The sequence below is a fragment of the Exiguobacterium sp. s64 genome, from assembly GCF_018618035.1.
GTDB lineage: Bacteria > Bacillota > Bacilli > Exiguobacteriales > Exiguobacteriaceae > Exiguobacterium > Exiguobacterium mexicanum_A.
Genome location: NZ_JACSLH010000003.1, coordinates 131,253 through 187,155 on the forward strand (window position 1 = coordinate 131,253; position 55,903 = coordinate 187,155).

The 55,903-nt window shown below is 53.6% G+C and carries 61 protein-coding genes (1 of these 61 running past the window's edge); 40 read left to right on the forward strand and 21 right to left on the reverse strand.

All coding sequences use genetic code 11. The annotated features are described in order from the left end of the window. From KNP64_RS06640 to KNP64_RS06650, 3 genes are all read left to right on the forward strand, one after another. Positions 1-460 (forward strand): hypothetical protein (locus tag KNP64_RS06640; protein WP_214792213.1); only part of this gene is annotated, 460 nt, incomplete at its 5' end. 143 nt (positions 461-603) lie between these two features. Beyond that, positions 604-1,233 carry a uracil phosphoribosyltransferase gene (gene upp, locus KNP64_RS06645; RefSeq protein WP_021066126.1) on the forward strand — a complete coding sequence of 210 codons (630 nt, stop codon included), beginning with the start codon at positions 604-606 and terminating at the stop codon, positions 1,231-1,233. Between the two features lie 156 nt (positions 1,234-1,389). Next, positions 1,390-1,674, forward strand: a complete 285-nt coding sequence (locus KNP64_RS06650) for a CHASE3 domain-containing protein (RefSeq protein ID WP_214792215.1) — start codon at positions 1,390-1,392, stop codon at positions 1,672-1,674. Between the two features lie 430 nt (positions 1,675-2,104). Here KNP64_RS06650 and KNP64_RS06655 read toward each other — a convergent pair whose 3' ends face one another. Beyond that, entirely contained in the window at positions 2,105-3,436 is a 1,332-nt protein-coding gene (locus KNP64_RS06655; RefSeq protein ID WP_251126339.1) for a (Fe-S)-binding protein, read from the reverse strand. Then, positions 3,433-4,833, reverse strand: coding sequence for an FAD-binding oxidoreductase (locus KNP64_RS06660; RefSeq protein ID WP_251126351.1), 1,401 nt, complete (start codon positions 4,831-4,833; stop codon positions 3,433-3,435). The genes KNP64_RS06655 and KNP64_RS06660 overlap by 4 nt, the downstream gene beginning before the upstream one ends. A gap of 646 nt (positions 4,834-5,479) precedes the next feature. Here KNP64_RS06660 and KNP64_RS06665 point away from each other — a divergent pair. The 16 genes from KNP64_RS06665 to KNP64_RS06740 all read left to right on the forward strand — a co-directional run bounded on the left by KNP64_RS06665 (position 5,480) and on the right by KNP64_RS06740 (position 18,285). Next, the gene (locus tag KNP64_RS06665; protein WP_029594686.1) at positions 5,480-5,707 is read left to right on the forward strand and encodes a hypothetical protein; all 228 of its coding nucleotides are present in this window, start codon (positions 5,480-5,482) and stop codon (positions 5,705-5,707) included. Continuing rightward, entirely contained in the window at positions 5,704-6,117 is a 414-nt protein-coding gene (locus tag KNP64_RS06670; protein WP_029594687.1) for an ATP synthase subunit I, read from the forward strand. Before KNP64_RS06665 ends, KNP64_RS06670 begins: the two co-directional genes overlap by 4 nt. After that, positions 6,117-6,854, forward strand: coding sequence for a F0F1 ATP synthase subunit A (gene atpB, locus KNP64_RS06675; RefSeq protein ID WP_021066134.1), 738 nt, complete (start codon positions 6,117-6,119; stop codon positions 6,852-6,854). Before KNP64_RS06670 ends, atpB begins: the two co-directional genes overlap by 1 nt. 78 nt (positions 6,855-6,932) lie before the next feature. Beyond that, positions 6,933-7,145 carry a F0F1 ATP synthase subunit C gene (atpE, locus tag KNP64_RS06680; protein WP_024370837.1) on the forward strand — a complete coding sequence of 71 codons (213 nt, stop codon included), beginning with the start codon at positions 6,933-6,935 and terminating at the stop codon, positions 7,143-7,145. Positions 7,146-7,216: 71 nt separating this feature from the next. Further along, the gene (atpF, locus tag KNP64_RS06685) at positions 7,217-7,744 is read left to right on the forward strand and encodes a F0F1 ATP synthase subunit B (protein WP_029594688.1); all 528 of its coding nucleotides are present in this window, start codon (positions 7,217-7,219) and stop codon (positions 7,742-7,744) included. Next, positions 7,744-8,277, forward strand: a complete 534-nt coding sequence (locus tag KNP64_RS06690; RefSeq protein WP_021066137.1) for a F0F1 ATP synthase subunit delta — start codon at positions 7,744-7,746, stop codon at positions 8,275-8,277. The genes atpF and KNP64_RS06690 overlap by 1 nt, the downstream gene beginning before the upstream one ends. Before the next feature lie 18 nt (positions 8,278-8,295). Further along, a complete protein-coding gene (gene atpA / locus KNP64_RS06695) occupies positions 8,296-9,804 on the forward strand; it encodes a F0F1 ATP synthase subunit alpha (RefSeq protein WP_029594689.1) in 1,509 nt (502 codons plus the stop codon). Positions 9,805-9,840: 36 nt separating this feature from the next. Then, positions 9,841-10,698, forward strand: coding sequence for an ATP synthase F1 subunit gamma (gene atpG / locus KNP64_RS06700; protein WP_021066139.1), 858 nt, complete (start codon positions 9,841-9,843; stop codon positions 10,696-10,698). Between the two features lie 34 nt (positions 10,699-10,732). Continuing rightward, positions 10,733-12,151 carry a F0F1 ATP synthase subunit beta gene (atpD, locus tag KNP64_RS06705; protein WP_021066140.1) on the forward strand — a complete coding sequence of 473 codons (1,419 nt, stop codon included), beginning with the start codon at positions 10,733-10,735 and terminating at the stop codon, positions 12,149-12,151. Positions 12,152-12,179: 28 nt separating this feature from the next. Then, positions 12,180-12,590, forward strand: a complete 411-nt coding sequence (locus KNP64_RS06710; RefSeq protein ID WP_021066141.1) for a F0F1 ATP synthase subunit epsilon — start codon at positions 12,180-12,182, stop codon at positions 12,588-12,590. A 172-nt stretch (positions 12,591-12,762) separates the two neighbouring features. Then, positions 12,763-13,959, forward strand: a complete 1,197-nt coding sequence (locus KNP64_RS06715; protein WP_214792219.1) for an EAL and HDOD domain-containing protein — start codon at positions 12,763-12,765, stop codon at positions 13,957-13,959. Between the two features lie 198 nt (positions 13,960-14,157). Beyond that, the gene (locus KNP64_RS06720; RefSeq protein ID WP_021066143.1) at positions 14,158-14,376 is read left to right on the forward strand and encodes a DUF1146 family protein; all 219 of its coding nucleotides are present in this window, start codon (positions 14,158-14,160) and stop codon (positions 14,374-14,376) included. A gap of 244 nt (positions 14,377-14,620) precedes the next feature. Further along, positions 14,621-15,922: a UDP-N-acetylglucosamine 1-carboxyvinyltransferase gene (gene murA / locus KNP64_RS06725; protein WP_029594691.1), complete on the forward strand. Its 1,302-nt coding sequence runs from the start codon at positions 14,621-14,623 to the stop codon at positions 15,920-15,922. A 77-nt stretch (positions 15,923-15,999) separates the two neighbouring features. Beyond that, positions 16,000-16,986, forward strand: coding sequence for a rod shape-determining protein (gene mreB, locus KNP64_RS06730; RefSeq protein WP_021066145.1), 987 nt, complete (start codon positions 16,000-16,002; stop codon positions 16,984-16,986). A gap of 103 nt (positions 16,987-17,089) precedes the next feature. Next, complete coding sequence (locus tag KNP64_RS06735; protein WP_214792222.1) at positions 17,090-17,503, forward strand: DUF4275 family protein; 414 nt, start codon at positions 17,090-17,092, stop codon at positions 17,501-17,503. 20 nt (positions 17,504-17,523) lie between these two features. Beyond that, positions 17,524-18,285: an SDR family oxidoreductase gene (locus tag KNP64_RS06740; protein WP_214792224.1), complete on the forward strand. Its 762-nt coding sequence runs from the start codon at positions 17,524-17,526 to the stop codon at positions 18,283-18,285. Positions 18,286-18,648: 363 nt separating this feature from the next. Here KNP64_RS06740 and KNP64_RS06745 read toward each other — a convergent pair whose 3' ends face one another. Continuing rightward, positions 18,649-19,428 carry a response regulator gene (locus KNP64_RS06745; RefSeq protein ID WP_214792226.1) on the reverse strand — a complete coding sequence of 260 codons (780 nt, stop codon included), beginning with the start codon at positions 19,426-19,428 and terminating at the stop codon, positions 18,649-18,651. Next, a complete protein-coding gene (locus KNP64_RS06750; protein WP_214792228.1) occupies positions 19,409-21,220 on the reverse strand; it encodes a sensor histidine kinase in 1,812 nt (603 codons plus the stop codon). Before KNP64_RS06750 ends, KNP64_RS06745 begins: the two co-directional genes overlap by 20 nt. Before the next feature lie 181 nt (positions 21,221-21,401). Between KNP64_RS06750 and KNP64_RS06755 the strand changes: the two genes are divergently transcribed. From KNP64_RS06755 to KNP64_RS06770, 4 genes are all read left to right on the forward strand, one after another. After that, complete coding sequence (locus KNP64_RS06755; RefSeq protein ID WP_214792230.1) at positions 21,402-23,333, forward strand: sensor histidine kinase; 1,932 nt, start codon at positions 21,402-21,404, stop codon at positions 23,331-23,333. A gap of 121 nt (positions 23,334-23,454) precedes the next feature. Beyond that, on the forward strand, positions 23,455-24,228 hold the full coding sequence (locus KNP64_RS06760) for a flagellar hook-basal body protein (RefSeq protein WP_214792232.1): 774 nt from the start codon (positions 23,455-23,457) through the stop codon (positions 24,226-24,228). An 11-nt stretch (positions 24,229-24,239) separates the two neighbouring features. Then, complete coding sequence (locus KNP64_RS06765; RefSeq protein WP_214792234.1) at positions 24,240-25,019, forward strand: flagellar hook-basal body protein; 780 nt, start codon at positions 24,240-24,242, stop codon at positions 25,017-25,019. A 64-nt stretch (positions 25,020-25,083) separates the two neighbouring features. Continuing rightward, entirely contained in the window at positions 25,084-26,181 is a 1,098-nt protein-coding gene (locus tag KNP64_RS06770) for a glycerate kinase family protein (RefSeq protein ID WP_251126340.1), read from the forward strand. A 27-nt stretch (positions 26,182-26,208) separates the two neighbouring features. On the opposite strand, the gene mscL is transcribed toward KNP64_RS06770, so the two are convergent. Further along, entirely contained in the window at positions 26,209-26,586 is a 378-nt protein-coding gene (mscL, locus tag KNP64_RS06775) for a large-conductance mechanosensitive channel protein MscL (protein ID WP_214719362.1), read from the reverse strand. 206 nt (positions 26,587-26,792) lie between these two features. Here mscL and KNP64_RS06780 point away from each other — a divergent pair, with 206 nt between their 5' ends. From KNP64_RS06780 to KNP64_RS06800, 5 genes are all read left to right on the forward strand, one after another. Beyond that, a complete protein-coding gene (locus KNP64_RS06780; protein WP_138858789.1) occupies positions 26,793-27,044 on the forward strand; it encodes a DNA-directed RNA polymerase subunit beta in 252 nt (83 codons plus the stop codon). Between the two features lie 13 nt (positions 27,045-27,057). Next, positions 27,058-27,480, forward strand: coding sequence for a 3-hydroxyacyl-ACP dehydratase FabZ (fabZ, locus tag KNP64_RS06785; protein WP_214792236.1), 423 nt, complete (start codon positions 27,058-27,060; stop codon positions 27,478-27,480). Between the two features lie 12 nt (positions 27,481-27,492). Next, positions 27,493-27,942: a hypothetical protein gene (locus KNP64_RS06790; RefSeq protein WP_214792237.1), complete on the forward strand. Its 450-nt coding sequence runs from the start codon at positions 27,493-27,495 to the stop codon at positions 27,940-27,942. A 98-nt stretch (positions 27,943-28,040) separates the two neighbouring features. Beyond that, the gene (locus tag KNP64_RS06795; protein ID WP_214792239.1) at positions 28,041-29,780 is read left to right on the forward strand and encodes a methyl-accepting chemotaxis protein; all 1,740 of its coding nucleotides are present in this window, start codon (positions 28,041-28,043) and stop codon (positions 29,778-29,780) included. A gap of 63 nt (positions 29,781-29,843) precedes the next feature. Further along, positions 29,844-30,893: a C45 family autoproteolytic acyltransferase/hydrolase gene (locus tag KNP64_RS06800; RefSeq protein WP_214764350.1), complete on the forward strand. Its 1,050-nt coding sequence runs from the start codon at positions 29,844-29,846 to the stop codon at positions 30,891-30,893. 17 nt (positions 30,894-30,910) lie between these two features. Here the strand turns inward: KNP64_RS06800 and KNP64_RS06805 are convergent, their stop codons facing one another. Further along, on the reverse strand, positions 30,911-31,381 hold the full coding sequence (locus tag KNP64_RS06805) for a GNAT family N-acetyltransferase (RefSeq protein ID WP_214792240.1): 471 nt from the start codon (positions 31,379-31,381) through the stop codon (positions 30,911-30,913). Positions 31,382-31,457: 76 nt separating this feature from the next. Here KNP64_RS06805 and KNP64_RS06810 point away from each other — a divergent pair, with 76 nt between their 5' ends. Next, positions 31,458-31,736 (forward strand): hypothetical protein, encoded by a 279-nt coding sequence (locus tag KNP64_RS06810; RefSeq protein WP_214756115.1) that lies wholly within the window; start codon positions 31,458-31,460, stop codon positions 31,734-31,736. A gap of 2 nt (positions 31,737-31,738) precedes the next feature. Here the strand turns inward: KNP64_RS06810 and KNP64_RS06815 are convergent, their stop codons facing one another. Next, positions 31,739-32,365, reverse strand: a complete 627-nt coding sequence (locus KNP64_RS06815) for a class I SAM-dependent methyltransferase (RefSeq protein WP_214792242.1) — start codon at positions 32,363-32,365, stop codon at positions 31,739-31,741. 73 nt (positions 32,366-32,438) lie between these two features. On the opposite strand from KNP64_RS06815, the gene KNP64_RS06820 reads away from it, so the two are divergent. From KNP64_RS06820 to KNP64_RS06850, 7 genes are all read left to right on the forward strand, one after another. Beyond that, complete coding sequence (locus KNP64_RS06820; RefSeq protein WP_214792244.1) at positions 32,439-33,926, forward strand: cryptochrome/photolyase family protein; 1,488 nt, start codon at positions 32,439-32,441, stop codon at positions 33,924-33,926. A gap of 198 nt (positions 33,927-34,124) precedes the next feature. Then, positions 34,125-34,712, forward strand: a complete 588-nt coding sequence (locus KNP64_RS06825; protein ID WP_371815289.1) for a glycerol-3-phosphate responsive antiterminator — start codon at positions 34,125-34,127, stop codon at positions 34,710-34,712. Further along, entirely contained in the window at positions 34,709-35,800 is a 1,092-nt protein-coding gene (locus KNP64_RS06830) for an ABC transporter ATP-binding protein (protein ID WP_138858796.1), read from the forward strand. The genes KNP64_RS06825 and KNP64_RS06830 overlap by 4 nt, the downstream gene beginning before the upstream one ends. Next, positions 35,797-36,702, forward strand: coding sequence for a carbohydrate ABC transporter permease (locus KNP64_RS06835; protein ID WP_138858797.1), 906 nt, complete (start codon positions 35,797-35,799; stop codon positions 36,700-36,702). The genes KNP64_RS06830 and KNP64_RS06835 overlap by 4 nt, the downstream gene beginning before the upstream one ends. After that, on the forward strand, positions 36,699-37,508 hold the full coding sequence (locus KNP64_RS06840; RefSeq protein WP_214708506.1) for a carbohydrate ABC transporter permease: 810 nt from the start codon (positions 36,699-36,701) through the stop codon (positions 37,506-37,508). Before KNP64_RS06835 ends, KNP64_RS06840 begins: the two co-directional genes overlap by 4 nt. 12 nt (positions 37,509-37,520) lie before the next feature. Continuing rightward, the gene (locus KNP64_RS06845; RefSeq protein ID WP_371815292.1) at positions 37,521-38,834 is read left to right on the forward strand and encodes an ABC transporter substrate-binding protein; all 1,314 of its coding nucleotides are present in this window, start codon (positions 37,521-37,523) and stop codon (positions 38,832-38,834) included. 1 nt (position 38,835) lies between these two features. Further along, on the forward strand, positions 38,836-39,525 hold the full coding sequence (locus KNP64_RS06850) for a glycerophosphodiester phosphodiesterase (RefSeq protein WP_214792248.1): 690 nt from the start codon (positions 38,836-38,838) through the stop codon (positions 39,523-39,525). 99 nt (positions 39,526-39,624) lie between these two features. Here KNP64_RS06850 and KNP64_RS06855 read toward each other — a convergent pair whose 3' ends face one another. The 3 genes from KNP64_RS06855 to KNP64_RS06865 all read right to left on the reverse strand — a co-directional run bounded on the left by KNP64_RS06855 (position 39,625) and on the right by KNP64_RS06865 (position 40,412). Next, on the reverse strand, positions 39,625-39,972 hold the full coding sequence (locus KNP64_RS06855; RefSeq protein WP_214792250.1) for a hypothetical protein: 348 nt from the start codon (positions 39,970-39,972) through the stop codon (positions 39,625-39,627). Positions 39,973-40,063: 91 nt separating this feature from the next. Further along, positions 40,064-40,216 carry a hypothetical protein gene (locus tag KNP64_RS06860; protein ID WP_198662218.1) on the reverse strand — a complete coding sequence of 51 codons (153 nt, stop codon included), beginning with the start codon at positions 40,214-40,216 and terminating at the stop codon, positions 40,064-40,066. Positions 40,217-40,265: 49 nt separating this feature from the next. Then, positions 40,266-40,412: a hypothetical protein gene (locus KNP64_RS06865; protein WP_167491745.1), complete on the reverse strand. Its 147-nt coding sequence runs from the start codon at positions 40,410-40,412 to the stop codon at positions 40,266-40,268. Positions 40,413-40,658: 246 nt separating this feature from the next. Between KNP64_RS06865 and KNP64_RS06870 the strand changes: the two genes are divergently transcribed. Beyond that, on the forward strand, positions 40,659-42,101 hold the full coding sequence (locus KNP64_RS06870) for a carbon starvation CstA family protein (RefSeq protein ID WP_138858801.1): 1,443 nt from the start codon (positions 40,659-40,661) through the stop codon (positions 42,099-42,101). 30 nt (positions 42,102-42,131) lie between these two features. Here the strand turns inward: KNP64_RS06870 and KNP64_RS06875 are convergent, their stop codons facing one another. From KNP64_RS06875 to KNP64_RS06890, 4 genes are all read right to left on the reverse strand, one after another. Beyond that, entirely contained in the window at positions 42,132-43,307 is a 1,176-nt protein-coding gene (locus KNP64_RS06875; protein ID WP_138858802.1) for a sensor histidine kinase, read from the reverse strand. Between the two features lie 204 nt (positions 43,308-43,511). Then, positions 43,512-44,228 (reverse strand): peptidoglycan DD-metalloendopeptidase family protein, encoded by a 717-nt coding sequence (locus tag KNP64_RS06880; RefSeq protein ID WP_029594720.1) that lies wholly within the window; start codon positions 44,226-44,228, stop codon positions 43,512-43,514. Positions 44,229-44,663: 435 nt separating this feature from the next. Continuing rightward, a complete protein-coding gene (locus tag KNP64_RS06885) occupies positions 44,664-45,245 on the reverse strand; it encodes a YdhK family protein (RefSeq protein ID WP_214792252.1) in 582 nt (193 codons plus the stop codon). Between the two features lie 26 nt (positions 45,246-45,271). Then, positions 45,272-46,771, reverse strand: coding sequence for a multicopper oxidase family protein (locus KNP64_RS06890; RefSeq protein ID WP_051627673.1), 1,500 nt, complete (start codon positions 46,769-46,771; stop codon positions 45,272-45,274). Positions 46,772-47,054: 283 nt separating this feature from the next. Here KNP64_RS06890 and KNP64_RS06895 point away from each other — a divergent pair, with 283 nt between their 5' ends. Together KNP64_RS06895 and KNP64_RS06900 are read left to right on the forward strand one after the other, a co-directional pair. Continuing rightward, positions 47,055-48,911 (forward strand): heavy metal translocating P-type ATPase, encoded by a 1,857-nt coding sequence (locus KNP64_RS06895; RefSeq protein WP_371815307.1) that lies wholly within the window; start codon positions 47,055-47,057, stop codon positions 48,909-48,911. A 59-nt stretch (positions 48,912-48,970) separates the two neighbouring features. Next, entirely contained in the window at positions 48,971-49,927 is a 957-nt protein-coding gene (locus tag KNP64_RS06900) for a F510_1955 family glycosylhydrolase (RefSeq protein ID WP_214787753.1), read from the forward strand. Positions 49,928-49,964: 37 nt separating this feature from the next. On the opposite strand, the gene KNP64_RS06905 is transcribed toward KNP64_RS06900, so the two are convergent. From KNP64_RS06905 to KNP64_RS06915, 3 genes are read right to left on the reverse strand one after another with little or no spacing between them, the layout of a single operon-like run. Then, on the reverse strand, positions 49,965-51,359 hold the full coding sequence (locus KNP64_RS06905; protein WP_214792254.1) for a sensor histidine kinase: 1,395 nt from the start codon (positions 51,357-51,359) through the stop codon (positions 49,965-49,967). Then, complete coding sequence (locus KNP64_RS06910) at positions 51,356-52,033, reverse strand: response regulator transcription factor (RefSeq protein WP_214792256.1); 678 nt, start codon at positions 52,031-52,033, stop codon at positions 51,356-51,358. The genes KNP64_RS06905 and KNP64_RS06910 overlap by 4 nt, the downstream gene beginning before the upstream one ends. Positions 52,034-52,087: 54 nt before the next feature. After that, positions 52,088-53,536 (reverse strand): UDP-N-acetylmuramoyl-L-alanyl-D-glutamate--2,6-diaminopimelate ligase, encoded by a 1,449-nt coding sequence (locus KNP64_RS06915; RefSeq protein WP_214792258.1) that lies wholly within the window; start codon positions 53,534-53,536, stop codon positions 52,088-52,090. A gap of 175 nt (positions 53,537-53,711) precedes the next feature. On the opposite strand from KNP64_RS06915, the gene KNP64_RS06920 reads away from it, so the two are divergent. Beyond that, the gene (locus KNP64_RS06920; RefSeq protein ID WP_214792260.1) at positions 53,712-54,215 is read left to right on the forward strand and encodes a DUF305 domain-containing protein; all 504 of its coding nucleotides are present in this window, start codon (positions 53,712-53,714) and stop codon (positions 54,213-54,215) included. Between the two features lie 13 nt (positions 54,216-54,228). Here the strand turns inward: KNP64_RS06920 and KNP64_RS06925 are convergent, their stop codons facing one another. From KNP64_RS06925 to KNP64_RS06940, 4 genes are all read right to left on the reverse strand, one after another. Further along, positions 54,229-54,432 (reverse strand): hypothetical protein, encoded by a 204-nt coding sequence (locus KNP64_RS06925; RefSeq protein ID WP_214792262.1) that lies wholly within the window; start codon positions 54,430-54,432, stop codon positions 54,229-54,231. A gap of 60 nt (positions 54,433-54,492) precedes the next feature. Continuing rightward, positions 54,493-54,666, reverse strand: coding sequence for a hypothetical protein (locus KNP64_RS06930; protein WP_214792264.1), 174 nt, complete (start codon positions 54,664-54,666; stop codon positions 54,493-54,495). Between the two features lie 90 nt (positions 54,667-54,756). Then, positions 54,757-55,674, reverse strand: coding sequence for a TerC family protein (locus KNP64_RS06935; protein WP_058764751.1), 918 nt, complete (start codon positions 55,672-55,674; stop codon positions 54,757-54,759). A 130-nt stretch (positions 55,675-55,804) separates the two neighbouring features. Then, positions 55,805-55,903, reverse strand: partial view of a DedA family protein gene (locus tag KNP64_RS06940; protein WP_214792266.1) — the 3' end only. Its footprint extends 525 nt past the window's final position; only the last 99 of its 624 coding nucleotides appear in the window; its start codon lies beyond the right edge, outside the window — the gene reads right to left on this strand; it ends in the stop codon at positions 55,805-55,807.

Here is a 55,903-nt window from a genome sequence, read left to right on the forward strand (position 1 = left end):
GAAGCCAGCTGAAACGACAACGACGAAGCCAGCTGAAACGACAACGACGAAGCCAGCTGAAACGACAACGACGAAGCCAGCTGAAACGACAACGACGAAGCCAGCTGAAACGATAACGACGAAGCCAGCTACAACGACTGCAACGAAACCAGCTGCAACGACAACGACGAAGCCTGTAACAGAAACGGCGACAAAGCCTGTCACAAAGCCAGTCTCAGCTCCGAAAGCAGATGCCTCGACGGACAAACCGACCGAGTCGAAACAAAAAGAAAAAGCTGACTGGAAGCAAGAGAAGAAAGACAAAAAAGAGAAGAAGAAGGCGAAAAAGCATGCCAAAAAACATGCTAAAAAGCATGCCGGCAAGCACAGCTCGTCTAACGACCATCACGCCGCCAAAGGAAACATGTGCGGAAAAGTGAAACACAAGACGGCCGGTTTCTTAAATTTCTTCAAATTCTAAACCATGTGTCACCTGAACCCCGAGGGATTGATTTCGTTCCTTCGGGTTTCGTCTGACCTCTTAAAAAACAGAAGTTGACCCTACCTTTCTCAGAAAAGTTAGGGTACAATGCTCAAGAGAGATTGAGAGAGGAGTGAAGCATGATGGGCAAAGTACACGTTTATGACCACCCATTGATTCAGCACAAGATGACGATTATGCGTAAAGTAGAGACGGGGACGAAGCAGTTCCGTGAACTCGTAGACGAGGTTTCGTCACTCATGGCATATGAAATTACACGCGACCTTCCGCTTACTGATGTGGAAATTGAGACACCGGTCTCTGTATCGACACAGAAGATGATTGCCGGCAAGAAATTGGGAATCGTCCCAATTTTACGGGCAGGCCTCGGCATGGTGGATGGCTTCCTCAAAATGATGCCGAACGTCAAAGTCGGTCACATCGGTCTATACCGTGACCCGGAGACGCTCGAGCCGCACGAATACTATCTCAAGTTGCCGACGGACGTCACAGAGCGTGACTTCATCGTCGTCGACCCGATGCTCGCGACAGGCGGTTCGGCCGCTGATGCGATCGCCGCGCTTAAAAAGCACGGTGCCAAGTCGATCAAGCTCGCTTGCCTCTGTGCAGCCCCTGAAGGTGTGGAACGTGTTCAAGCCGAACACCCGGACGTCGAAATCTATCTCGCCGCACTTGACGAGAAGTTGAACGACCACGGCTACATCGTACCAGGACTCGGTGACGCAGGTGACCGTCTGTTCGGAACGAAATAAGCATGAACCCGATGAGAGGATCCTGGTGATCCTCTCTTTTTTGTGGGAATGTGCACCAATCGATTCAAATTAGTTGAGACGATTGAAGAGACGGCCGATAGTAGAAGAGGAAGAGACCGTAAGTCGGTCCGATGTCGGGATAAGGGAAGAGACACGATGAAGACTAAATTCTCGCTACTGCAAAGATACTTACTCATCTCCTTGATGGCGTTGTTTTTAACGAGCGTCTGGAGCTATAGCGCGTTTCAGGACATCGAGCAGGAAAATCGACGGATTGTCGAGGAAGCCATCCCGATTTCGAACGCTGTCTCGGAGCTGTTTCGGCTATTGCTCGACCAAGAGCTATCGGTTCGGGGCTATACATATAACCAAGACGCGCAGTCGCTCGAACAGTATGAGGCGACGAAACAATCATTTATAGGGCGATGTGGTCTCGAATGAATTTAAAAATAAGCCCGGCACCCGCCGGCATTTTGACTAGCTATTACATATAGGCGTCTCCCAGCAAAATTATCCATTTTTCTGCGCAAACAATTTCAAAAAGTTGAGCGGCCGTGGATTGACCGCTCCAACACGGAGGCGCAATGCCTCGACAAACCACGCGCTTGGTACGTCGCTCCACCGTTTTCGCAGAGGGACTCGGCTACATTTGGCTGCCTAACTATATTGACGGTAAATTCTCGTTTTGATCACGTACCGTCTATTAAATCGTAGGTGGTTAAAGGCGAGGGTGTTACAGATATATCCGATATTGTAACGCATGATGACGGCAATCAAGAAGAAGGGGTCCGGCCACTGAAAATCGGTGACCGGACCCCTCTTTTTATTGAAAAGCTTTAAAACCGGCTAGTTATGTCCCAGCCTCTTTTTGTTAAATCGCATGATGATCCATCGCCTCGACGAGCAAATCGGCTAGATGGACGGCGCGCATCGATTCACTCCCATGCTCTTGAATCCCGAGTTGCATCTGCATGTGGCAGCCCGGATTTGACGTCACGATCGTTTGTGCCGCCGTGGCGTTCACGTGCCCCATCTTCATCTCGAGGATGTCGTTGGCAATGACGGGTTGCAACAGATTGTAGACGCCGGCCGAGCCGCAACAGTGGTCGGCATGCTTCTGTTCGATATAGACGGCGCCTTTGATCGCCTGGAGCAACACCCGTGGGGCGAGTGCCCCTTTTTGCACGTTGCGGAGGTGGCACGAGTCTTGGTACGTAATGAGCTGCTCCGGTAGGGAGAGCGGTACGCGGTCGAGGAAGCCGACCTCAATCAAAATCGAGGCGAAGTCTTTGATCTTGGCCGTGAACCGTTCCGCGCGTTCGGCCCATTCCGGGTCGTGCTTCAACAGATGGTCATAACCGATGAGGAACGCCCCGCAACCGCCTGCGTTCGTGATGATGTAGTCGACGTCCTCGGCCTCGAAAGCGGCAATATTCTGCTTGGCGAGCGTGATGGCGCCCGTCTGTTCGCCGGCATGGCCGTGAAGCGCCCCGCAGCACTGCTGCGCTTTCGGGATGACGATATCGCAACCTGCCGCTTGGAGCAGTTTGATCGTGTTCGCGTTCGTCTCATAAAACATCGTATCCATCAAGCAACCGCTGAAGAAAGCGACCCGGGCCGTCGTCGCGCCCGTCGCTTGAATCCGCTCGGGACGACGTCTGCGCTCCGTCTTCGCTGGGACCGTCGGTAAGATCGTCTCCATCTTTTGGAGTTGGTCTGGGAACCAGTCGAGGATGCGGAGTTTATGGGTGAGCGTCTGGACACCGGACTGTTGATAAAAGCGAAGGAAGCCCGTCGCCGTCTCCATCTTCGCTTTATTCAAGAACAGCCCGTCAAAGACGACTTTCCGGACGATCCGCTCGCGGACGGGCATCTGTCCCGTCGCACGTTTATGTTCGGTGATGGCGGCGCGTGCGTCCTCGAGCAGAACGCTATAGCGCACCCCGGCCGGGCATGCCGGCTCACAGGCGAGGCAACCGAGGCATTCGTTGATCGTCTTCTCGACGCCCTCATCCGGTTCGATCAACCCGTCGACGACTCCTTTCATGATGGCGATGCGTCCGCGCGGGGAGGCGGACTCGTCTTTCGAGCGGATATACGTCGGGCACGTCGGCAGGCAAAAGCCGCAGCGCATGCAGCCGAGCATCTCTTCGTAATCGAGCTTCTCGGTCATGCGGGTAGCGAGTTCGGTTCTTTGCTTCATGACAGTCCTCCTTGGACGATTCGTTTCTTCGCCGCTTTGGCGAACATCTTCTGCGGGTTCATGATACCGTGCGGGTCGAAGGCGAGCTTGATGCCTTTCATGACGTCTATCCCGGCCGGTCCGAGCTTCCATTCGAGATACGGGGCTTTCATCGCCCCGACCCCATGCTCGCCGGTGATCGTCCCGCCGAGGTCGAGCGCGGCGGCGAAAATATCGGCGAACGCGGCCTCGACGCGCTTCATCTCTTCGTGGTTCCGAGCATCGGTCGCGACCGTCGGATGCAGGTTGCCGTCCCCGGCGTGGCCGAACGTGGCGATTTGAATGTCGTATGCCCGCCCGATCGCTTCGATGCGGCGGACCATCTCGGCGATCTCGCTCCGTGGCACGGTCGCATCCTCTAAAATCGTCGTCGGGCTGAGGCGGGCCAGGGCGGATAAGGCGATGCGCCGCGCATAGCGCAACGTCTCGGCATGCGCTTCGTCCCGGGCCACTTCGACCGACAAGGCCCCTTCCTCGAGACAAACAGCGTGCATCGCTTCGATATCGCGCCGGACGACGTCAAGTGGACCATCCTGTTCCAATAGAAGGAGAGCACCGACGTCTGTCGGCAATCCGATGTTCGCATACGCCTCGACGACCTCGATCGTCTTTTTGTCCATGAACTCGAGCGTTGCCGGGATGACGCGGTTCTCGATGATGCGACTCACTGTCCTGGCCGCGCTGTCCAAGTCCTCGAAATAGGCGAGCATCGTCTGTTTCGTCTCGGGGAGCGGGATGAGCTTGAGCGTCGCTTGCGTGATGACGGCGAGCGTCCCTTCCGATCCGACGAGGATACGGGTCAAATCATAACCGGCGACGTCTTTGGCGAGCTTCCCGCCCGTACGGAGCACTTCGCCGTTCGGGAGCACCGCTTCGAGCGCAAGCACATAATCGGCCGTGACCCCGTATTTCAGTCCGCGCAAGCCGCCGGAGTTCTCACTGATGTTGCCGCCAATCGTCGAGATTTTCATCGAACTCGGGTCCGGCGGATAAAACAGGCCTCTCGCCTCGACGGCTTGTGCCAAATGGGCGGTGATGCAGCCCGGTTCGACCGTCACCGTCAAATTCTTCTCGTCAATCTCGACAATCTTGTCCATATGACGGAAGTCCATGACGACACCACCTGAAAGCGGCGTCGTGCCGCCGGCGAGATTTGTCGCCGATCCGCGTGGGACGACGGGGATCCGGTGTTCGTGGCACAGCCGTAACACGGCCTGCACGTCCTCGGTCGAGCGGGGGGCCACGATCGCGTCTGGCATCGCTTGATAGTTCGGCGTCGCGTCAAATGAATAGGCGAGTCGGGTCGTCGAGTCCGTGAAGACGACATCGGCGCCGATTTTCTCGCGTAGTTGGGTCATCCAATCCATTCTAGTTCCTCCTCACACGCATCAACATGCATTCGATGCGGGCGTCGGTTTCGAAAGTCACAAAATCGACACATTTTTAGATAGCGCTTACATCGTAATCGTAGCCATTCGAACTGGTATTGTCCACCCATTTCGGGTTGATAGGAAGGGCTTTCCAGGCGATTGACCGCTCGGGAAAGTCGGTGTGATATTCATCACTACAAATTCGTCAGAACCCCTCGACATGACAAAAAGATAATCGGTATACTGATACAGGGCGATGTAAACGATTTCAAAATCGGGTCAACGTTTGTTTCAAAACCTTTTGTGAACGTAAGCCGTTTTGCATTGTAATTTCCAAAACGTGAAGGTATAACTGAACTATTCTTCATCTGGTTCGTAATGTGAAATGTTATAAAGTCAACATTTTTATTTCACCGTTTCTTCATACTTTCTTAAAATTTGACGATTTTAATTTAGTTTGTGAACTGCGTAAAAGCCTTGATACGACTTGATTTAAAGCGCTTTTATAATTGTGAAATCAATTGACTTCTTATGCCATTTCCAGTACTCTGAACTTGTGTGACTTTTGATGGTCACGCGAGTGTGAATCCGATGGAGAAGATGCATGGCTCGGCAGCTCGAAAGGGGGATGAGGATGACGAAAAAAGACAATCGTTACCTATCTTATGCCTCGCTCGCCTCTCAAATCTCGACCGCGCTCGCTGGACCGATCGTCATCGGTTATCTCGTTGGCCAATACGGGGCGAGACGTGAAATTTGGGGCACGTTTGGTTGGAATGTGTCAGTGCTTCTCGGAATGGCTTTCGGGATCACGGCGCTAGTTCTCACCCTTCGAAGTTTACTGACAGGAGAGGACGAATGAACTTACAACAAGTGCAAGCAGACAGAAAAGCACAACAGCAGTTGATGAAACGCTATACGAAGTGGTTTATCGGATGGTTCGCCATTCTCCTCATCGGAGCGCTCATCGTCCCTATGTACAAACCGGTATTTCTCGGCTTGTTCTTAGGCGGGGTCGCCAGTCTCATCATTCTACATATGCAGAATCGAAGCGTCATTCGGATGTTTGACGTGATCGAACATGGACGACGCCCGAAGTCGCACGGGACTGTTTCAAGGATGGCAGTCGGTGCACTAGCCGTGATAGTCGGTCTCTTTTATGAGGATCGAGTATCGCTGATAGCGGTGGTAACTGGTCTAATCGCCGGCCACATCATACAATTTGGCGAGTTCACACTTGCCCAGCTCAGCAGGAAAAGAGGTGAATACTAATGGGTCATGAGTTTCCCACATATTCTCTACAACTCGGAGATTATACGTTATATGGGAGCTGGACGAACGTCATTACGGTGCTGATCGCATCACTACTCGTATTTACGTTTGCCGTTTGGGGAACGCGACGCTTGGCTATGAAGCCGACTGGTAAGCAGAACTTAATGGAATTCTTCGCAGAATTCACACGCGGGATTATCTCGAGTGCGATGGACTGGAAGACAGGTGGCCGTTTTATCGGGTTTGGAATGACGTTGATTTTGTTCATTCTCTTCTCAAACTTAATGGGTCTACCGTTTAACGTCATCTCTGGTCACTATCTATGGTTCAACTCACCGACGGCCGATCCTTACGTCACGTTGGCATTGTCGACACTCGTCGTTGCAATGTCGCACTATTACGGCGTGAAGCTACACGGTTTGAAGCACTACTCGGCGGAATTCGTGAAGCCGGTCTGGTTCTTATTGCCGATCAAGCTCATCGAGGAGTTTGCGAACACCTTGACGCTCGGTCTGCGTCTTTACGGTAACATCTTTGCCGGTGAAATCATGATTACCATCATCTTGGGACTCGCAATTACCGCAGAAGGGGCACTTAACCCGCTCGGTGCTGTGTTCGCAATTCTCCCAATGATTTTATGGCAAGGTTTCTCAATCTTTATCGGGGTTATCCAATCCTACATTTTCCTGACGCTTGCAATGGTGTATATCGGGCATAAAGCTTCTGCCGAGCATTAATTCGGGCAGGTCTCGCCAAAGCGTTGAACAAAAAAACTATTTACTTAACTTTTAGGAGGAATATACACAATGGAACAAATGAATCTTCTCGCAACAGCACTCGTTATCGGTCTTGGAGCACTCGCGGCTGGTATCGGTAACGGTCTCATCGTATACGGAACAGTACAAGGACAAGCACGTCAGCCAGAACTCAAAAACGAACTTCGTCAAACAATGTTCATCGGTATCGGTTTGGTTGAAGCCCTCCCGATCATCGGTGTGGCTGTCGGTTTCCTTCTCCTCAACTCTTGATTACGAGTTAACGAGAACAACGTAAGAGGGAGCGTGTCTCCCTCACTTATTTAGTCAAGAGGAGGGTATGCATGGATACGATGATGATTGCAGCTGGTGCTGGCGGCGAAGGCCTCCGCATCCTGGATATGATCTTTACACTTTTCACATTCCTCGTACTCTTGGCCCTGTTGAAGAAATTTGCTTGGGGACCACTCCTTGGAATGATGAGACAGCGTGAAGAGTATGTAGCGAACGAAATTGAGCTCGCTGAAAAGAGCCGCAAAGATGCGGAAACATATGTAGTCGAACAACGTGACGCGTTAAGCGCAGCACGTACAGAATCGAAAGAAATGCTTGATTCAAGCCGTCGTCAAGCAGAAGCGGAACAAGCACGCTTGGTGGAGCAGGCGCGTTTGGAAGCCGAACAAATCAAGATCGAGGCGGGTAAAGCGATCGAACGTGAGCGTGAGCTCGCGAAGCAATCGCTCCAGACCGAAGTCGTCACACAGGCGCTCTCGGCCGCACGCCACGTCCTTCAGTCAGACCTCAAAGGCGACGAAGCGAAACAACGTGCCCTCGTTACAGACTTCCTGTCTAAAGCGAAAGGTGCTAACTGATGAACACATCGTTAGCAAAACGCTATGCCAAAGCGCTCTTCGACTTAGCGCGGGAACAAGGCACGCTCGACCAAGTCGAAGCGGAAGTGCGTCTGCTCGATGAAGTGCTCCACGCGACTCCTGAACTCACGGATCTCTTAACGAATCCGGCAATCAGTGACAGCGAGCTTGCACAGCTTTTAACACATAGCTTTGGTGACATGACAGATATCGTGCTCAACACACTTCTCGTCATGGTCGAAAACGACCGTGCGAGCGAAGTTCGCGGCTTGTCGCGCTACGTCCTTGATTATATCAACGACTACCGTGGCATCGCCGAAGGGTTCGTCACGAGTGCTTACCCGTTGTCGGCAACAGAGTTGAAAGAAGTCGAACTCGTCTTCGGTCAGAAGATGAACAAGACGCTTCAATTGAAGAACGTCGTCGATGAAGACGTCATCGGTGGACTTCGTGTCCAGATCGGCTACACGACGTATGATGACACAATCGAAAACAAACTAACACGCCTCGAGCGTGAATTGTTGAATGCGTAAGAAATAGGGGTGAATTCAATGACGATCAAAGCTGAAGAAATCAGCGCCCTGCTAAAAGAGCGGATCGCTTCGTACGGTTCTGAAATCGAAGTCAGTGAGACAGGTACAGTCATTCAAGTAGGTGACGGTATCGCTCGTGCATACGGACTCGATAACGTTATGGCGGGGGAACTCGTAGAGTTCTCTAACGGCGTAATGGGCTTGGCGCAAAACTTAGAAGAAGGTAACGTCGGGATTATCATCCTTGGCGACTACAAAGGCATCAAAGAAGGCGACTCGGTAAAACGTACGGGCCGCATCATGGAAGTTCCAGTCGGTGAAGCGCTCCTCGGACGCGTCGTCAACCCGCTCGGACAACCAATCGACGGTCTCGGACCGATCGTGACGGACACATACAACCCGATCGAGCGTAAAGCTTACGGCGTTATGGCCCGTAAGTCAGTTCACGAACCGCTCCAAACTGGTATTAAGGCGATTGACGCCCTCGTACCAATCGGTCGCGGTCAGCGTGAGCTCATCATCGGTGACCGTCAAACTGGTAAGACTTCGATCGCAATCGATGCGATCATCAACCAAAAAGAAGAAAACATGGTCTGTATCTACGTCGCAATCGGTCAGAAAGAATCGACTGTCCGTGGCGTAGTTGAGACGCTCCGTCAAAACGGCGCCCTCGATTACACGATCGTTGTTTCGGCATCGGCTTCACAGCCAGCCCCACTTCTTTACCTCGCACCATTCGCTGGGGTATCGATGGGTGAGTACTTCATGGACCGCGGACAACACGTCCTCGTCGTGTATGATGACCTCTCGAAACAAGCGGCAGCTTATCGTGAGCTCTCGCTTCTTCTCCGTCGTCCTCCAGGCCGCGAAGCCTACCCAGGGGATGTCTTCTACCTCCACTCACGCCTTCTTGAGCGTGCGGCGAAGTTGAACGACGAACTCGGCGGCGGTTCATTGACAGCACTTCCGTTCATCGAGACACAAGCGTCGGATATCTCGGCTTACATCCCAACGAACGTAATCTCGATCACAGACGGTCAAATCTTCCTTCAGTCGGACCTCTTCTTCTCAGGGGTACGTCCAGCGATCAACGCCGGTCTCTCGGTATCGCGTGTTGGTGGTTCGGCTCAAGTGAAAGCGATGAAGAAAGTTGCGGGTACGCTCCGTCTTGACCTCGCGTCATACCGTGAGCTCGAAGCGTTCGCCCAGTTCGGGTCGGACCTCGACAAAGCGACACAAGCGAAGCTCAACCGTGGACAACGGACTGTTGAAGTCTTGAAACAAGACTTGAACGCACCGCTTTCGGTCGACAAGCAAGTCATCATCATCTACGCTCTCACGAAAGGTCATCTCGATGACGTCCCAGTCGAAGACATCCGTCGTTTCGAAAAAGAAATGAACGCATGGCTCGACCAAAACCGTGCGGACCTCTGCCGTGAAATCCGTCAAACAGGAAACCTTCCTGCTGACGAGGCGATGGTCGATGCACTTACGGAATTCAAAAAGACGTTCTCGCCATCGGTTTAATCCGGTGACGAGCGTCTATTAAGGTGGTGAATCGAAATGGCATCATTACGTGAGATCCAGATGCGGATCACCTCGACCCAAAGCACGAAGCAAATCACGAAAGCGATGAACATGGTGTCGGCCTCGAAATTGAACCGCGCTCAAGGGAGCAACGCCAACTTCAAGCCGTACATGACCAAGTTGCAGGAAGTCATCTCGTCGATTGCCGGCGGTACTTCAGGCGCAACACACCCGATGCTTCAAGTCCGTCCCGTTAAACGGACCGGCTATATCGTCATCACGTCAGACCGCGGACTTGCTGGTGGATACAACGCCAGCGTCCTTCGTGACGTGTATCGCGAGTTAAAAGCCAAACACGGTTCAACAGACGAATACCGTCTGTACGTGATCGGGAAGGTCGGCGTTCAGTTCTTCAAGGCCCGTAACATTCCGGTGTACAGTGCCATGACAGGACTCAACGACCAGCCATCATTCGTTGAAGTCGCAGAGATCGTCAAACAGACGGTCGGCGCGTTCAGTGAAGGCGAGATTGATGAATTGAAGCTTTGCTACAACTCATTCATCTCTGTCATCAGCCAAGAAGTGAAGATCGATCGATTGCTTCCGCTTGGGAATATCGAACAGACCGCATCTAATGTGATGTATGAATACGAACCAGAAGAAGAAACGATCTTAGCAGCGCTCCTCCCGCGTTACGCGGAAGGACTCATCTATGGCGCGCTCCTCGATGCGAAAGTATCGGAGCACGCGGCTCGGATGACGGCGATGTCGAACGCGACGGACAACGCGGATGAACTCATCCGTGGACTCAAGCTCAAGTTCAACCGCGCGCGTCAAGCGGCGATCACACAAGAAATCACAGAGATTGTCGGAGGTGCGGCTGCGCTTGAATAAGCGCACGCCCTCTAGATTGTAGGAGGCTAACACGATGAACGAATACGGCATGAAAGGCCGCGTAGTCGCAGTCATGGGCCCAGTTATCGACGTTAAGTTCGACAACCACTTACCGAACATCTATAACGCCCTTAAAGTCACACACGTGGCTGAATCGGCGCAAGATGTCAGTGTCGACTTGACGCTCGAGGTGGCGATTCACCTTGGGGATGACACGGTCCGTACGATTGCGATGGACTCAACGGACGGCGTTCGCCGCGGCATGGAAGTACTTGACTTAGGTTCACCGATTTCAGTACCAGTCGGAGAAGAGACGCTCGGTCGTGTCTTCAACGTACTCGGTAACCCGATTGACGATAAAGAAGTGTCACCGACTGTCCGTCGGTCACCGATTCACCGTCTCGCACCGACGTTCGATGAGTTGTCGACAAAAGTTGAGATCTTGGAAACAGGGATCAAAGTCGTCGACCTTCTCGCACCATACATCAAAGGTGGTAAAATCGGCCTCTTCGGTGGTGCCGGTGTAGGTAAAACCGTTCTCATTCAGGAACTCATCAACAACATCGCGCAAGAGCACAGCGGGATTTCTGTATTCGCAGGAGTCGGCGAGCGTACGCGTGAAGGAAATGACTTGTTCCACGAGATGACGGACTCAGGCGTTATCAAGCAAACGGCGATGGTCTTCGGTCAGATGAACGAGCCACCGGGCGCGCGTCTTCGCGTAGCCTTGACGGGTCTTACAATGGCAGAATACTTCCGCGATGAGCAAGGACAAGACGTTCTTCTCTTCGTCGATAACATCTTCCGTTTCACACAGGCAGGTTCGGAAGTTTCGGCCCTTCTCGGTCGGATGCCATCTGCCGTAGGTTACCAACCGACACTCGCAACGGAAATGGGTATGCTTCAAGAGCGGATCACGTCAACAGCTAAAGGATCGGTTACATCGATTCAAGCCGTATACGTACCAGCCGATGACTATACTGACCCGGCTCCAGCGACAACGTTCGCTCACCTTGATGCAACGACTAACTTGGAGCGTCGTCTTTCGGAGATGGGGATTTACCCAGCCGTTGACCCGCTCGCATCGACTTCACGTGCCCTCTCGCCTGACATCGTCGGACCAGAGCACTACGAAGTAGCCCGTAACGTCCAGCAGACGCTTCAACGTTACAAAGAGCTTCAAGATATCATCGCAATCCTCGGTATGGACGAGTTGTCTGAAGACGATAAGCTCACGGTTCACCGTGCACGTCGCATTCAGTTCTTCTTGTCACAAAACTTCCACGTGGCTGAGCAGTTCACAGGCCAAAAAGGTTCGTACGTACCAGTTAAAGAGACAGTCCGCGGCTTCAAAGAGATCCTCGATGGTAAACACGATGATCTTCCAGAAGATGCATTCCGTCTCGTTGGTCCAATCGAAGACGTCATCGAAAAAGCGAAGACGTTGGTCTAAGACCTACACGGAAGGGGGAAACTAGACGATGAATACTCTTCACGTCAACGTCGTCACCCCGGATGGTGCAGCCTATGAGGGCGAGGCACGGATGGTCGTCGCAAAATCGGTGACTGGTGAACTCGGTATCTTACCGAAACACATCCCGATGGTGACACCGCTCGACATCTCAGTTCTCAAACTGCGCCACGAAGATGGTGGACGCACGCTGATCGCACTCAGCGGCGGTTTCATGGAAGTTCGTCCCGACACGGTGACGATCTTAGCTGAAACAGCCGAAATGGCGGATAAAATCGACTACGACCGCGCTTCTGCGGCGAAAGTTCGTGCCGAGCGTCGTCTCCAAGACACGAAGCTCTCGGACCTCGAATTCCGTCGCGCGGAGCTCGCGCTCAAAAAAGCGATCAACCGCTTGAGCATTCGCGATATCAAAGAATAACCGACATCTCTCCTGCAGCCGCAGGGGAGATTTTTTTGCGTCTAGACCGAATAGATCACGTTCCTTCTATATATAGGTCAAAAGCATCAGAAGTTTCACGCCCAAATAGTGGAAGGAAGGGGCGCCTTATCCGATAATATAGGTGGGAACTACGGTAAAGGAGCTAAAGGGAATGAAAGTTTATGTTGCGCGCCAACCGATTTTTGATCAGAAATTACGCGTCTGTGGCTATGAACTGTTATATCGCCGCAGCGAAAAAAATATATTTGAACACGTCGATGACGCACTCGCGACCGCCGACGTGATTCATAACGCCTATCTCGTCTTCAACTTTCGGGAGTTGACGGAAGGGACGCGGGCGTTCATCAACTTTCCGCAAAATTTGATTGAGAGCGAAGTGCCGGCTTTGTTGCCACGACAGACACTCGTCGTCGAAGTGCTCGAACACGTCGAGCCGACAGAGAAAGTGTTGGCCGCTTTGCGCTCCTTGCGCCGGAAAGGCTATACGATCGCCCTCGACGACTTCGTGTTCGAAGAGAAGTATCGACCGCTCATCGGGCTCGCCGATATCATTAAAATCGATTATCAAGCAACGCCGATCGACCAACAGAAGCGGCTGATCGATGCGCTCGGGCATCGCGTCGAATTTTTAGCGGAAAAGATTGAGACGCCGTTTGAATATGAGATCGCCAAAAAACTCGGCTATCACATGTTCCAAGGCTATTTCTTCAGCCGGCCGACGGTCGTCCACGGTGCCGAGGTTCATCCGCTCCGGCATACGCTCGTCGAAGTGTTGAAAGAGCTCGACAAGCCAGAGCCGAACTTCCGCCGCATCGCGAGCCAAATCGAACGTAGTGTGGATTTGTCGTATAAGATGTTGCGTTCGGTCAACACGGTCTATCAGAAAGGTCGTCATACGATTCAATCGATCGAGCAGGCCGTCGCACGAATCGGTCTCGATGAGATGCGACGCTGGTCGTACTTGATGTTGCTTCGGGAGCTGCAGACGTCCGAATCGAAAGAATTGATTAAACAGAGTGTGATCCGCGGCAAGATGATGGAGCTGATCGCCGCCGAGACGTTGCCGCAAGTGACGGCGTTCGATGCGTTCATCACCGGGATTTTCTCGTCGCTCGATGTGATTTTGGATGAGGAGATGCAGACGCTCGTCTCGGAGCTTCCGGTCGAACCCATCGTCAAGGCAGCGCTCCTCGGAGAAGACAACGAGTTGCGGGGTTTACTCGACACGGTCCTCGCCTACGAGCAGTTGACCGTGCCTGTCGAGGAGACAGCGCCTGACTTGTCACGTTACTATGTCGAGGCGATTCGATGGAGCCAAACCTATGACGGCGAAGTGAATAATGTTTGAAATGTTGAAGGGACGTCAATTACTGTACTAAGGCCATGCGCCGATTGACGTTCCTTTTTGTATGCGGTTTATGGAGAGAAAGCGAGTTGATCGGATGAACCCATTCCACCACTCACTTAAACGCTAAGTCTTTTTTTCTCTGACGTGACATGCTATGATTAAAAATGGTACGAATTTTTGAAAAGAGGGGAATCGTCGATGTTGAACACCGTGTTATCGCTCGTCATTTACGTCGTAGCGATCTACGTCGCTTGGTGGGCACTCATGCCGGTCAAATGGGACCGCTTGCTCAATCAAGTGAGGAGTCCGCAAGCAGCAGTCTTGCGTGTCCTCGTGGCCGTCGTCTTCGGTTCACTGATCGCCCAGTTCTTTTTGGAGTATATCCGATTGGCCCAGGCGCTCGCACCATTACAGTAGGCAGGGAAACGATTACTAAACTGTAATCCTGCTGTAACGTTTCTTATAGGTTTATCGTGTAGGATAAATTCGTCTGACATGACGAATTTTTCATCAGAATTTCATGAGTGCTTTTATTATTATTTTTCTCTCTGATGAAGCGTCACGTGTTACAAACCATCGTAGTAATCGACATAACCACATCCGGTAGCGGATATCGACGTATAAAACAAAAAAACAACGAAGTTGGAGGACAAAGAGAGATATGAAGGATTTGATTGTAGTCCGTGGAGGACGTAAATTGTCAGGTACTGTGCGTGTTGAAGGAGCTAAAAACGCCGTACTCAAAACATTGGTTGCCACTCTTTTAGCAAGCGAAGGAAAGTCGGTACTTCAAAACGTGCCGCGCCTCGCTGATGTGTACACGATTAACAAAGTACTTCGCCACCTCGGTGCAGAGGTTGCGTTTGACGAAGCGAATAACGAAGTCACTGTTGATGCGTCGGGCACAATCAAAGACGAGGCGCCGCTTGAGTACGTCCGCAAGATGCGTGCCTCGATCCTTGTCATGGGTCCTCTCCTTGCTCGTCTTGGGCATGCGCGTGTCGCAATGCCAGGCGGTTGCTCGATCGGGTCACGTCCGATTGACCTCCATTTAAAAGGCTTCGAGGCAATGGGCGCGAAGACGGTCATCGGCAACGGTTTCGTCGAAGCTTCGGTCGACGGTCGCTTGAAAGGTGCGAAGATCTACTTGGACTTCCCATCTGTCGGCGCGACAGAGAACATCATGATGGCGGCAGTCCTTGCTGAAGGAACAACGGTCATCGAGAACGTCGCCAAAGAACCTGAAATCGTCGACCTTGCCAACTTCTTGAACGGTATGGGCGCACACGTCCGCGGTGCCGGTACAGAAACGATTCGAATCGAAGGCGTGGAGAAACTCCATGGTGCCGAGCATTCAATCATCCCTGACCGCATCGAAGCCGGTACGTTCCTCGTTGCTGGAGCGATCACAGGTGGCGACATCGAAGTCATCGGCGCAGAGCGCGAGCACCTTCGCCCACTCATCTCGAAGATGGAAGAAATGGGTGTCAAGTTCGAGGATACGTCGGAAGGCATGCGTGTCATCGCACCGGATGTGTTGAAGCCGGTCGACGTGAAGACGATGCCACACCCTGGTTTCCCGACTGACATCCAAGCACAAATGATGGCGCTCGTCTTAAAAGCTGGCGGCACATCGGTCATCACCGAAACAGTGTTCGAGAACCGCTTCATGCACGTCGAAGAATTCCGCCGTATGAACGCAGACATTAAAATCGAAGGACGCTCGGCGATCATCAAAGGCGGCGTTCGCCTCCAAGGTGCTGAAGTCGTCTCGACTGACCTTCGTGCCGGTGCTGCCCTCGTCCTCGCGGGACTCATCGCGGACGAAGAGACACGCGTTGGCGATCTCTACCACATCGACCGTGGCTACGTCGACTTCCACAAGAAATTGCAAGCGCTTGGTGCTGATATCGAGCGGATCCAAGGGAACGTCGAAGTTGCCGAAGAAATGGTCAAGAACTAATTAATAGACTCATAGGAGCGAGGAGAGACTCTTCTCGCTCTTTTCAATGAAGTAACGAACGGAGGAACCTACACACCATGTTTTCAAAAGATATCGGGATTGATTTAGGAACAGCAAACGTCGTCATCCACGTCAAAGGTCGAGGCATCGTCCTCGACGAGCCATCCGTCGTTGCCATCAAGCGTTCGACAGGGAAAGTACTCGCTGTCGGAACGGAAGCGTATCAGATGGTCGGGCGTACGCCAGGTGACATCGTCGCCATCCGTCCACTCCGTGATGGGGTCATCGCTGACTTCGCGACAACCGAAGAGATGCTTCGCCACTTCGTCGAGAAGATCCAAGTCCGCGGTTTCTTTGGCGGCATCCGCATGCTCATCTGTACACCGGCAAACGTGACACCGGTTGAAGCGAAAGCGATCCGTGAGGCGGCCGAGAAGGCCGGCGCGAAAGAAGTCTTCCTCGCCGTAGAACCGAAGGCAGCAGCGGTCGGTTCGGGCATGGACATCTGGAAGCCGGTCGGCCATATGATCGTCGACATCGGTGGCGGGACGACAGACGTTGCCATCCTCTCGATGGGCGATATCGTCTGCGGTGAAACGATTAAAATCGCCGGGGACCGTTTCGATACGGACATCCTCCGCGCCATCAAGGACAAGCATAAGCTCGTCATCGGTGAGCGGACGGCCGAGCAAATCAAGAAAGAGATTGCGACGGTCTTCCCAGGGGGACGTAACGAGACGATGGATATCCGCGGTCGTGACATGGTGCGTGGGCTTCCGCGTACGGTAACGATTACGTCGGAAGAACTCCGTGAAGCAATGGCCGAATCGGCGAATGAAATCGTCGAAGCGACGAAGCGCGTCCTCGAACAGACGCCTCCGGAACTTGCGGCCGATATCATCGACCGCGGCATCATCATGACAGGTGGCGGCTCGCTCCTCCACGGCATCGACCAGCTCGTGGCCGAGCGTGTCGGTTTGCCGGTCATGATCGCCGAAGAGCCGACGCTCAGCGTCGCACACGGCACGGGCATCATGCTCGAGCATTTGGATCGTTTGAAGTAATACGATATAGAGGTACGACGTCTGCAGGCGTCGTGCCTTTTTTTGCGTTCAAGACTGTCCGAATCTCCTGTAAATGGATAGACTAAAGGGGGGAGGGCTGTGGATGAATCCATTGATTGAGCGATTGATGGCGCAAGGGGTCGAGGTCACAGAGGGTGAAGACCGGGGCCAAGAAGCGCGTCAGACATGGGTGGCGCACTTCATACGACCTGAACAGCCGACACGGCTTTCTCCTTATCTATGGGAGGATATCGTGGCAAGGACTGACGGCTGTCTCGTCGGAACGGCTGCTGATCACGCGTTCGAACGGGCCGGAAAGTGGAAAGCGATCCTCTTTTTTCAACACTCGAACGATGTGCTCGAGCTCGATTTGACGCAAGCGAAACCACTCACTAGGAGAGACTTGATTGTTGAAACAATGGACTATGCGGATGTCTATATCGTCGACCCAGCTTACACGTGGACGTATGTCATCCCGCACGAAGCGGACTGGGGACCGTATTTTCTCACCAATTAAGGAGTAAAGGGGATGATTGAATGACACGACCACTTACACTCATTACCGGTGTCAGCCGGACGCAGGGCATCGGGGCGGCCATCGCGCGAAAACTTGCTATGGCAGGCCACGATTTGTATCTAACGCACTGGAGCCCGTTTGACGGCACGGAAGGCGTCGGAGCGGAACCCGACTTCATCGACGGCTTTGTCGACGAATTACGGGCCTCAGGCGTCCGTGTCGCAAACGAGGCGTATGATTTGTCGTCTGGAGACGCAGAAGGGCTGCTCGACCGCGTCGAAGCGGCGCTCGGTACTCCGAGCCGTCTCATCAACAACGCGACGTATGAGCGGCACGTGAGTGTCGATACGTTCTCGACCGAGACGCTCCGTCGCCATTATCTCGTCAATAACGAAGGGACGCTCGGCCTGACGTTCGCCTTCATCGAGCGATACAAACAAGCGGGGCATACGGACGGACGCATCTTGTTCATGGTGTCCGGGGGCGCGGATGCGTCCAACCTGGCCTATATCGCCACAAAGGGCATGCTGATCGCCATCACACCGGCGCTCGCCAACGGGGTCGGGCAGTACGGAATCTCTGTGAACGCGCTCGACCCGGGTCCGACCGATTCGGGTTGGATTGATGACGCGCTCCGTGAGCAGCTCGTACCGCTGTTCCCGCATGGGCGCATCGGCACACCTGAGGACACGGCCCGCTATATCGCGTTCCTCATGGGGCCGGACGGGGCGTGGGTCAACGGGCAACATCTTCACGTCGATGGCGGCTTCGTCGGCCGTTAAAAAGAGCTTGTCCCATAGATAGGAACAAGCTCGGGTTGTGAACGAACCGATTCGCCAAACAGCGAGTTGGTTCGTTTTGAATGGGGGCGACGATGTATAGTTGCCGTCTCTTGTGTTCAATGATCGTTATATGAATGAAGAGCGATAGACATGAAAAACGGCCGCCTGAAGGCGACCGTTCGCGTTGCTCGTCAAGGGCGCCCCGACTCCGACAGGAAAACAATCCGACGGAGACCCAGCAGCGACGTGAGTCGCGATGCGGCTCCGGGATTGCCTGCGGAAAGCGTGGGCGCCGAAAGACGAGCAGGATGTTTCATAGTGGTCAACGAGTTGAGCTTCTCCTGAATCGGGACAAGCTCTTTTTCAATGCCACGTATAGTCTTTGTCGACGAAGAGACGGGCGTTCAAATCTGCTTGTGGGAACGGTTTGTGCTTCGCGTCCAGCCAATCATGGTAATCGCATAAACAGACGTCGTCCAAGTGGAGCGAGTAGCCGTTATTGATCGTCTGGACCGAGATGCTCAAATCGTACTCAGCGAGCGTCTTCTTCAACCGATAGACGAGGTTATAGACGTTGTGCAGCGCCCGCTGCGGCTCGTCGATGTCCGGGTACAGCGTCTCGGCGATCAGCCACTTGTTGACGACTTTATCGCGATGGTAAATCAAGTAGGCGAACAGCTCCTCGGTCTTCTGTGTCGGCCATTTGACGAGGTCGCCGTCTTGCGTCTTGACCGAGAAGTGGTCGAGACATTGAATCATACACGTCCGGTGATGCTCGATTGATAGTGTCTCCGCGTATCGCTTCGAGACGCGCGGAATCAAATCGTGAATCATCTGTTCGGTGATCGGCTTGAGCAGATAGTGCGTCGCCTGCAGGTTGAACGCATCGACCGCGTATTGGCTGTGCGCCGTCGTGAAGACGACTTGAGTCGTCTCGGGCAAACGTTTGGCGAAATCGAGACCGTTCATCTGCGGCATCTCGATATCGAGGAAGACAAGATCGACTTCCTGGTCGGCCAAAAATTCAAGCGCTTGGAACGGATCATGGAACGACCCCATCCATTTCAAATTCGGTTCGGCTTGGATGAGGCACTCCATCATCCTTAAAATATGGTGTTCATCTTCAATCAAAATCGTGCGCATGTTGCTCGTTCATCCTCTCTCGTTTTGGGAGTCGGATATGTACATGCGTGCCGACTCCTGGTTCAGAATTTAATTTAAACGTGGCATCTGGTATGAAGTCGATCCGATTCTTGACATTCGGGATACCGATTCCACTCGATTTTCTCAAGTGAGGTATCGGTTCGAACCCGATGCCGTTGTCGGCAATCCGGATATCGATTGCATCATCTGAGGACTGGACCGACAACATGAGCCGTTTGATGCCTGATTGTTTCATCAACCCATGCTGGACCGCGTTCTCGACGAGCGGTTGCAATAGGAGCGGTGGAATCGAGGCGTTGAGGACGGATTCGTCGATATCTTTCGTGATGGTGAACGCATCATTGAAACGAGTCTGCTCAATCATCAAATATGAGTCGATGACGTCGAGTTCTTGCTTGAGCGAGATATCGTTCTCGGTCCGCCCGTTTTCGAAGATAAAGCGGACGTATGTGCTCAAATGGCTGAGCAAACGTGCCGCCTCGGTCGGTGCCGTGTAACAGAGCGCAATCACGTTCCCGAACGTGTTGTATAGGAAGTGCGGCTTGATTTGGGCGTTGAAGAACGAAATCTCACTTTGGTTGGCGAACGTCTGCACTTCACGCTTTTTCCGTTTATCCGTCGACAAGTGAATCGGGAGCAACGTGAACATGAGCAGGAAGTAAATGAGCGACATGACGCTCGTATACAGTTCTTGGTTCGGGTGGTCAAACAGAACGTTGATCAACTGGCCGACATAGCCGATGATGAGTGAGATCGTGAACACGAGAAATTCGAACGGATAGCCGTCGTCTTTTCGTTCGAACAGCCAATTGATGTTCAGCCCGGTCCAGAAGAACGTGATGAACAAGACATACACCCAAGGGAATTGGTCGAACGTCGCGTGCGCACCTTCTGGCAGTACCAAGGCGATCAGACTGAACGCATAGAACGGGTAGGACGCGTACTTCAAAAAGTGTCGAAACGGGACGCGTTCGAGACGTAACGCAAAGTTGATTAACATCGCGACACTCAGTAATGCCGTAATCAAATTTAATTTATGGGCCAAAACGTAAGACATCATAGGGACGATTTCGAATACGATCATTTGATCACTCGTCATAAGCGAGACGCTGACGAGGAAAAAGAAAGCAGCTCCATATAAATAGAGGGATTCCTTACGATGGAACAGCCAAACGATTGCGTAGAATGAAAAAATGAGGAGCGAGATGAGGATAATCACGAACTCATAACTGAAGTATTGATTATGATAGGTCATCATATTGCTCGTTGGACCGATGAGCAGGCTATCGGAAATCCCAGTCGAGAGCTCATTCGTCTCAGCCGTTTGAATCGTCAGACGGAACGTCGGGGTATGCGTATCCAGAAGAACGAGGTAGGCATGACGAATGTCTTCATTCGTCGATGCGTAGACGGGTGAAACAGTTTCTCCATCAATGAGAAGGTTGACATGTGGGTGGTTACGCGGCACACGCAAAGCGTATTGTCCGGGAGGCAGTGAAATGTCAGCTTCATAAGTAGCCATCTTGTGTGGTGTCACATGCGGGAGTTGTCGATAAGACTCGCGGTCGACTCGCTCGAGCAGGCTCGATTGAAAGCGCCACGTCCCATCGAGACGCATGAGTTGTTCGGTCACACGAGAATCGGTCAAATCGGCCGTTCCTTGTGTGACGGTGACTGAATCGTCAATCGTCTGTCCGCGCGTCAAGGCGAAGCCGCCAACGAGCGCGAAGAAGACCATCAACATGACCAGCCCAATCGATTTAGGGGTCATCTGCATATTCCCTTCGTGGTTTGTGAGTTTTTTGTGAGAAACGAACGATATACTGACACTAATCGTTCACATATTAACGTGACGAATGTTTTCTTATCGTACACGAAACTGACTTTTTTGAATAGCCGAACATACTGACCTATCCAATCCGATCAATCCCCGATATGAAAGAAGGACACATATGAAACGCTGGATCGAACAACGAATTAGCCGCCAAGTCCTCACTGTGTTTTACGTATTAATCGCCTTAATCACATTGACGTCACTCGGCACATACTTTTATACCCAACAGGCGATCCGCGAAACGACAGTCGAGCTCGAACGGATCAGTGAACAACGATCGCGGGCGACCGATTTGTTTGAGACATGGCAGTCGATGCAATACGAGATGCGTGGTCACGTCTTACTTGGAGATGACGCATTACTAGCGGAAGTCAAGCGAGCCCAAACGCGGATTGACGACCAGACGAGCTGGTTCGAACAGAACGCTGAGACGAATGAAGAGGCGACGTTCGCCGAAGATGCACGCCTATTGTTCACAATCTATACATCTCGCGTCATGCCCGGACTTGAGCGTTACGTTGTCGCTAAAGCGAACGGAGAGGTCGATGAGCCGTTCTTACAGATGGCGACTGTCGGCCAACTCATGCCGAGCAACGCATCATCGAATCAGACACGATTCAAATTGAATTCAAATAGTGCGGCCGATATGAGCGCGAGCATCGTCGATATGGAATCGGTGTTCACGGACTATCGGTCCGAGCTCGATTATCAAGAGACGGGCCTGCGTGAGCAACTATCCGAACAGCTCGCGAAAGCCCAATGGATGTGGCTGCTCATTCTACTCGGAGCTTTGTTTGTTCTGTTCATCAGCTTGCAACCGTATATCGTACGCTTAACGAGACAGCTCGAGGCGCTCATCACGAACAGTGAACGGCTCGCGGTCGACCCGCACGCCACGCTCATTCCAATCAAACCGCTCCAAAACGAGGTCGGTCAACTATCGAAATCGTTCACAGAGATGTCGAGCTCATTGATTCACCAGCACGACGAACTCGAGAAAGAGCGCGAGAAGACGGCCCGGATTCTCCATACGATGCGCGACGCGATCGTCTTCGTCGAGGTGGACACGAATCAACGTTTCGCCAACGAGGCGCTGTTCGAACTGTATGAGCAGCCGTTCCCGTTCGGCGACCGTCAGAGCCTGTATCCGATCGACGCGTTTTACGAACCGTTCATGGATCAAATCGATGATCAGGACGGTCTCAACCGGTTCACGCACCGGGCGAAGAACTGCGGAATCTTCGATGAAACGTTTACGTATTCGATGCAAGGGGGAAGACGTATCATACGGATGTACGCCGAACCGATTGAACTGCAGGACGAACGTTTCGGCGTGATGTTTGTGTCACGGGACATTACGAAAGAGATTGAGATCGACCGCTTGAAGACGGAACTCGTCGCCACGGTCTCTCACGAGCTTCGGACCCCGCTCACGTCCATTCTTGGCTTTACCGAACTGCTTGAGCATCGACATGTCGACGAAGAGAAGCAGAAACGCTACTTGAATATGATCCATAGTGAGACGACCCGACTCGAACGGCTCGTCAGCAATTTGCTTGACGTGCAGAAAATGGAAGCCGGTAAGGGCCAGCAAGACTTTAAAATCGAGAATTTGTTTGAAATGCTGTCCGATATCCTCGAAATCCACGCCGGTTCGACCGAATTGCATGCGTTTCATTTCGACTGCGATGAAACGATTCGCGTGTCTGGAGACCCGGCGCAACTGCGTCAAGTGTTCTCAAATATCGTGAATAACGCCATTAAATATTCACCGGACGGCGGGAACATCGCCGTTAACGTCTCGTGCGAGGACGATGTCATCCGGATCGCCATCGAAGACGAGGGCATGGGTGTGGCACCGGCAGATGCCGAACGACTGTTTGAGAAGTTCTACCGTGTGCAGAACGAGCAGAGTCGCAATATTGGAGGCACCGGCCTCGGACTCGCGATCTGTAAAGAGATCATCGAATCGCACGGCGGAACAATCAGTGTCCGTTCGGAACTTGGGAACGGGACGACGATGATGGTCGAACTCCCGATCGTCGCTTGATGCAAAACCACTTCATCATCGTGAAGTGGTTTTTTTACTTTTTTTCAAAAAACGGTGAATGAAACATTCATTTGGTACGATATACAGAGTGAAGACTTTGAACGATGAAAGGAAGACGACCATGCTACGCGGATTATATACGGCGGCGGGCGCGATGAACGCGCTCCAGCGCCAACAAGAGATTTTGAGCAATAACCTCGGTAACGTCCGGACACCAGGATTCAAGGCGTCGAACGGCGTCGTCCGCTCGTTCCCGGAAATGTTGCTCGCCCAAGTGAGCCATCCCGGCAATGCGCGTTCACGCGTCGGAGGCGAGGTCGGCACGTTATCGACAGGTGTCTACCTTCAAGAGACGATGCCTCGGTTCTCGAGCGGGAGCATCTCGGAGACGGGCAGCCCGACCGACGTATATATGAAGGTGCCGGCTGACGCGACGGGTGCCGCCATGTTCGCCGTCGAACAAAACGGCGAGACGCTCTATACGACGAACGGACGCTTCGCGGTCGATGAGGAGCGTTTCTTACGCTCGGCGGATGGCGGTTATATCCTCTCAGACGCAGGCGAGCGCATCCAGCTGCCATCAAGCGAGTTCACATTGTCAAGTGACGGACAAATCACGTCACTTGGTGAGAACGTGGCGACACTCGGTGCCGTCCAAGTTAATGACTTGGCGACGCTCGAACAGGTCGGGAACGATTACCGGGTCAACGGAGACGCCCCACCTGCTGCGAACGTCCAGTTCCAACAAGGATTCATCGAAGAGGCGAACGTTGACCTCGATCGGACGATGGCCGACTTGATGACGACGTACCGTCAGTTCGAGGCGAACCAAAAAGTTGTCCAAGCGTATGATAAGAGTGCCGAGCGGGCCATTGAAATCGCTCGGATTCGTTAAGGAGGAAGCTTATGCAATCGATTTATAACTCGGTCTCGTCGCTCACGCAGTTGCAGCGCCAGCTCGATGTGACCGGTCACAACATCGCCAACGTCGACACGGCCGGCTATAAGCGGGAACAAACCCACTTCGCCTCGCTCTTGTCGCAGGCGTATGACAATCAACCGCGCGCCGAGCTCGAGGTCGGGCGCGATACGCCGAACGGGATTCGCATCGGTGTCGGCGGCCACGTCGCCGATATTAGCCAACAGTTCAATATCGGCCAGATTCGCAAGACGGACCGTGGGCTTGATGTGTTCTTGAAAGCGAGCCGTCAGTTCTTCGCCATCGAGACGGAGAATGGTGTCGGATTGACCCGGAGTGGGAACATGCAGCTGTCAGTCGGTGAGACGACTACGCTCGTTGACGTGAACGGAAACGCCCTTCTTGGTGCGGACGGGAACCTGATCGTCATGCCGAACGAAGCGACGGCGCACCGTGTCCGTCAAGATGGGATGGTCGTCGCCAGCGTGAACGGCGTCGAGCAAGAGTTTGGTCGTCTCGACATCGTTGAGGTACGTAACACATCAGCGCTACGACCTCTCGGTGACAACGTCTATGCGGCCGACTTGGGGGCTGACGTCGATCGTCCGCTCGGCAATCTGTTGATTGAAGGCACGCTCGAATCATCGAACGTCGATTTGACGAAAGAGATGACCGACATGACGATCACGCAGCGCGCGTATCAGATGAATTCACGGGCGTTATCGATGAGTGACCAGATGATGGGGCTCGTCACGTCACTCCGGTAATCACAGACCGTTCTTCCTCGGAAGGGCGGTTTTTGCGTTACACTGAATAGGAGGAGGGATGGACATGCGAATTGTCGTGGCGATGGATTCGTTCAAAGGGTCGATGACGAGTGTGGAGGCGAACCGAGCGGTTGAACGGGCGCTCGCTGGACACGATGTCATCGAGGTGCCGATCTCAGACGGCGGGGAAGGCTTTTTAGATGCGTGGCTCCTGACACATCCGTATGCCGAGACCATCACGCAAGACGTCATGTCGCTTGATGGGACGATGCGACAAGCACGATACGGTTGGTTAGAACTGACGCGAGAAGCAGTCATCGAAGTCGCCGAGGCGTCCGGGCTCACACTCGTCGATACGCTCGACCCGTGGCGCTATAGTTCGTACGGAACGGGTTTGCAAATCCGACATGCGCTCGAGCGCGGGGCGACACGCATTACCGTCGGTCTCGGCGGGAGCGCGACCGTCGATGGAGGGAAAGGCTTGCTCGAGGCGCTCGGCGTCCGCTTTCTTGATGAGACAGGGCATGTCATTGATTCGTTCCCGCATCAACTCGAGCGCGTCGCGCAAGTCGATTGGACCGGACTCCTACCGGAAGCGCGTCATGTCGAGTGGCGGATGGCCTCGGATGTGACGAATCCGTTACTCGGTCTATCTGGGGCGGCCGCCGTATTCGGTCCGCAGAAAGGATTGGCGCTAACGGACGTCGACCGTTATGACAAACAGCTCGCCGCGTATGCCCGTTGCTTCGAGCGTGATGTGACGGGACAACCGGGGGCGGGCGCGGCCGGCGGGATCGGCTTCGCGCTCTATCAGCTCGGATCCGTATATGGGAGCGGGATTGACGAGGTAGTACGGTGGTCGAAACTAGAGGAAACGTTGCAAATGGCCGACTGGTTGATCACCGGGGAAGGCCGGTTCGATGAGCAATCGCTCCACGGAAAAGCACCTTACGGATTGGCCCGAATCGCATATGCACACGGGGTCCCGACGCTCGTCTTCGCGGGACAATCGGAACTGATTGCCGTTCCGGACGTCGGCATCGAAGCCGTGTTCCCAATCGTTTGCCGGGTGATGACGCTCGAAGAGGCGATGCAGCAAGCGGCGCCGCTCTTGACGGACGCCGTCAGCCGAGCGTTCCGGTTAATCGACAAAGACGCCTGAACCAACTTCGGTTCAGGCGTCTTTTGGTCACGAACGTTCTTTTAATAGGTCACGAATCTCCGAAAGGAGCTGTTCTTCACGCGACAGTTCCGGCTCCGGCGTCTCTTCGACCGCTTTTTCTCGCTTCAGACGGTTCAATACTTTGACCATCATGAACAACGCGAAGGCGATGAGGAAGAACTTGACGATTTCTTGCAGGAAGTTGCCGTACGTCACGTTCACGCCGAGCACCGATACCGCGAGCGTCGAGAAGTCGATGCCGCCGATGAGGATGCCGAGGAACGGCATGAAGATGTCATTGACAAGCGACGTGACGATGGCCGTGAAAGCAGCCCCGAGGATGAAGGCGACGGCCAGGTCAATCACATTGCCTTTAATCGCAAACTCTTTGAATTCTTTCCACATAGAAATAATACCTCCTAAACGATGAATACTCTTATGGTAGCACAGCATAGATGGAAGCGGACAGTATTTTTCACAGAAGCGTCGCCCTTGCCCTAGGCCGGGCGCTTGTTCGACGTACGGTAGATACGTTACACTTATATAGAACTCATGCAACAGTTTTGTTACCTGGTACTAATATGTTATAATTAATTCAGCTGAAAGGATGTATGGACGTGGCGAAGGAAGAACAAAACGGCTCGGAACAGACCGAGTCTAAAGAGCGGACGGAGCGGAAACGATTATCGAACCATCGACGTTTCCCAATCTTGTTACGCGTCATCGTTGTCCTGTTGTTGGCTTTCGTGATGCTTGCAATTGGAGCCGTCATCGGGTACAGCGTGATTGGCGGAGGCGAGTGGAAGGACGTGTTCAACATCGACACGTGGCGCCATATCACCGATTTTTGGCTAACATCATAAGGGTGGTGGAACCATGTACACGATTGAACAGATTAAAGAAGTGATTCCGCATCGGTACCCGTTTTTGCTCATCGACCGGATTCTTGAGGTCAAAGAAGGCAAACGGGCCGTTGGATTAAAGAATGTGACGGCGAACGAAGAGTTCTTCAATGGACATTTTCCAGACTATAACGTCATGCCTGGCGTGTTGATCGTCGAGGCGCTTGCGCAAGTCGGCGCGTTCGCGATGCTCAAGCAGGAGTCGAACCGCGGCAAGCTCGCGTTCTTCGCAGGTATCGATGGATGTCGCTTCAAACGTCAAGTCGTCCCGGGCGATCAATTGCGCCTCGAGGTCGAGATTTTGAAAGTGCGCGGACCAATCGGTAAAGGGCGCGCCGTGGCGACGGTCGATGGAGAAGTTGCTTGTGAAGCGGAACTCACTTTCGCCTTGAAGTGAGGAGAGAACGAGATGCGCGTATTGGTGATTGCCTTGATTCTCGGATTGGCGACCATCGTCGGTTGCCAACAAGTGCAAGATGAGCCGACCGAAGAGAACGTCGTGTTCGAGCAGGACGTCGAAGATGCGATGATTGAAAAACGGGCCGGTCAATCGGAATCGATTGCGGTCTCGCTAGAGCGGACGAACAGCTCGACGATGCTGTTCACGATTCGGATGCTCGAAGACCGTCGCCTCGATCCGACGACGCTCATCAGTTATGAAGTCGATGGCACCCGTGTCCCAATCCCGTTCGGTGAACTTGTCGCGGAACGCGAAGGGGACGTCCGGACGTACGTCTATCAAGCGGATTTGAACCCTGACCTATTCGTTACCGAGACCCTCCCGCTCTTCCATATCGGAGAAGAAGGCGAGGCCGAGGTGTCGATGCCGCTCGAGGTTGTAGATTCGACAAATGAATGAACGAACGGATGATTTTTTGTCGAAAATCATCCGTTTTTTTGTGGACTCTTCGCGACAGTTGTCCGATATAAGGAGTAAGGACGAATGGAGGGAATCACATGAAACGAAATAAACCACAGTCACTGCAGAAACGAATCTTGGCGATGATGTTGGCGTTCATCACGCTACTCATCGTCACGTTCGGCGTGTTGCAATATGTTAGCACAAAGCACACGGTACAGAGTTCGATGCAAGCCGTTCTATTGGAGGACGGGGCCCGCATCAGCGAGGCGATTGACACGGAGGCGTATGCGGCCTTTTTACAGAACCCGACGAAAGATGAACGGTTCGAGCAGTTTCGGGAACAGCTCGACACGTATCGGACGCAAATCGGGGCCATGTATGTGTACACTCTCGCAGCCGACGGCGAAGAGCTTCAAATCATCGTCGATGGGATGAGCGCGGCCGACGCGGTCGATATCGGAACGCCGACGACAGCGACGTCGTTTGCAGATGCGAGAGCGGCGTTTGAAGGTGGGACCGTCACAACACCGATTGTCGAGGATCCAGAGTACGGGGACTATATGACCGTGCTCGTCCCAATCAAACAAGGCGGGGACGTGATCGGTGTCCTTGGAATCGACAAAGGGGCGAGTGACGTCGCTGCGGTGACGGAAGACGTGTTGCAAGAGAGCTTGCCGCCGATTCTCATCGGACTCGTCATCTTGCTCGGGGTGGCTTCAGTCATCATTTGGCGCTATCTCGGTTGGAAACTCCGACCGCTCCGTGAGCTTGAAAGGGTCGCGACTCATATCGCGAGCGGCGACCTAGCGACAGCGGCCAAAGAGATGGACAACATCCAACTGAAAGCGAACGATGAGATTAAGCGGCTCACTGCCTCGATGGACCAGATGACGAAGATGCTCCGCGATTTGATTTCCGGATTGCAGACATCTGCCCAGACGGTGCGGGACGAGAGCGGCAACGTGGCGAGCATCTCGGAAGAAGTGAACGACGCCTCGAGACAAATCGCGTTCACGATGGAAGAAATTGCGGGTGGCGTCGAGAATCAGAGCGTGCTCACGATGAAGCTGTACGGGCATATGAACGAGTTTTCGGGACTCGTCGACCAGACGGCGCACGACGGCAACGGTGTGAGCGAACAAGCGGAAGTCGTCAGCCGCGTTACGGCCGAAGGACTCGGACTGATGGAAGATGCCGTCGGCAAGATGACGAACATCCATCTGCAAGTGCGCGAGTCGCAAGGACAAGTGAAAGATTTCGAGCAACAGGCGGACGAAGTGACGGCGCTCGTCACGATGATCCGTCAAATCTCAGAGCAGACGAACTTACTCGCTTTGAACGCGGCCATCGAGGCGGCCCGTGCCGGGGAGCATGGAAAAGGCTTCGCCGTCGTCGCTTCTGAGATTCGCAAGTTATCCGACAGCGTTGCGCGGTCGGTCAGTGAGATCTCGGAAATCGTTGGCAGCGTCAAACGAAACTCAATCGCGCTCGGTGAGACGTTCACGGACAGCATGCACGCCGCCGAGGATGGCAAGCGGACGCTCGAGGAGACGAAGCGCGCCTTCAATGAGATTGAGCAGAGCGTGCGGGAGATGCAGCGCCTGACGAACTCGATGCAAGGACAGCTCGGACGCGTCAAGACGAACCAAGACGACATCAAACGTGGTCTCTCGGACATCGCGTCGATTTCGGAAGAGAGTACGGCCGGCAACGAGGAAGTGGCCGCCTCGACCGAACAAATGTCGGCGACGAGCGAGACGATGAACCGGCTCGTCAAAGATTTGTCGCACACGGCCGAGGACATGCAGCGCATGAGCCGACAGTTCAAGTTGTAAACAGTCTCAAGTCAGACATACCTCCGTTGCGTCCGTTATACTAGGCGCAAGGGAGGTTTTTTCATGCAACGTGTCTCAAGTGAACTCACACAATTTCGCGGCAGTCACTACGACTTTGGCCGTTTTCAAGGTACTTATATTAAGCGCAGCAAACTGCTCGAGAACCGGACCGACCAGTGGAAGCTCCGTGTCCCGCGCTTTGAGATTGACGAGCGCGAGGCGAAGCAGGCGTTCGACCGGTTCGCCCCGAAGATTTGGGAGGAACTGCTCGGCTTGCAGGACGAGCTCGAGTTGACGCTCGCCGACACGCTCCTTCACTTCGGTCATTTCCGGGTCAATAACCCGGTCAGCGGCTGTTCGATTTTGACGGGGGACAACTTCCTCGTCCGCAACTATGACTATCACCCGATGACGTACGACGGACGCTATAACGTGTTCCAGCCAGATGAGGGCTACGCCGTCATCGGTCCCGTCTCGCGTGTCACCGGCCGGATGGACGGGATGAACGAGAAAGGGCTCGCCATGGGCTATAACTTCATAAACCGCCGACGGCCCGGGGACGGTTTTGTCTGTCAAATGATCGGGCGGATGATTCTCGAGACGTGTGCCACGGTCGAGGAGGCGGTCGATTTACTGCAAGAGATTCCGCACCGCGGCTCGTTCACGTATGTCGTCCACGACAAGTCGTCGAAGACACGCGTCATCGAAGCGACACCGCGCGATATTCGTGTCCGCGAGTCGAATATCTGTACGAACCATTTCGAGCTGTTGCAACACGAGAATCGTTACCACCTCGACGACTCGACGCGGCGGATGATGGAAATCAAGATGTATCAACATATCGTCCAGGACGCCGAGAGCGCGTTCCGACTCATGAACGACTCGGACAAGGGTGTCTTCTCGGAGCTGTATAAGAGCTGGGCCGGCACGATTCACACGGCCGCCTATTTCCCGGAGACGCTCGAGACGTGGTTCGCCCTCGGTGGCGACCGCGACCCTGTCATTTTCGATTTTCAGGAGTGGCTCGACGGCAAGGATTTCGATTTACATGCCCTCGACGGGGAAATCGCGACCGATATCGAGTTCGCGAACACGGTCCAACTTTGGCGGTAACACAAACAAGCGGCGGCTCATGAAGAGTCGCTGCTTGTTTCGTTGAAGCTTATCACGTGACTTGTAGTCGAGGTATCGTATGGGATGAAGCCAAGCGATTCATAGAACTGTGCCCCTTGCGTCGTATATGTCCGGAGAACGACGGTGAGGAAGGTCTGTTTTGCTTCGAGCAACAATGCGTTCGCGAGATGTCTCCCGATACCTTGTCTGCGATAAGCCGGCAAGATGTAAAACCGTCTCAACCGCCCGACCGGATGTCCCGGAGAATATGGATCTTGATTCACTCCTCCGATGCCGACTAGATGGCCAGAGGCGTCAAACACTCCGAGTAGACACTCGCCGGGTTGATCGAACCGATTGCGTCCGTCGTGAAAGTCATCCACCAACCGGTCGAGCATGCGAAAGCCTTCTTGACGACTGGCGACAAGCAAGTCGGTCAAATCGACATGGTTGAGGTCAAAAATGTGTCGAATCGAATAGGGGGTCATGGTCTCATCTCCATTCGCGTGTCGGGCGGTACAGTTTTCTGTAAAACCGGGAATACTCATAGCAGGAGGGATTCAGATGAAACGAATCGGATTATTAGCCATCATGCTCAGTTTGATGCTCGTCCTCGGCGGCTGTGTGCCAGGCGACGGGACGTACACGACTGACCCGGCCGGATTCTTTTGGGGCGTCTGGCACGGCTGGATTGCCCCGGTGTCACTCATTTTAGGATTGTTCAATGACACGTATCGCGTCTATGAGGTGAACAACACTGGCTGGTTCTATGATTTAGGGTTCTATATCGCCATCATCAGCGGATTTGGCGGGGTAGCAGTCACGCGCAAGAGTAGGGGCTGACGTTAGACTGACTTTCGTCCTGTCACGGCGACCGTATGATAATCTCGCGAGTCAGGTCCTCGGCGTTCTTGGACGTCAATGAACCCGAGCACAGAAGCAGCAGGAATCAACTGTTCACGCACGATTGCCGTGATACCGTCCCAGTTCACGCCACCTTTCCCATTACAGTACGTGATGACGAATGACCCGCCTGGTTTGAGGATACGGTCGATGGCGGCAAGCACCGCGGGTACGTCTTCCCAAAAGTAAATCGTATGGATGCTGAAGACACGGTCAAACTGTTCGTCTTGGAACGGAATCGTCCCGATGTTTCCTTCGACGACAGCAGCCCGTTGTCCGCGGACGGCCGCGCGATTACGTCGGAGCGCCGAGCGGACGATGGTCGGAGAACGGTCGAGCCCGGTCACACGTACCGTGCCGTCCGTCTGAAGCAGCCGAGCCAGTGCGTCCCCAGCGCCGCATCCGAGGTCGAGGATGCAGTCGTTTGGTTGAATCTGAAGTTGCTCAATCGTCCAATCGACCTCGACGCGGTGTTGGCGGACCATCTTCTCACCGATGTATGTCCCGACGATGCCGCGCGGGTTCTCGTATTGACTGTCAATCCATGTTTGCAGGCGTTTCCCGCGCATCGAACCATTCCTTTCTAAATGAAGCCGTTGTAGATTGAGTGTAGCATACCCATAAAGTAGAGGAGTTGAATTGATGCGATCGTTTTGGATTTTCGGCAATCAACTGTCACACGAGCTCGAGCTGTTCAGTCATATCGAGGACGATGACGTCATCGTCATGATCGAGGCGACGTCTCGGGCGATGTGGCGGAAGTATCATAAACAGAAGCTCGTCCTCATCTTCTCGGCGATGCGTCATTTCGCCGACGAGCTGCGCGACAAAGGTTACATGGTCGATTATCACGAGGCCGACTCGTTCCAAGATGCGTGGGACGACCACTTCACACGATATGAGCCGGAAGAAATCCATTACACGGCCGTCACCGACGCCGCGATGGAGAAGAAGTTGCATCAGTTTGGGGAGAAACACAAACTCGTTGAACATTCGGACGTGCCGCTCTTCTATTTAACGAAACAGGAGGCCGTCGAGACGATTGGTGCCGTGCCGTGGCGGATGGATCGGTTCTATCGCCAGATGCGGAAACGGTTCGAGGTATTGCTTGAGGACGGGAAACCAAAGGGCGGTAAATGGTCGTTCGATGCGGACAACCGTCAGCCGCCGAAAGGTGGGCTGACGTTCCCGGCACCGATTCACTTCCGACCTGACGCCATCACAAAAGACGTCATTGAAAAAGTAGAGCGAGATTTCACCGACCATCCGGGCGACATCACCCCGTTCGTCTGGCCGGTGACGCGCAGTGAGGCACGCCGGGCACTGAAAAGGTTCATCAAGGAGCGGCTCGAGACGTTTGGTCCGTATCAAGACGCGATGCTGACAGACAATCAGGACATGTCGCATAGCCTGTTATCGTCTTCAATCAACATCGGACTGTTGACTCCGGATGTGGTCGTCCAGGCAGCGTTGGAGTCGGACGCGCCACTCGCCTCGGTCGAAGGATTCGTCCGCCAAATCCTCGGCTGGCGGGAATATATGCGTGCTGTCTACGTGGCCTCGATGCCGGGATACGAGTCGGTCAACACGTTCAAGCATGAGCGCGACTTGCCGCACTATTTTTGGGACGCCGAGACGGACATGAACTGCATCCATCAGAGCGTGAAACCGGTCATCGAGAAGGCGCACAATCATCACATCCAGCGCCTCATGGTGCTCGGGAACTTTGCGACACTGTTCGAGGTATCGCCGCAACAGACGAGCGACTGGTTCAACGAGATGTATATCGACGCCTACGATTGGGTCGTCTTGCCGAACGTGCTCGGGATGGCGCTCCATGCCGACGGCGGGAAGCTGGCGACGAAGCCGTACATCGCCTCGGGCAAGTACATCGACAAGATGAGCGACTACTGCAAAGGCTGCAAGTATAACCCGAAACACACGACCGAAGACGACGCCTGTCCGTTCAACGCCCTCTATTGGAACTTCATCGACAAGCGCGAGGAGCGGTTCGAAAAGAACCAGCGCATGAAGATGATGATCCGCAACTGGCAAGGCCGGGATGATGCCGTCAAAGCCGACATCTTGGCGAAAGCGAGACAGACGCTCGACGACACCGACTTATTATGAGTCGTTTTTTTACGTCGGCTTCACAAACTTTTGCACGAGCTTCACGGAAGCTTTACATTCATCCGGTACGATATGACTTGTGAGACCCCCTCATGCCAAGTGAATAGCAACCGGTAGAACATTCGAGAGACCAACAGAAGCCCGTACGTCGATGACGTCCTGTTTCTGTTGGTCCTTTTTTAGGGAAGGATGATTCAAGTGAATGAAACACTTCGCACGATCGGACAAGAGAAGATGATCGCCTCCATCAAATCACCGAAACAACTCGAGAAGTTCCTGCAGTCGGACGTGACGACGACGTTCCTCATGATGGGGACGCTCAGCACGCTCGACCGCTACGTCGCCCATTTGAAGCGTGAGAATCGGACCGTGTTCCTGCACGCCGAACGCATTAACGGCATCAGCCTCGACCGGGACGGCATCGACTATTTGGCGAAACGGGTCGGCGCCGATGGGATTGTGACGACGAAGGCGTCTGTCATCCAACACGCCAAACGGGCCGGCCTGATGACGGTGCAGCGCCTGTTCCTCGTCGACTCGGACGCCATCACCTCAGGCATCAAGATGGCGAAAGACCAACAGCCGGACGCGCTCGAACTGATGCCGGGTCTCATCCCGAGTGTCATCGAGCACGTCGCGGAACACGTCTCGCTGCCGATTGTGACGGGCGGGATGATCCGGAAACCGATTCACGTGCATGAAGCACTCGCTCACGGGGCGTTCGCCGTCTCGACCGGGGACGAGCGGCTTTGGGCGTCGCAAGGAATGAAGGAGGATATCATATGAAATCGATTCAACTGCAGAATATCAAAAAGTCATACGACGAGACGGAAGTCATCCGTGGCATCGACGTGACGATCGAGGCCGGTGAATTCTTCGCCCTCGTCGGACCGTCGGGATGCGGCAAGAGTACGATGCTCCGGATGATCGCCGGGCTCGAGTCGATCACGAGCGGGACGCTCCGCATCGACGGCGTCGCAGCGAACGAACTGAAACCGAGCGAGCGGCAACTATCGATGGTATTCCAAAACTATGCGCTCTATCCGCACATGACCGTCGAGAAAAACATCACGTTCGGGTTACATACGAAAGGACTGACGAAGCTCGAGCAGCGCGAACGTTGCTTGGAAGCGGCCGAGACGCTCGGACTGACGGACTATTTGAAGCGGAAGCCGCGCGAACTGTCGGGCGGGCAACGGCAACGGGTCGCCTTGGCCCGGGCCATCGTCACCGAGTCGCCGATTTGCCTCATGGACGAGCCGCTCTCGAACTTGGACGCGAAACTTCGGGCCAAGATGCGCTCGGAGATCCGGCAGCTGCAACGCAAGCTCAAGCTGACGATGATTTACGTCACGCACGACCAAGTCGAGGCGATGACGATGGCCGACCGGATGATGCTGTTGAACGATGGCCAGGTCCAACAAGTCGGTCAACCGCTCGATTTGTACAATAAGCCGGCGAACACGTTCGTCGCCTCGTTCATCGGGTCACCGCCGATGAATTTGACGCCGGTGCAACGGAGTGACAAGGGCTGGGTCGCCTCGGACGGGCGTCTATTCCACCCGAACACGCTGACGCGAGAAGATACGGCGACGCTCGGCATCCGGCCGGAACAAATCACGCCGGCGAAAGACGAGATCACGTTCTACGCCGAACTGAAAAATATCGAAGTGCTCGGCACGGAGACGATTCTCGCCTTTGACATGGGCGGCGTCGAGTGGCTCGCCAAATGGCCCGGACAATGGCCGCTCGCGATTGGGGAGAAGATTGCCTGTTACGTCGACCCGAAACAGATGTCACTGTTTGATGCGACGGGGAATCGCATCGAACCGCGGCAACCGAAACTGTTCGAGGCGTTGGAGGTGTTCCAATGACGGTCGCCCTTCCGAGACAACGCGTCTGGACCCGATTATCAGACGCGACGAGCGGACTCCTCTACTTGTCCCCGTCGATCGCGTTATTTGGGATTTTTCTCGTCTATCCGTTGTTCCGGACGATTTACTTGAGTTTCTTTCAAACGGACACGCAAGGGACGCCACTCAGTTACGTCGGCGGCGAACATTACGCCAAACTGTTCACGAGCGCCTCGTTTTGGCAGAGCATCCAGGCGACGGTCGGCTTCGTCCTGTTGACCGTCCCACTCACGATCATCATCGCGCTCGGTCTGGCGCTCCTCGCCAACGAGAAGCTGCGCGGGATTGGCATCTTCCGGACAGCGTTCTCGGCGACGATGGGGATGAGCGTCGCAGCCTCATCCGTCATTTGGATGTTCATGTACAACCCGTCGATCGGTATCTTCAATCGCTTCTTGGAAGCGGTTGGGGCAAGCGGGGTGCAGTGGCTACTTGACCCGCAGTACGCGCTTCTATCCGTGTCGCTCGCGACCGTCTGGATGAATATCGGCTTCACGTTCTTGATTCTCCTCGGCGGGCTGCAAAACATCGACCGGACATTGTATGAGAGTGCGGACATCGCCGGAACCGGATATTGGACCCAGCTCCGGGCCATCACGATCCCGATGTTATCCCCGACGCTCTTCTTCGTCGGCATCATCTCGCTCATCAATGCGTTCCAGACGTTCGGACAAATCGATTTGCTGACGAAAGGCGGCCCGACGAACTCGACGAACGTCATCGTCTACGCCATCTATAAGGACGCGTTCATCAACTATAACGTCGGCGGGGCGAGTGCGCAGGCCGTGCTCTTGTTCTTGACGGTCCTCCTGTTGACGTGGCTCCAGTTCAAGCTCGTCGAAAGGAAGGTGCATTACCAATGACGCTCCGGAAAGTAGTCACGTATACGCTCCTCGTCTTGAGCGCCGTCGTCATGCTGTTCCCGATTGCCTACGCGTTCTCGATCAGCCTGATGGACGGGAGCGAAGTGTTGAAAGGGAACCTCATCCCGCGCGACGTCACGTTCGACAACTATGTCGCCGCGTTCGAGCGGATCCCGCTCATGACGTACTTATGGAACAGTCTCGTCGTCGCACTCCTCGTTATGGTCGGCCAAGTCGTCTTGTCGAGTCTTGCCGCCTTCGCGTTCGTCTTCATCGACTTCAAAGGGAAAGGGATCATCTTCATGCTCTTCCTCGCGACGATGATGGTGCCATGGGAAGCGACGATGGTACCGAACTTCTTGACGATCCAGTCGCTCGGCTGGCTCAACTCGGTGTGGGGGCTGTCGGTGCCATTCTTCGCGCTCGCGTTCGGGACGTTCCTGCTCCGGCAACAGTTCAAGACGATCCCGTACGAGATGTACGAGGCGTCACAAATCGCCGGCATCAGCCGTTTCCGTTTCTTTTGGAACGTCGTCTTGCCGGTCTCGAAGACACCGCTCGTCACGTTGTCGGTATATAGCTTCTTGACGACATGGAACATGTACTTATGGCCGCTCCTCGTGACAAACACGGAGCAGGCACGCACGGTGCAAATCGGGATTAAGCAGATGCAGTCGAACGAGGTTGCCTCGGATTGGGGTGTCGTCATGGCGGCGGTTATCTTGATCATCATCCCGACGCTGATGCTGTTATTCGCAGGACAAAAGCAGTTACAAGAAGGTCTGACACAAGGCGCGATCAAATAATAGGGGGAATATATGATGAAAAAGAAAGCGTTATTCGCAGGGTTGGCTAGTTCGGTATTGTTGCTCGGGGCATGTGGCAGTCAAGAAGCGGAAGAGGCCGCGGCGACTACGACGACGGACGGAAAGACGGAAGTCGTGTTTTGGCACGCGATGAGCGGGGACTTAGAGACCGCGCTCAACAACCAAGTCGATGCCTTCAACGAGTCGCAAGAAGAATATGAAGTGAAACCGGTGTTCCAAGGCACGTATGAAGAGGCGCTCACGAAGTTCAACGCCGTCGCAGGGTCACCGGACGCACCGGCCATCATGCAGACGTTCGAGGTCGGCACGAAGTATATGATCGACTCGAACAAAATCACGCCGGTCCAGGAGTTCATCGACAAAGAGGACTTCGATACGAGCGTCTGGGAAGAGAACATCTTGAGCTATTACCAAGTCGACGGCAAGCAGTACTCGATGCCGTTCAACTCGTCGACACCGGTGCTCATCTACAACAAGGATGCGTTCGAAAAAGCGGGACTCGATCCGGAGAAAGCGCCGCGGACGTATGACGAGCTGAAGAAGGCGGCGAAGACACTGACGACCGACGGCCAGACCGGCTTCACGATGCTGAACTACGGTTGGTTCTTTGAACAGCTCGTCGCCGCGCAAGGCGGGCTCTACGTCGATAACGACAACGGGCGCAGCGGTGCGCCGACGAAAGCGGTATTCGATGGGGAAGAAGGACAGAACGCCTTCAACTTGATTAAAGAGATGTATGACGACAAGACGTTCATGAACGTCGGCCAAAACTGGGACGACATGCGTGCCGCTTTCCAATCCGGAAAAGTTGCCATGTATCTCGACTCGTCGGCCGGCATTCGCACCGTCGCGGACAACGCTGACTTCGAGGTCGGGGCGTCGTACTTGCCGGTGCCAAACGAAGCGGAGCGGGAAGGCGTCATCATCGGTGGGGCGTCGCTCTGGATGGGTGACGGGATCGCCGACGAGACGAAGCAGGGCGCATGGGAGTTCATGAAGTATGCGGCGTCGAAAGAAGCACAGGCCAAATGGCACGTCGAGACGGGCTACTTCGCCATCAATCCGGAGGCGTATGACGAGCCGATCGTCAAAGAGATGTGGGCTGAATATCCACAACTGAAAGTGACGGTCGATCAATTGAGTGAGACGAAAGCCTCGCCAGCGACACAAGGCGCGCTCATCTCGACGTTCCCACAGTCCCGTCAAAGCGTCGTCAACGCCATGGAGAGCCTATACCAAGGCGTATCGGTCGAAGAGGCATTGAAGCGCGCAGCCGATGAGACGACCTCCACCTTGGGACAATGATATGTTGATTTACGCACATCGCGGCTATAGCGCCAAGTATCCGGAGAACACACTAAGCGCGTTCAAGGCGGCGTTGCCTCACGTCGACGGCATCGAACTCGACGTCCAATTGACGCGCGACGGACGCCTCGTCGTCATCCATGACGAGACGGTCGACCGGACGACGAACGGGAGCGGTTTCGTCAAAGATATGACGCTCCGGCAGCTCCGCTTGCTCCGGACGGAGAGCGGGGAACGAATCCCGACGCTCGAGGAAGTGCTCGTCTTGCTCGAACCGACCGACGTCACGCTCAACATCGAGCTGAAGACGGACCGGTTCGACTATGACGGGATCGAGTATCTGACGTGGCTCGCCGTCACCGAGTTCAAGCTCGAACAACGTGTCGTCTTCTCTTCATTCAATCCAGACACGCTCATCCGATTGCGGGATATCGCCCGTGAGGCGAGGATTGCCGTCCTGACAACTGATGGGCATCCGAATTTGATCGAGTTCGTCGAGCGGATCGGGGCCGAGGCCGTCCACGCCCAGCCGGAGTTTATGGGGACAAGAGACTGGATGACGCTCCGCGAACAAAATCGGTTGCTTCGCCTGTATACCATCAATGACCCGAGCGAGCTGCCAGACATGACTGGTGTCGACGCCATCATGACGGACGAGGTCGAGCGGTTTCAATCGAGGTCGCATCATTGAAGTGAGGCTGGGATATAACTCAATCGATATGTAAGAAAGAGGCCAGCTGGTGAGACGTGTTCGCATCAGCTGGCCTTTTCTCATGACAATTCTCTAAATTTAGTATTCTTTGTTCAGCGTGGTAAATTCATCTTCTTTCAAAGGTGAATCGCCTTTTGAATTATGTCCATAATAGGTGACGACGTACTCTTTCTCTTGATTGGTTTTGACGAAAAATTCATACTCGACTCTCTTTTCGTCCTCGAAATTCAAGCGATATAAGTACCCAAATTGATTCATGCTGAACTCGACATCGTAGGCGCTCTTATCGATTGAAAAATGCTCAGTTAACGTTTCATTCAAAAAATTTTCTCGCTGATCTACCTCATGAAGAAGGAAAAAGACACCTCCTAACATGAGTAAAGCAAAAGCGAATTGAAACTTGGGTAAAGGTTTCCTAGATGTCATCTACATCGGCCTTCCTTAATGAGAGTGATTAACTGCTACCGTACGAGACACAGATATACATGACAAGGACCGCTCAATGAAGCGGGCTTTGTCATGTCTTCTTCGGCGAATCACTAAAAGCGAAATATATCCCGACGCCAATCGCGAGCCCAATCAAGTAGTTGTCGAGGGCGATGGCTAACGAGATACCGATTGCGAGGGCGAGCGGGAAGGCATAGCTGCCGGTCGTCTGTTTATTGGACATGGAGAACTCCTCCTTTGTCCAATTTGTACGGATGTCGCCTCAAAAAGTTTCAAGCTTTCTTCTTCGTCCCTTGGAACGCGAAGAACATCGCGATGCCGATCCCGAGTCCGAGCCACCAGTTATCGAACAACAAGCCGAAGATGAGGACAAAGGCGACGGCGACCGGGAGTGCTAAAAATCCACGTTGACGTTTCATGAAAATCATCCTTTCTGCTTCTCTCTGTTCGACTGTTCCCGGTTTGGAATCGATTCATTCTAAAAGTAAACGTTTTCATAAAAACGGCTCAACGCCAACGTTTGTCTAAACGATGAACAGTTATATTTTCATGTGAAATTGTGAGCAAATTCATCTATTCAACAGCCGAGGACCCTGCTATATTAATCATGTGATATATTTCACATGAAGAAATCATAAATCACTTATATATAGGAGGACCACCCGATGGTTACATTTTTCTTAGCGTTAGGACTGTTATTGCTCGGTTATCTCGTCTACGGCCGGTACGTCGAGAAGACGTTCGGGATCAAAGAAGAGCGGACGACGCCCGCCTATGCGTCACAGGACGGCGTCGACTACGTGCCGATGGGGACGAAGCGAAACTCGATGATTCAACTGTTGAACATCGCCGGTGTCGGTCCGATCTTCGGTCCGATCATGGGCGCCTTGTATGGCCCGGTCGCATTCCTGTGGATCGTGCTCGGTTCGATCTTCGCCGGCGCGGTACATGACTATTTGACCGGGATGATCTCGCTTCGTAACAACGGGGCGCACTTGCCGCAGCTCGCCGAGAAGTTCCTCGGTCGGTCGCTCCGCCACGTCGTCAACGGCTTCGCGTTGCTCTTGCTGCTCTTAGTCGGGACCGTGTTCGTCACGTCACCGGCCAATATGATTAACAACTTGTTCGACGGCACCGGCTCGACGCTCGCCATCGTCACGTTCGGCATCTTTGCCTACTACATCTTGGCGACACTGCTCCCGGTCGACAAAATCATCGGCCGCATCTATCCGTTCTTCGGGGCGCTTCTCTTGTTGAGCGCCGTCGGCATCGCCGTCAGTCTATTCACGCAAGGCTATCAAATCCCGGAGATGACGTTGACGAACATGCATCCGGACGGCTTGCCGCTCTGGCCGCTCATCTTCTTCACGATCTCGTGCGGGGCACTGTCAGGCTTCCATGCCACGCAGTCACCGATCATCTCGCGGACGACGATGAAAGAGAGCAACGGTCGCAGTATTTTTTACGGCATGATGATCGTCGAAGCGGTCATCGCCATGATCTGGGCGGCTGCCGCCATGGCCATCTTCGAACCGGGTGAACTGCTCGCCATGATCAATGCCGGCACGCCGGCGCTCGTCGTCCAAGAAGTGGCGACGCTCATGCTCGGCAGCATTGGCGGCACGCTCGCCATCCTCGGCGTCATCGTCTTGCCGATCACGTCGGGCGACACGGCGTTCCGGAGTGCCCGCATGATCATCGCCGACTACTTGAACATCGTCCAGAAGAAGTTCACGTCACGGCTGTGGATCGCGCTTCCGCTCTTCGTCCTGTCGTTCATCTTGACGAAAGTCGACTTCCGTCTGTTGTGGCAATACTTCAACTGGGCCAACCAGACGACGGCCGTCATTGCCTTGTTCGTCGGTGCGACGTACTTGTATATCAAAGGACGGAACTACTGGATCGCCTTGTTGCCCGGGACGTTCATGTTGTATGTCGTCTGGTTCTACATTTTGACGGCTCCGATCGGCTTCAAGATGGACGGGGTGCTCCCGTATATTTTGGCCACAATCGGCACGGTCACACTGTTCGGCTTGTTCTTCCGCCACGCGAAAGCGATGCGCGAACAAGGGCTCGAGTGCGACATGTCAAGCGATCAAGCAGCATGACAAAAGGGTTTGGCCGAGGCCAAACCCTTTTTAGTCGGTTGTCTCTTGTTCCGTGAGTAGCGTCGTACTCGTTGTGCTGTGGGAATACAGATAGATGGAGAACGTTGTCCCTTCTCCGTACACCGAGTCGGCGTGAATGCCCCAACCGTGTGCCTCGGCGATCCGTTTGCAGATGCGGAGGCCGAGCCCAGTCCCTTTGATCGGACGGTGGGCGTCCGAGTCGACTCGGTAGTATTCGTCGAACACGTACGGGATGGCGTCGCTCGGGATGCCGATCCCCGTGTCCCGTACCGACAGGACGTACGTGTCGCCCTCGGTCGTCATCTCGACATAGACCGTACCGCCGTCCGGAGAGTACTTGATGGCGTTGCCAATCAAGTTGTGAAGCAACTGCAACAGTTTTTCCTCGTCGGCCTCGATCGTCACGTCGTCGGCTGACAAGATGACGTCGTGCTGGGGAGAAGTCGCCTTGTAGTGGGCGACGACGTCCTCGAGCACTGGTCGCAAGGCGAACGTCGACATCGACAATAGCTCTTCGGAATAGTTCACCCGCTGATAGTCGAGGAAGTTGTCGACGAGTCGCTCGAGCCGTTCGGCTTCTCGTTTGACGAGCGTCAACATCCCATGCGTCTTGTCGTTGTCGCTATGCTGGTACATGAGCAGTTCGGCGTAGCCGTTGATGGCTGTGAGCGGGGAGCGGAACTCGTGGGACAGCTCGGCGAGGAAGGCATCCTTCTGTTCCTCGAATCGGATCGAGTCGGTGATGTCGCGCCACATGATGAAGACGCCACGCGGGGTGTGCGTGAAGTTCGAAATGACTTGCATCGTCCGCTCGCCGATGCGGAGCGACTTCGCATCCATGCTCGGGCAACAGCCGAACCGGTTCGTCAACAGCTCATCCCAAAACAGCGTCACGTCGGTCATATCGGCCCCGTTCCGCTCGAGCGTCTCATAAAAGAAACGGGTCATATCGTCCGTGCTTGGAAAGCGACGGGTCTCCATCGACGGACAGATGGCACGGAGTTGTTCATTCGAATACAGATGGTTCCGTGTGAAGTCGATATAGCAGACGGCATCCTGCACCTCTTCGACGAGCGAGGCGATCGGGAAGGCGTGAGGGGAGCGGGCGCGCTTCGTCACGACGGATCGACTGCTCGCGGACCGTCCATGATTTCGCCGTGCCGGATAAAATGACTTTCGATTCATGAGAGAACCTCCTTTCCATCAAAGGTTATATTATGAAAGTAAGTAAGTGCGTAGCATTCCCATTCATTATACGATATTCCGGCTTAATTCCCTATACCACCCATAGGCCTAGCTAAAAACCGGTCATGATCGGGACACTTGGACGATTCAGTCTCGATTCTAGGAAAAAACGCCTCCCTCGAGGATGCGAGGAAGGCGTCAGGCTTAGAAGAACGTGTATGGGTTGACGCTATTGGCAGCCGTCGAGCTGCTATAGACGTATTTGTTTTTATGGACCTCGAAGTGGAGATGGTTCCCGAACGAGTTGCCGGTGTTGCCGACCGTACCGATTTTCCCACCCTTGGCGACCTTCTGTCCTTTGACGACGTTCAAGCGGTCCAAGTGGGCGTAGACGGTCGTATAGGCTTGACCGTTGATCGTGTGTGAAACCATGACGTGGTTGCCGTAGGCGCCGTAGTTCCGGGCGACGATGACTTGGCCGTATGCTGCCGATTGGACCGTCGTGCCTTTGGCGGCCGCCAAATCGATGCCGTTATGGAACGTGTAGCCATATTTTCCGCTCGCCGGGCCGTACCCTTGCGTCAACGTACCTTTTGTCGGCATGAGGAGCTTGCCCGCTGTCGCCGTTTGGAGTGATGTGCTGCTATATTTTTTTACATATGTACTCGAGACGTATTTTGTACTGCCGTTATAATTGATTTTCGTCCATGAACCGGTCGCGCCGAGATAGGTGAACGTTTGGCCGAGTTTGGCACTGCCGACTTTTTGGTAAGACGTCGATGGGCCGCTCCGCACGTTCAGGACATTCGTCGTGACTTTGACTTTATACGATGTAGCTGCCTCTACCGGTGTCGAAGCAGGAAGTGTCAAGCCGGAAACAAGAAGGGCGCCTAATGTAATCGTCATCAGTTGTTTTTTCATAGTATGGTAAATCCTTTCAATTATGTAACAATGCGACAGAACAATGATAATTACCTTACAAAAAAATTTTACCATCAAAAAATAGATTCTAATATGTCATTTATATTTCAAAAAAGTATAATCGTTATGAAAACGACAGTGTAGTGGGAAAAGTCGAGTTGTACCAACGTAATTGAGACATACAACGTTTTGTTGGTAAAAGAATATATGCCTAATATTCAAAAAAAATCCGATTTCTCATAGTTTAGCTTTTGAAAAACAGGGTAATTTTAATTAGTTTGGCCTAAATAAAAAGACCGATGAGAATCAATTATTTTTGTCAGTTGTTTCCTTAAATGCTTGCTCCTATACATAAGAAAAACCGAGGCAGGAGCCTCGGCTTAGTTTGCCTGTCCTTACGGAGAAGGCGTGACCACGTTCAGATGAATATTTCGATTATGGTGCCGACAGTTCTTCCTCGGTGACCCATTTATGATTGGTCACTTCTTCACCTGATTCTAACGTGAAGTCGACCATATAGACGGTCGTCCTTTCAGCCGAATCGACGGTTGCCGTCGTGCCGCCCATTCCTTCCATATGTTCAGCCTCGACATCGATCTCATCGCCGACCTCATATGGTTCGGTCGTGGCGTTTTTGACTTCTTCATGGATAATCCATTTATGGTCTTCGACACGTTCACCCCCATGCATCGGATCATACGAGATGCTGTATACGACCGTGTCGTAAGCACCGACAATCGTCGCTTCGGCTCCTTCCATACCTGGCATATGGGCTTCTGTGATGATGGCCTTGTCACCGACCGCGAACGTCGGGTTCTCCGCTGACTTCAAGCCTTCGGGGACGTCACCAGACCCGGACATATCCATTCCTGAATGGTCGTTCCCGTCCATCGTCTCTTCCATCTGGTCATTCATGTTCGTGTCATTATTCGTCGTTTCATCTTCGCCGCAAGCAACGAGCAAACCGCTCAGTGAGAGTGCCATCGTCATCATTCCAAGTTTTTTGTTTATCTTCATTCCTATTCCCTCCAATTAACGTGTGATTAGTTTACTTTCAACTGTCCCATCATCCCGTTTTCTTCATGTTCCAGGATGTGGCAGTGATACATGAACGTCCCTGTCTCCCGAAACGTCATTTCAATTTTTACTTTTTCGCCCGGTGCGACAGCGACCGTATCTTTCCAACCGCGTTCGTTGTCAGGCGGGGGTTGGCCGTCCCGTTCAAGTATCCGGAATTGGACGCCGTGGACGTGGAACGGGTGGGTCATCCCGCCCATCATGTCTTCTCGATTATAAATTTCCCATATCTCGGTCGAACCTTGTTGGACATTGATGTCGATTCGATCGGGATCGAATTGTTTGCCGTCAATCGACACCATGTTGCCCATCCCGAACAACGTGAGGCGTCGGTCGGCAACGCTTGATTCGTTAGACGCAGACGTTCCGTCAAAGGCATCGCTCCATTCGCCGTCTTGATCGACCTCGTCACGCACCGTGAACGTCGTGAACGGAATCCCATCCGCTTGAAGAGCGAGATCGTCTCCGAGCGACAAGTCTGAGAAGTCGATTAATATCTCGGCACGTTCGCTAGGTGTGAGCGTCAACGTTTTGAGTGGTACGGGTTTGTCGAGCAACCCGCCGTCGGTCGCGATTTGAGTGAATGACGATCCGTTCGATAATGAGAAGTCGATGTTCCGAGCGTTAGAGCCGTTAACGAGACGGACGCGTAACGTGTTCGTGGTCACGTCGAACGTCGTATTGATGGCACCGTTCGCAATCAACGTATCGCCGACCGTCCCATCGACGTTCATCTGGCGATCGTAATCGAGTTGTCCGTCGTCTGTGAAGAGACGGTCTTGGACGATGAGCGGAATGTCATCGACACCGTACTCGTTTGGCAACCCGTTCTCCGCTTGGTCCGTTACGTACAAGAGTCCGGCCAGACCAAGGTATACTTGTTCGGCCGTTGCGCCCATCGGATGCGGATGGAACCAAAGCGTGCCCGGTTCTTGGTCAATCTCGAGACGAACTTGTTTTTGCTCACCGGGGCCAATCAGTTGGTGCGGTCCGCCGTCTTCTTCTCCAGGGATGACGAGACCGTGCCAATGGAAAGAGGTCGGTTCGGCGAGCTGATTGATCGTGTCGATATACACGGTCTTCCCAGCCGGCAACTCAATCATTGGGCCGAGTAAAGTCCCGTTATAGCCAAGCGTCTCGGTGTTGACGCCTTCGTCGAAGAAGCGATGCTCGCCACGTTCAGTGCGGACCGTATAATAAAGCGCCTCGTCTGTGACGCGGTCAGGTTGTAGCCGTTTCGGAATCGGAAGCGGTTGAGCTGGTTCGTCGGAGGTGATGAGGTCGATCGTGTTCCCACGTCCCATCCCACCATTGCCGTGCATCATGCCGCCATTGTCCCGATCTCCCATGAATGATCCGTTTCCCATCATCCAGCCTCCAGGAGCGAACGTGAACAACAGGAGGAGCAGTCCAATCACGATACTTACGATAACCATCCCGATGATCCATTTCATGACGCGGCTCATAAGGCATCATCCTTTCTAGGTAAAGCGAGAGCTTATTTAGTTATACCAACAACTTATGAAATTTTTGTTAAACGGAAAATTTAGTTTTTATATACTATATAGGGGTATATGGTATACATAGGAGGTGGTCAACGTGGAACATTCACACCACGCGTCATCTCATCATGAACACGGAGAAGCGCATGACTCGCACACCGGCGGACATGAAGGGATGATTGAAGAGTATAAACGTCGATTTTTCGTCTCGTTAGGACTGACGATTCCAATCCTCATCTTGTCGGACATGATTCAAGAGTGGGCCGGTTTCGAACTTACGTTTCCTTATGAAAAGCAGACGCTATTCGTGTTGGCGACGATCGTGTACGTCTATGGAGGGTGGCCGTTTTTGAAAGGGAGCATCGACGAATTGCGTCAACGAAACCCGGGGATGATGATGCTGATTGGACTGGCCATCAGCGTCGCGTACTTCTATAGTGTCGCCATCGTGTTCGGGTATGGGCATGGACATGACTTCTTTTGGGAGTTGGCGACGTTGATCGTGGTCATGTTGCTCGGGCATTGGATTGAGATGCGCTCCATCATGGGTGCCTCGAACGCGTTGCAACAGCTCGTTCGTCTATTACCGAGTGTGGCGCACCGCATCAACGGGAGTGATATCGAAGACGTTCCCGTCTCGGCGCTAGCAGCCGGAGATTTGATTCTCGTCAAACCGGGCGAGCAGATCCCTGTCGACGGGGAATTGCTGAAAGGGCGGACGACGGTCGATGAGTCGATGCTGACGGGTGAATCGATGCCTGTCGAGAAAGAAACGGGAGATGTCGTCATCGCCGGGTCAATCAACCAGGAGGGCAGTATGACGATCGCAACGACGAGCACGGGGGAGAGCACATACTTGTCGAAAGTCATCGACTTGGTCAAAGAAGCGCAGGAATCCAAATCGAAAACGCAAAATTTGGCCAATCGGGCCGCCAAGCTGTTGTTCTATATCGCCGTCGGGGCGGGTGTGCTGACGTTCGTCATTTGGCTCGCTCTCGGTTACCCGGTCAGTATGGCCATCGAGCGAATGGTCACCGTCATGGTCATCTCATGTCCGCATGCGCTCGGCCTTGCCTCTCCGCTCGTCGTGGCGGTCTCGACGGCTCTTTCGGCGAAACGCGGGCTGTTGATTCGGAACCGGACCCAGTTCGAAGAGGCGCGTCATCTCGATGCGGTCATTTTCGATAAGACGGGCACATTGACACAAGGTGACTTCGGGGTGACAGACATTGAGGCCATATCTTCGTATACGAACGACGACGTGTTGCGTCTAGCCGCCGCGGTCGAGACGGCATCGCAACATCCGCTCGCACGTGGCATTCTTCGTGAAGCGGAAGCACGCAAATTGACGTTGCCAGAAGTCGTCGATTTCGCCTCGATCACGGGTGTCGGACTGGAAGGTCGCGTGGACGGAGCACACGTCCAAGTGGTCAGTCCCCGCTATATTCGGGAGCACGAGCTCTCAATCGACGAAGCGGCGTTCAATCGGTTATCCGCAGCCGGCAAAACCGTCGTCTTCACGATTCGCGACGGGGACTTGGTCGGTATGATTGCTTTGGCGGACATGGTCCGCGATGAAGCGAAAGAGACGGTCCGTGCCTTGAAAGATCGGGGCGTCCGCTCGATTATGCTGACTGGGGACAACCGGAAAGTGGCCGATTGGGTCGCGTCGCAACTTCATATCAAGGAAGTTTACGCCGAAGTGCTACCAGACGATAAATCCCGGCAAGTGCAAACCGTCCAAGCCGACGGCAGCAAAGTGGCGATGGTTGGGGACGGCATCAATGATGCGCCGGCTTTGGCCCAAGCGGACGTCGGCATCGCCATCGGAAGCGGGACCGACGTCGCCGTCGAAACGGCCGATATCGTCCTCGTCCGGAGCAACCCGAAAGACGTGCTGTCGATTCTCGACTTGTCTCGCAACACGTACAACAAGATGATTCAGAATCTATGGTGGGCCGCCGGTTACAACATCGTTGCCATCCCGCTCGCGGCAGGTGTGTTGGCACCGATGGGCATCATCTTGTCTCCGGCCGTCGGTGCCGTGCTCATGAGCCTCAGTACGGTCATCGTCGCGCTCAATGCCCGGACGCTCAAACTTTAACAATTCTTTCATCTTTAGTCTCTATAATGAGTAGGATGCTAAAAATGGAGGGAACTAGAATGAAACGAAAGCTATTCGTACCGATGTTCGTGACGACCGTATTACTTGCCTCGTGCGGTGCGGATCCGACAGAGAATCAGACCACTGCACCGGTTGTTGAGAAAGAGAAATCGACAACCAAACAGACGACGGACCGCTGGGAAGCGACAGCAGCAGACACCGAAGTCTCGCATATCCATGGTGCCGGTTTTTGGCAAGACGGACGCCCGGTCATCGCGACGCATACGGGACTGATGGAATTCAGGGAAGACGGCTGGTACGAGTTGTCGTCGAACCGGCATGACTATATGGGCTTCGAGCTCGTCGTCGACGGCTTTTACGCGAGCGGTCACCCGGCGCTGGATTCGCCGTATAAGAATCCGCTCGGCGTCGTCCGTGGAACCGAGAAAGGCGAGACGCTCGAGATTCGTTCGCTAGAGGGCGAGGCCGATTTTCACTATATGAGCGTAGGCTATGAAACAGAAAGTATTTACGTCTATTTAGAACAAGCGACAAAAGAGCTCGCGCCAGGATTTTATCGTTCGCTCGACGGTGGTGTCTCGTTTGAGCCGATGAAGATGGACGGGATCGAAGGTCGTGGCATCGCCGGTATCACGGCCGATGCGAGCGAACCGAAACGCGTCTTCGTCTATGGCCCAGATGGCATCCTCGTTTCAGATGACGGGGGAGATACGTTCGAGCCGTTCGATGATCAAGGAAACATCGTCACGATGGCCGCGGCAAAAGGACAACTGGCGTATATCGCTAAAACAGGTACCTCGTTCGATCTTGTGGTCTCGGATTTGACCGACGAGACGGAGACGTCCATCGACTTGCCGTCGATGAACGGTGACAACGTCCCGATTGAACTCGTGATGGAAGCGGAACGATTGTTGCTGGCGACATCGGATAACAGTGTGTACGTCTTTGAAGACGAGGAATGGACGCAACTGTTGCAAGCAGGGAAAGTGAAATGAAAAAAATCCGGCGCCTGAGCTCAGGTGCCGGATTTTTTTAGTGGGGCGGAAGAGTGATGGTGAACATCGTCCCAGATGAATCAGAGGCGACGGTCAACGTACCGTCATGCAACCGGATGATTTGATGGGCGATGGCAAGCCCGAGTCCACTGCCACCCGTACGACGGGAACGTGATTTTTCGACCCGGTACAGGCGATCGAAGATGTGAGGCAGATCTTCTTGAGGGATACCTTTCCCATCGTCTTGAATCGTGAAGTGAAGTGCTTCATCCGTAAGTTGCATATCGAATCGGACGTGGCGTGCCTCGCTATGTTGAATCGCGTTGTGGGCGATGGAGCGGAACACTTGTAAGATGCGATGTCGATCTAACTGTAAGACGACGTCCTTGGAGGAGCAATCGGTGCTACTAGCAAACGCGATCGGTGTCACTCGGAACATCGTGGTGAGCACGCGTTGCAAATCGTCGCAGAGCGCATCGACGGCCACGGGTTCGCGATGCAACGTGAACGTGTTCTCGTCCAACTGGGCGAGCTGGAACGCGTTCTCGACGAGCTCGGTCAACGCTTGGCTCTCTTCGAGAATCGTCTGAATCGACTGTTCTTTTAACGACTCTGGCGTCTGCGGTTTGGATGCGATTTCGGCATATCCTTGCAGATACGTGAGCGGCGTTTTAATCTCGTGGGCGAGGTCCGACAAGAACTGATTTCGTTCTTTCCGGAGACGATCCAGTTCAAGCGACATCGCTTCAATTGAACGGGCCAACTCGCCGATCTCATCTTCTCGAGACGTCGGCAGGGTCAACGTTTCGGGATTCGTCAAGACATCCTCGGTCGCTCGGCGCAACAGCTGAATCGGGTTTGAAATCAACCGGCTCAGCAAGACGAACGTCATGATGGTGATGACGAGGGCGATGCCGGTGATATAAAGAAACCGGAGTTGGAGCCGATGGCTGATGCCATGAATGATCTCGGTCGGTAGAAACATATACACATACCCGTAACGGGTGTCATTTTCCATCGCATCAATCGGGGTCCGTACTGCGAGATACGGTTCGTTCTCCCAATCGTCTTCGAGGATGGTCGTCACATCGGCATCCCCTCGCTCTGCTTCCGTTTGGACGAGCACCGAGAGCGGGTCGGGGAAGCGGTTGGATGTTTGTAGAATCGAGTGGTCGGGAGCGGTGATGGCGACTTTCGTATCGGTCTCGCTCTCCATCGTCGCGACGTGACCAATCGTCTCTTCATCAAAACTCATCGCCAGTACGCTCGCATGGCTTTCCGCTCTCGATTCGAGCCGGTCGATTTCTTCGACAACACGTTCACCGAGGAGCGTATGGTAGAGCAATAAGAACAAGACACCTTCAATCAGCAATGTCGTCAACAAAAAAATCAGGCTGATTCGGAACGGGAGGCTGTTGCGTCGGAACGTCATGAGTCCGACCGCTCCTCGCTCCAGCGATACCCGCGTCCCCACACCGTCTTCAAATAGTCGTCAATTGGGAAGCCGGCCTCGCCGAGTTTGTCACGAATCATACGGATATGGGCGTCGACCGTGCGCGGGTCCGATTCGGACGAATAAGGCCATACCAGGTCATATAAATCCATCCGGTTGTACAACCGGTTCGGATGTTGCAGAAACAATTTTAAGATGGCCGTCGCTTTTGGCGTCATGACGACTTCTTGTTCTTGATACAGGATGCGTCCGCTCGCTTCTTCATAGCGCAATTGTCCATAATTCACATTCGTGACGCGGCTCCGTCGTAACACTGCGCGAATCCGGGCCAACAACACGTTGCCTTCGAACGGTTTCGTGACATAGTCGTCAGCCCCGGCGTCCAATCCGCGGATCGTCGTCTCGCTATCCGAGCGGGCCGTCAATAAGACGACAGGTAGTTCGGCGTCGAGTGCTTTGATTTGGCGACACAACGTGATCCCGTCGACACCGGGCATCATGATATCCAACATGACCAAGTCCGGACGTTCAGATAGCAGCTCCATGGCTTCTCGTCCGTCCGCGGCCTCGATGCAAGTGTAGCCGTCCCCTTCGAGGAATAAGCGGAGGAGCCGTCTCATTTTTACTTCGTCATCGACAATCAAGATGTTCATCTGTTGTCCTCCTTTTGTTTTCGTCCATCGTTCCTACCACTTTCGAGAGTCGTGCTACGTTCTCCTTGTAAAGAACTGTCGGACAAGCTCCGATTCATCGAACGGCACGAGGAGGTCTTCGATGCGCTCGACGTGGTCATGTCCTTTCCCGAACAGGACCCCACAGTCATAGTCTACCATCCGCTCACAGAAGAAACGGATGGCTTCTTCGCGCTTGTCGAAATGGGCGAGTTCGGCAGACTGTCCATCCGCTAAATCGTCGAGGATTTGCTGGGGATCTTCATGGCGCGGGTCATGGACGGTCAAGATGAAGTCGGCGCCTGAAACAGCGACCACGTCGGTCATCATCCGACGTTTCATCCGGTCTCGCTCACCGGCGGCGCTGAGTAACACGAGCACACGAGAATGACGGGCCGTTAGCGATGTCACGACTTTTTCAATGGCATCCGGAGTATGTCCGTAGTCGATATAGACGGGTGTCGTGATGCCCGACACTTTCTCGAGTCGCCCGCTCGGCAAGGTTAAGTTCGAGAGGTGAGGGACAATCTCTTTTAAAGAGACACCCGTTTGAAGGACGATACTGATCGCACATAACGTGTTGTCGAGGTTATAGTCTTCTAGGAACGGGGGCGCAGACAACGCCGTCTCTCCGTCCATACGAACGATAAAACGGTCAGCTTCCGTCTGACCGGTTAAATCGGCTACTGACGAATGACGGCTGAACCTGAACCGCCTCGCGTGAGGTGGTGCGACGGACCGCATGAGCTCATGATACGGGTCGTCACCATTGACGATGCCGCAACCCACATCCGATAATTGCGCGAACAATTGGGCTTTCGTGTACGCATACGTCTCCATCGTGCCGTGGTAATCCAAATGGTCGTGCGACAGATTGAGAAACGAGGTCGTCTCGAATGACAAGTTCGCGATACGTCTCTCCGCGATGGATTGGGAAGATACCTCGATCAGACAATCCGTCACGCCGGCCTCGATCATGGTGTGGAGGTGGCGGTGGATGGTTAGCGAATCGGGTGTCGTGTTCGGTGTCTCGAACGTCTGACCGGAATAGGTGATACCGAGTGTGCCAATCAAGCCGGCGGATATGCCGAGTTGGTCGAACAGTTGATGTGCCAGGACGGTCGTCGTCGTTTTTCCGTTCGTCCCGGTGACGCCATGAAGACGGAGTCGCGTCGATGGATGGTCATAGAACGCACTGGCGAGTTCAGCTAATGCATGTTTCGTATCTTTACAGTAGATGACAGGCACCCGGGCCTCGATCGGACGTTCGGCGATGATGGCGACGGCCCCGTTGTGGATTGCCTCGTTCACGTAGTCATGACCGTCACGTCGATACCCTGATATACAGACGAATAAAAAATTTTGTTTAATTTCTTTGGAGGAGAAGGAAATGCCTTCAATCATCGTTTCGGCAGGATTGTCTAAATACGTCCATGTCACAAGCTGTTTCAGCTCTGTCAACAGGTCTTGCAGGTTTTTTAACACGTCTTGATGTCTCCTTTGTCGGCAAAGTCCATTTTGACAGTATAGCCCCTGTTTGTGAAAAAGAAGTGAAATGGTAGGAACGCTCGCTCGACTAGATGAATCATGGGGTTTTAACGAAAAAAGAATAGGCAAAGGAATACGTAGAAGCAAATAAATAGAAAGGCAGGAGAGAACAATGAAACCTTATGCGAAATTCGGAGTGATGATTCTTGTGTCGACGTTCCTCATGTACTGGCTCATGTATTTGAACGTGTTCCAACTCGACCACATCTTCTTCAGTCAGACGCGTCTGTACATGGCGCTCATCATGGGCTCGGTCATGGCGTTCGTCATGTTGCTGTTCATGTGGGGCATGTACAAGAACAAGAAGCTGAACGCCATCATCTTGGGCGTGAGCGCGCTCGTCTTCGGCTTGTCGTTATGGCTCGTCCGGAGCCAGACGACGGTCGATGACGTCAGTTGGATGCGAGCGATGATCCCGCACCACTCCATCGCCATTTTGACGAGCGAACGGGCGGAAATCGAAGACCCGCGCGTGAAACAGTTGTCAGAAGAGATCATCAAAGCGCAAGAACGAGAAATCGCCGAGATGAAGCGATTGATCGAAGAGCTAGAACAAGAAGAAGAGGAAGCGAAAGCGGCAGAAGAAGCCGAACAACAAACAACAGCGGCCGAATGATCGGCCGCTGTTGTCATGTGTCGGTAGCGAGTTGTTCCTCAATCAAGTCGACGGCAATCGTCAACGCCTGAATGCGACGTTTGGCGAGTATCAGTTGGGACTTGTAACGGGCGGGTTCGTTTTTCGCTTCGAGCGTCGTCACCGTCTCGTTCAGTTTATGGAGAATCGAATCGATTTGACGTTTCGCTTCCGTCAGTTCTGTCGTTGAATAATCCATGTGACCTCCTAAATGATTTTTCCCCAGTATACATAAGAAAACCGAGGCGTGTGCCCCGGTTTAGCGTGTCTGCGGTATACATTTTCTAGTACGGCGGTTTGTCGAGCGCGGTGCGATGAGGAAGAAGATTCCTAACATCACGCCGACTCCAAGTCCCCAAAGACTGTTGAACAAAAGCATCAACACGATCCCGAAGACGAGTCCAATACTCACATCACCCATACGGTCAAGCATTTGTAACCACCTTTTCTGTGTTTGCTAGACTAAAGGTTTACCCACAATTGAGAAGTGAACCACCTGGGAGGCTAGCACGTCTCCCTTTTGTTATACGTGATTTTTCTGACCAGGTTTCGTTTTATAGAAACTATAGACGACACTGATCAAGATGACGAGGACGATTGCGCCAAGTGACATCCAAATCGGCATTTTGTAGACGTCGCCCAATACCATCTTCGCTCCGATGAAGACGAGCATGAAGCTGAGCCCGTGCTTCAAGTAGTAGAAGCGGTCAATCAAGTTGGCGAGGACGAAGTAGAGGCTACGGAGTCCAAGAATCGCCATGATGTTCGCGTAGAAGATGATATACGGGTCACGCGAGTAGGCGAAGCTGGCCGCGACCGAGTCGACGGCGAAGACGATATCCGACAGCTCGATGAAGATGAGCGCGATGAACAGCGGTGTGAAGAACAGTTTGCCGTTGATGCGTTTCGTGAACTTACCAGACGAGATGTCTTGCGTGATGGGCAAGCGGCGTTCGAGCCAACGAATCGTCTTGTTCTCCTCGAGCGACTCGTCCTTACCGATGTTCTTGAACATCATCCATCCTGTATAGATGAGGAAGGCACCGAACACGTAATAGACCCAACCGAAGTTCTCTAAGAGCGAGACGCCAGCCACGATAAAGACGGCCCGGAAGAAGATTGCCCCGAGAATGCCCCAGAACAACACCTTGTGCTGATACTTGAGCGGAATCGCGAAGTAGGCGAATACGAGCGAGAAGACGAACACGTTATCGATGGCGAGTGCCTTCTCGATGAAGTAGACGCTCGCATATTCCGTCGCGACCGTGCTGCCTTGCGAGTAGAACAACCAACCGCCGAACGCGATGGCGATTCCGATCCAGACGAACGTCCATGTCCATGCCTCGCGGAGCGAGACTTCGTGTGCCTTGCGGTGGAACACCCCGAGGTCAAGTGCGAGCATGAAGATGACGAGTGCCAAAAAGGCGATGAGTAATGTCAACAATAATTCCTCCTTTTTAAGTTCGTGTGAACTCTATATGTTTAATTTAAGGTCATAAGAACTTAAAGTCAAGAGGGTAAACTGCGATTCCACAAAAAAACACTCCGAATCGATTTCGGAGTGTGCAAACTTAACGCTGTTCAGAGTGACGTGACCAGATGACCCGGACGATGAAAGCGCCTAGTCCGAGAAGGATGACGGCGAGGACGCCATACATGACATGCGAATA

What these genes read in the sequence shown, in the direction of transcription:
- upp (WP_021066126.1), top strand. Translation starts at nt 604, where the DNA reads ATGGGCAAAGTACACGTTTATGACCACCCATTGATTCAGCACAAGATG.
- KNP64_RS06780 (WP_138858789.1), top strand. Translation starts at nt 26,793, where the DNA reads ATGGACGTGGCGAAGGAAGAACAAAACGGCTCGGAACAGACCGAGTCT.
- atpG (WP_021066139.1), top strand. Translation starts at nt 9,841, where the DNA reads ATGGCATCATTACGTGAGATCCAGATGCGGATCACCTCGACCCAAAGC.
- KNP64_RS06895 (WP_371815307.1), top strand. Translation starts at nt 47,055, where the DNA reads ATGATTCAAGAGTGGGCCGGTTTCGAACTTACGTTTCCTTATGAAAAG.
- KNP64_RS06860 (WP_198662218.1), bottom strand. Translation starts at nt 40,216, where the DNA reads ATGTCCAATAAACAGACGACCGGCAGCTATGCCTTCCCGCTCGCCCTC.
- KNP64_RS06920 (WP_214792260.1), top strand. Translation starts at nt 53,712, where the DNA reads ATGAAACCTTATGCGAAATTCGGAGTGATGATTCTTGTGTCGACGTTC.
- KNP64_RS06665 (WP_029594686.1), top strand. Translation starts at nt 5,480, where the DNA reads ATGACGAAAAAAGACAATCGTTACCTATCTTATGCCTCGCTCGCCTCT.
- KNP64_RS06810 (WP_214756115.1), top strand. Translation starts at nt 31,458, where the DNA reads ATGAAACGAATCGGATTATTAGCCATCATGCTCAGTTTGATGCTCGTC.
- KNP64_RS06750 (WP_214792228.1), bottom strand. Translation starts at nt 21,220, where the DNA reads ATGACCCCTAAATCGATTGGGCTGGTCATGTTGATGGTCTTCTTCGCG.
- KNP64_RS06790 (WP_214792237.1), top strand. Translation starts at nt 27,493, where the DNA reads ATGCGCGTATTGGTGATTGCCTTGATTCTCGGATTGGCGACCATCGTC.
- KNP64_RS06710 (WP_021066141.1), top strand. Translation starts at nt 12,180, where the DNA reads ATGAATACTCTTCACGTCAACGTCGTCACCCCGGATGGTGCAGCCTAT.
- murA (WP_029594691.1), top strand. Translation starts at nt 14,621, where the DNA reads ATGAAGGATTTGATTGTAGTCCGTGGAGGACGTAAATTGTCAGGTACT.
- KNP64_RS06800 (WP_214764350.1), top strand. Translation starts at nt 29,844, where the DNA reads ATGCAACGTGTCTCAAGTGAACTCACACAATTTCGCGGCAGTCACTAC.
- KNP64_RS06715 (WP_214792219.1), top strand. Translation starts at nt 12,763, where the DNA reads ATGAAAGTTTATGTTGCGCGCCAACCGATTTTTGATCAGAAATTACGC.
- KNP64_RS06830 (WP_138858796.1), top strand. Translation starts at nt 34,709, where the DNA reads ATGAAATCGATTCAACTGCAGAATATCAAAAAGTCATACGACGAGACG.
- KNP64_RS06745 (WP_214792226.1), bottom strand. Translation starts at nt 19,428, where the DNA reads ATGCGCACGATTTTGATTGAAGATGAACACCATATTTTAAGGATGATG.
- KNP64_RS06840 (WP_214708506.1), top strand. Translation starts at nt 36,699, where the DNA reads ATGACGCTCCGGAAAGTAGTCACGTATACGCTCCTCGTCTTGAGCGCC.
- KNP64_RS06670 (WP_029594687.1), top strand. Translation starts at nt 5,704, where the DNA reads ATGAACTTACAACAAGTGCAAGCAGACAGAAAAGCACAACAGCAGTTG.
- KNP64_RS06925 (WP_214792262.1), bottom strand. Translation starts at nt 54,432, where the DNA reads ATGGATTATTCAACGACAGAACTGACGGAAGCGAAACGTCAAATCGAT.
- KNP64_RS06900 (WP_214787753.1), top strand. Translation starts at nt 48,971, where the DNA reads ATGAAACGAAAGCTATTCGTACCGATGTTCGTGACGACCGTATTACTT.
- KNP64_RS06815 (WP_214792242.1), bottom strand. Translation starts at nt 32,365, where the DNA reads ATGCGCGGGAAACGCCTGCAAACATGGATTGACAGTCAATACGAGAAC.
- KNP64_RS06870 (WP_138858801.1), top strand. Translation starts at nt 40,659, where the DNA reads ATGGTTACATTTTTCTTAGCGTTAGGACTGTTATTGCTCGGTTATCTC.
- KNP64_RS06910 (WP_214792256.1), bottom strand. Translation starts at nt 52,033, where the DNA reads ATGAACATCTTGATTGTCGATGACGAAGTAAAAATGAGACGGCTCCTC.
- KNP64_RS06885 (WP_214792252.1), bottom strand. Translation starts at nt 45,245, where the DNA reads ATGAAGATAAACAAAAAACTTGGAATGATGACGATGGCACTCTCACTG.
- KNP64_RS06880 (WP_029594720.1), bottom strand. Translation starts at nt 44,228, where the DNA reads ATGAAAAAACAACTGATGACGATTACATTAGGCGCCCTTCTTGTTTCC.
- atpE (WP_024370837.1), top strand. Translation starts at nt 6,933, where the DNA reads ATGAATCTTCTCGCAACAGCACTCGTTATCGGTCTTGGAGCACTCGCG.
- mscL (WP_214719362.1), bottom strand. Translation starts at nt 26,586, where the DNA reads ATGTGGAAAGAATTCAAAGAGTTTGCGATTAAAGGCAATGTGATTGAC.
- KNP64_RS06690 (WP_021066137.1), top strand. Translation starts at nt 7,744, where the DNA reads ATGAACACATCGTTAGCAAAACGCTATGCCAAAGCGCTCTTCGACTTA.
- KNP64_RS06770 (WP_251126340.1), top strand. Translation starts at nt 25,084, where the DNA reads ATGCGAATTGTCGTGGCGATGGATTCGTTCAAAGGGTCGATGACGAGT.
- KNP64_RS06805 (WP_214792240.1), bottom strand. Translation starts at nt 31,381, where the DNA reads ATGACCCCCTATTCGATTCGACACATTTTTGACCTCAACCATGTCGAT.
- atpD (WP_021066140.1), top strand. Translation starts at nt 10,733, where the DNA reads ATGAACGAATACGGCATGAAAGGCCGCGTAGTCGCAGTCATGGGCCCA.
- KNP64_RS06740 (WP_214792224.1), top strand. Translation starts at nt 17,524, where the DNA reads ATGACACGACCACTTACACTCATTACCGGTGTCAGCCGGACGCAGGGC.
- KNP64_RS06765 (WP_214792234.1), top strand. Translation starts at nt 24,240, where the DNA reads ATGCAATCGATTTATAACTCGGTCTCGTCGCTCACGCAGTTGCAGCGC.
- KNP64_RS06820 (WP_214792244.1), top strand. Translation starts at nt 32,439, where the DNA reads ATGCGATCGTTTTGGATTTTCGGCAATCAACTGTCACACGAGCTCGAG.
- KNP64_RS06735 (WP_214792222.1), top strand. Translation starts at nt 17,090, where the DNA reads ATGAATCCATTGATTGAGCGATTGATGGCGCAAGGGGTCGAGGTCACA.
- fabZ (WP_214792236.1), top strand. Translation starts at nt 27,058, where the DNA reads ATGTACACGATTGAACAGATTAAAGAAGTGATTCCGCATCGGTACCCG.
- atpF (WP_029594688.1), top strand. Translation starts at nt 7,217, where the DNA reads ATGGATACGATGATGATTGCAGCTGGTGCTGGCGGCGAAGGCCTCCGC.
- KNP64_RS06875 (WP_138858802.1), bottom strand. Translation starts at nt 43,307, where the DNA reads ATGAATCGAAAGTCATTTTATCCGGCACGGCGAAATCATGGACGGTCC.
- KNP64_RS06755 (WP_214792230.1), top strand. Translation starts at nt 21,402, where the DNA reads ATGAAACGCTGGATCGAACAACGAATTAGCCGCCAAGTCCTCACTGTG.
- atpA (WP_029594689.1), top strand. Translation starts at nt 8,296, where the DNA reads ATGACGATCAAAGCTGAAGAAATCAGCGCCCTGCTAAAAGAGCGGATC.
- KNP64_RS06850 (WP_214792248.1), top strand. Translation starts at nt 38,836, where the DNA reads ATGTTGATTTACGCACATCGCGGCTATAGCGCCAAGTATCCGGAGAAC.
- KNP64_RS06655 (WP_251126339.1), bottom strand. Translation starts at nt 3,436, where the DNA reads ATGAAGCAAAGAACCGAACTCGCTACCCGCATGACCGAGAAGCTCGAT.
- KNP64_RS06845 (WP_371815292.1), top strand. Translation starts at nt 37,521, where the DNA reads ATGATGAAAAAGAAAGCGTTATTCGCAGGGTTGGCTAGTTCGGTATTG.
- KNP64_RS06650 (WP_214792215.1), top strand. Translation starts at nt 1,390, where the DNA reads ATGAAGACTAAATTCTCGCTACTGCAAAGATACTTACTCATCTCCTTG.
- KNP64_RS06760 (WP_214792232.1), top strand. Translation starts at nt 23,455, where the DNA reads ATGCTACGCGGATTATATACGGCGGCGGGCGCGATGAACGCGCTCCAG.
- mreB (WP_021066145.1), top strand. Translation starts at nt 16,000, where the DNA reads ATGTTTTCAAAAGATATCGGGATTGATTTAGGAACAGCAAACGTCGTC.
- KNP64_RS06905 (WP_214792254.1), bottom strand. Translation starts at nt 51,359, where the DNA reads ATGACGTTCCGACGCAACAGCCTCCCGTTCCGAATCAGCCTGATTTTT.
- KNP64_RS06865 (WP_167491745.1), bottom strand. Translation starts at nt 40,412, where the DNA reads ATGAAACGTCAACGTGGATTTTTAGCACTCCCGGTCGCCGTCGCCTTT.
- KNP64_RS06660 (WP_251126351.1), bottom strand. Translation starts at nt 4,833, where the DNA reads ATGACCCAACTACGCGAGAAAATCGGCGCCGATGTCGTCTTCACGGAC.
- KNP64_RS06720 (WP_021066143.1), top strand. Translation starts at nt 14,158, where the DNA reads ATGTTGAACACCGTGTTATCGCTCGTCATTTACGTCGTAGCGATCTAC.
- atpB (WP_021066134.1), top strand. Translation starts at nt 6,117, where the DNA reads ATGGGTCATGAGTTTCCCACATATTCTCTACAACTCGGAGATTATACG.
- KNP64_RS06930 (WP_214792264.1), bottom strand. Translation starts at nt 54,666, where the DNA reads ATGCTTGACCGTATGGGTGATGTGAGTATTGGACTCGTCTTCGGGATC.
- KNP64_RS06890 (WP_051627673.1), bottom strand. Translation starts at nt 46,771, where the DNA reads ATGAGCCGCGTCATGAAATGGATCATCGGGATGGTTATCGTAAGTATC.
- KNP64_RS06835 (WP_138858797.1), top strand. Translation starts at nt 35,797, where the DNA reads ATGACGGTCGCCCTTCCGAGACAACGCGTCTGGACCCGATTATCAGAC.
- KNP64_RS06795 (WP_214792239.1), top strand. Translation starts at nt 28,041, where the DNA reads ATGAAACGAAATAAACCACAGTCACTGCAGAAACGAATCTTGGCGATG.
- KNP64_RS06855 (WP_214792250.1), bottom strand. Translation starts at nt 39,972, where the DNA reads ATGACATCTAGGAAACCTTTACCCAAGTTTCAATTCGCTTTTGCTTTA.